This is a genomic window from Providencia sp. wls1943, from assembly GCF_009706275.1.
Taxonomy (GTDB): Bacteria; Pseudomonadota; Gammaproteobacteria; order Enterobacterales; family Enterobacteriaceae; genus Providencia; species Providencia zhijiangensis.
Map to the genome: position 1 here is coordinate 230686 of NZ_WLTU01000023.1, position 57671 is coordinate 288356.

Genomic DNA, 57671 nt, shown 5'->3' on the forward strand with positions numbered 1-57671 from the left:
ATGCCTAACTTAAAGCGTTTTTTAGCTGTATTCGGATTTTGAGTTAATGGCGATGCTGTTGAGACTTTTTTCAATTTTACCGCGATACGGAACATTGGCAGCAGGGTGAATTTGGCACCAAAGTAGGAGCCGACCGCAGTCGCTACAGCAAAGAACCAAGCGTGTAATGAGAATTGAGGGATACCCGTAAAGAATGCGGCTAAGTTACATCCCATGGCGAGACGAGCGCCAAATCCAGCTATAATCCCGCCGAGGATGGCTTGAAAAATTCGAACCCGATGCTGCGGCATACGAATTTTCACATTATTTGCCCAAAGTGCTGCGGCAAAACAGCCAGCAAACATACCGATAATCATCACACCATCAATTCTATCTAATGGTGATCCTTGAAAACCAATAACTTTGAAATATCCCCACTCTTCTGGATGTGCACCAAATAGCTGCATGATATGTCCACCCCAGCGGGTAAACTCACCGGTTACAGCCCAAAAAGTGCCCGTTAAACCAAAATAATAAGTCGATAAGATACCTGCCGCAATCACCGCAGGTAACGGTTTCCAAAAACCGATGAGATAGTGAGATTTAAACTCAGACCAAGTCATTTTTACTTCCAGAATGATTCAAGCCAGCACCTGGCAAAGAATTTCGCTGTTGTATGATGTGTTGCTAAATGATGTATAGCTAAATGCCCCACAGCGAAGAGGTGCACATCATACTCTGATACTTTTTATCATTAAATAATAAATTATGAATATTCTCAGAAAGATTGATTTAGCCACATGCTTCATCACACAGCATATCGTCTATTCTTTACATAAATTCTGATGGCACAGCTGATGCTTAAAAGATAAATAAATATACAAAAAAAACGCCATCATAATGATGGCGCATGGAAGTATAGTCTTATCTTATTTATAGAGGAGTATAATATGAAATATTTTTATTACATCATTTTGCTGTGTGTCGTCTAAAGTCAGCCCATTTGACTTCAGCAATAACATTCAAACTTACATCTAACAACTAAACATCGTACACTCGAGTATAATTGATTATATTTATTTTTAATATAAAGCCTAATCAAACATCAACTAGTACTTTATTTATTCCCTAGCATTAGTAAATTGAAAATAAAAAACTCGAGATGAAAAGTTATTAAAAAGTATTTCTAAATGTTATTAGCTGCATTATAGCGCTCATGAAATGTTGCGCAAGTGTTTTTTTATTTTATTTAAGGATTGTTAGTGGAAAATAAAAATAACAATAAATAACAATTAGTTATGCGCAAAATCACTCATAAAAGTATCAATTTGGCATTTATAACAGTAATTACATATTTATATTTCATTATTCAAGTAAATTTAAAATAATTTTATTAATAACGCTTATATTAATAAAATTAACCTGCTTATTTACTCGCTTTTTTTATCATTTCAATTAGAGTTAAATATATTAATAATTTTTATTATTCTCTCTTCCTATTTGAGCATCATCTAACTGGCCAAACCTGCTGTTATTTTGAACGACAATTTCGTATTTACTCATGATTATTCTAATAATCAGTAAGTTCCATGATAACCCACACAAAATACTCCAAAATAGATATTCTTATTTAGAGTGTCCAATGGAATTACTCCATATATGTATAATCCCGCACAATATGGATGGTTTATTTTCAATTAACCTTATCAATTTTTTTTTGAAATTGATTTTATGTGAGCAGAGTTTAAATTCTGCCCTAACTTAAATAAAATAAGAAGAAATTCCGAATAAAATTAAACCTTTTGTTTGTGAAACTATAAAGAGAGGGCATTTTTTATCAGAAAGGTTGCAAGAATATGCAAAAGATAGGGTGTATAAAAATTGATAGGCATAAAAAAATGCGTTTTATCTCAAAGCATCAACGTGAAAATATCACCCGAGATACAGAGATAAAACGCATGATTACGTGAAACAACTTAGCTATTTAGCGTTAGCCGCGGTTGCTTCCATACCGACTAAACCAATCTTGAGATACCCCGATTGACGCAATGCATTCATTACATCCATCATCGTTTCATAATCCACACTTTTATCCGCTTGGAAGAAAATTGTGGTTTCTTTATTGGTGTTTGTGGCTTGATCAAGGGTTGAACCTAACTGCTCTTTACTTACCGCTTGCTCACCGATAAACAGCTGACTATCTGATTTCACAGTTAAGAATACTGGCTTTTCTGGTCGAGGCTGAGGCTTCGCAGTGGAAGCAGGTAAGTCGACTTTAATATCAACGGTAGCCAGTGGCGCTGCAACCATAAAGATAATCAGCAGAACCAACATAACATCGATAAACGGTGTTACGTTGATTTCATGCATTTCACCGCTATCGTCTTGTTCGTCACCTAAACGCATTGCCATAATAATTACCTTGCTTTGCTGTTTGCCAGATCGAGGTCACGCCCCAGTAACAACGCTGCTTGTGCAGCAACATCACCCACTTGACCACGATAGTTGTTGATCATACGAGCAAAAATATTGTAGATAACCACCGCAGGAATCGCGGCAATAAGACCGATTGCCGTTGCCAGCAGCGCTTCTGCGATCCCTGGAGCAACAACCGCTAAGTTTGTGGTTTGAGAGTGAGCAATACCTATGAAGCTATTCATGATCCCCCACACGGTACCGAATAGACCGACAAATGGAGAAATCGCACCAATTGTTGCTAAATAACCATTTCCACGTCCCATATAACGGCTGATTGCTGCAACCGCTCTTTCTAAACGGAAACCTGTACGGTCTTTAATACCCGCAAGATCTTGGCTGTTTGCCGAAAGCGCCCTTTCTGTTGTCGCTTCAGCTAATAACATGCGCGTAATACTGCCCGCTTTAAACCCTTCCGCGATAGATACGGCTTCATCAAGAGATTTTACTTCTGCAATTGCTTTTGCTTCATCTTTTAAACGACGGCGTGCAATTAAAATCTCACTTCCTTTGGATAAGAATAGCGCCCATGTAATCACGGATGCGAGTAACAGACCAATCATCACCGTTTTTACAACAACATCTGCGTTTTGGTACATACCCCAAACCGATAAATCCTGATCAAAACCGCCACCGTGAGCTTCAGTCGCAATCTCAACATTTTCAGTCACTACCGTATTTGTCACGACAGATTCCGGTGTTGTTGCTGGAGTTGTCGTTGCTGGAGTAGCAGTCACTTCCGTTGTGGAAAGTGTATTTGCAGGAGCTGCTGTTGAACCTTGGTTAGCTACTGGTGTAGTAGGTGTGACAGCGGGTGTTGTTTCTGCGGATGCCGTGCCCATTAAGCCGATCGCCAATAGAATAGAAGCTGTTAATTTACGCATCAGTTGGCCTTTACTCTCTTATTTTGTGTTGTATAAAAAAATTTATATCGATGATTGTGCCATTCATCGACTAACCATTAAAAGCGAAATTTGATTCACGCATTCATCTCTTTTCGTCAAGATGTCAGATAATATCAAACACACCACGAATTGATAGTAATTATCATTAGTATTCGCAATTTTTTGTCGCTCATCAACATTACCCTCATAATGTGATTGCAAGGCAACACGATTTACGACTTGATAATGAAGAAAATTCAGCTAGCCACTTTTGTTCTTGCTCTGGTAGACCAAAATCATTTAACGTCAGGTGATAACTTAGCCAATCATTTGATTTTCTATCGGTAAATAAGGGATAGCTCAATGGCAAACATAAGACCAGAAACCCAGCTCGTGCATCTTGGTAGAAACCCTAAATTCACTCAAAAAGGGGTAAACCCTGTCATTCAGCGCACCTCTTCCGTAATTTTTGATTCGGTAGAAGATAAAAAGCACGCGGTACGCAATCGTGCGAATGGCGTATTAATGTATGGTCGCCGAGGCACACAAACCCATTTTGCTTTCCAAGAAGCGATGACCGAATTGGAATGTGGAGCAGGCTGTGTTCTTTATCCTTCAGGTGCAGCTGCAATCACCAATGCCATTATGTCGTTTATTAGCGCGGGGGATCATATTCTGGTCACGGGGTCTGCCTATGATCCAACACAAAACTTCTGCGACAAAATCCTCACTAATTTGAATGTTGAAACGAATTATTTCGACCCATTGATTGGTGCAAAAATTGCCGATTTAATTCGTCCAAATACGAAAATTGTCTTTTTGGAATCACCAGGTTCTATCACCATGGAAGTGCACGACCTGCCCGCCATCGTAAAAGCCATTCGCCAAAAATCCCCAGAAATCATTATCATGATCGATAATACATGGGCTGCGGGAGTCTTACTTAAACCTCTTTTATTTGATGTGGATATCTCTATTCAATCCGCGACAAAATACATCAATGGCCATTCGGATGGCATGTTAGGGGTCGCTGTTGGCAACCAACGCTGTATCGAAACCTTGCGAGAAAACTCCTATTTATTGGGGCAAACTGCCGATCCTGATACCGTTTACATGGCAGGTAGAGGACTTCACACCCTACCAACCCGTCTCAAACAGCATGAACTGAACAGTTTAACCGTCGCAAATTGGTTAGCGGAGCACCCCGCGGTGTCACGTGTTTTTCACCCTGCGCTCCCAAGCCACCCTGGGCATGAATTCTTTAAGCGGGACTTTAGCGGCTGTAACGGTTTGTTTTCATTCCAATTAACCTCGAGGTTATCCCCTAAACAGTTCAGTGATTTTCTCGATCACTTTAGCCATTTTAAAATGGGATATTCATGGGGCGGGTTTGAATCGCTGATTCTTGGTTATCAAACCGAAGATTTACTCAGTATGCGTCAATATGATTATCAACCTGATAACGGGTCATTTTTCCGTCTACATGTCGGCTTAGAGCATCCGCAGGATCTCATTGATGATTTACAACGCGCCTTCACGCGAATTTAAACATCAACATTCCGTCCTTAACTATTAGGCAGTTAATCGCTGCCTTTTAGATAATTACCCAAACAAATCAAACTAGGCTGAAATTTTTCCTGTAATATAGAGCCCAATAATTCGCTTTATGCAGATACAGGAACGATTATGGAAGTCATACGCGAAATCGTACTGGCACTTTGGCAACACGATTTTATGAAGCTCGCCAACCCAGAAGTTCTCTGGGTAATTTACACCGTACTCTTTGTGGTGATTGTATTAGAAAATGGCGTGCTCCCCGCTGCATTTTTACCGGGTGATACCCTTTTACTGCTTTCTGGTGCACTGATTGCCAAGGGTGTTTTGCACTTTGTCCCCACAATCTTGCTGCTGGCGACGGCTGCGAGTTTAGGCTGCTGGCTTGGATTTGTTCAAGGGCGTTGGTTAAGTGAAACGAAGATTGTTAAACGCTGGCTTTCTCAACTCCCTGAGGAATATCATAAAAAAGCTAATGACATGTTTAACCGACAAGGTTTATATGCATTATTGATCGGACGCTTTCTGGCATTTGTAAGAACATTACTGCCATTGTTAGCGGGATTATCCGATTTAAGCCATCGCCGTTTCCAGTTATTCAACTGGCTTAGCGGGTTATTGTGGGTCGGTATTATAGTAACTTTGGGCTATGCCGTTAACCAAATTCCTTTCGTTAAAGAGCATGAACAAATCGTGATCACCGCACTGATGATCATCCCTGTTGTGCTGTTGGTCAGTGGTTTGATTGGCTCCATTATCGTCTACTGGAAGCACCGTAAAGCTTTAAAAGGCAGCAAAGAAAGCTAAATTGCACGCCTAAATCTAACGCGACCAACACAAGTTTCAGTGTTTGGTCGCCGCTACAAAACCCACATCTACCTCTCAATATGCGCCCCTTTCATCCCCATAAATAATAAAAAAGCGCTTAATTACCTTGGAGTCACTATGCAAAACACAGCAATACCTACAGATGAACACACGCTTAACGTTCACCTTGTAAATTCATTTACTCGAAATAACACAGGCGGAAACCCTGCTGGAGTCGTACTCAATCCCCCGAAACTCAGTGATGCACAAAAAATTGCGATTGCTCGCCAAGTGGGATTTTCCGAAACGGCATTTGTCTATACCGGAGAAAGTGCGGGTGAAGAAACAGATTTTAAAGTGGATTTTTTCACTCCTGAAAGTGAAGTCGATTTTTGTGGGCACGCGACATTGGCTGTCTTTTTTACCCTATTTTCACTGAACCAGTTGGGCGCTGGTACCTACTCCCAAAAAACCAAAGCAGGTATTCTAAATGTTACGGTCAGTGCTGATGGGGTCATTATGCAACAAACTCTTCCCGTTAGTCGCCAAGGGCCTGATGTGAATGCCGTCGCCGCAGCATTAGGTATCCCAACCGAGACAATCACGAAAACAGGCTTGCCTATTGAAATTATCTCCACTGGATTACCTGATATTTTAGTCCCCGTGCAACCCAATCAATTAGATAATTTAAAACCTAATTATGATGCTATCGCACAGCTAAGCCGTGAATTTGATTCAATTGGTTTCCATGTTTTTGAATTGAGCTCAACGTTACCTTTCACTGCCCATTGCCGAAATTTTGCTCCGCTATACGGAATTAATGAAGAGTCTGCAACTGGCAGCTCAAGCGGTGCTCTTGGCTGTTATCTGGTGAAACATGTCTTCCCCACAGAAACCTATTTTCTGTTAGAGCAAGGGCGGGCAATGGGATGCTCCTCGCAAATTCAAGTGGAAATTTCTCATCAAGATCAGGCTATCAGCCGAGTTTGTGTGGGTGGACAAGCAGCAACAATCGGTATCCAAACCGTCCATTTTTAGTCTACTAACCCACCCCAAACAAAAAAGTCGCGGCATATTCTGTCACGACTTTGATATCTAAAATGCTCTATTACGTTATGCTGTTATTGCTTCGCCAATAAGTAATTAATAGCAGAAAATAGATACTGGCCAATTTCTGGCGTCATCCATGTGCCTTGAGAAATCACCGGATCTTCGCGATAAATCGTGCGAATTTTTTCCTGTAATACGGGGTCGCCCCCAGTAAACTGGTTAAACATTGTTAACCACATCCCCGCCAACTTCTGCGCATTCGGCGAATCTGGTGCATCCCCCGCTTTTAATGCAGTATAAATTCCTGAAATAAATTCAGGCCACACTTTGCCAGATTCAAAGTAATGCTGGCTAACAAAAGCAAATTGTTCTGCGGTTAAATGGGGTTTAAAACGCGATAATTGATATTCACTAAAGCCCCGAGCCACAAAGTCAATCATCGCTTCGGTGATCCCCGTCGAGAACATTAGCTCATTGTCGGTTAAGTGAATTTGATTTAAACGCGCAAAGAAATCAGGGTTTCCGCCTGTATCTCTTTCCAAGGCCGTCATCCACTCAACAGCAACCGCTTGTACTTCGGCTGATTTCGGTGATTCACCTTTTCCCATTAACGATTTTACTGTGGCGACCCGCTGCTGCCACTCTTGATTTTTCAATGTGTTCGCCGTGTATAACGGCAATTGCTCAAGCTCTTGAGGGGTAAAGTATTTATCAAACATCGACATCATCTCCAATAAGGAAAACCAATCGGCCTGAGTGGGGTTATCTCCCTGCTGCATTTGCTGCTGTAAGCGCTCGAGGCGTGAACGCAGTTTTTCTATCTGCTTCATCTGCTCGGTTAATAGACTAATACGCTCTTGCAGCAAAAGAGAGATATCACCACTGTGACCATTAAGTAACTCACCGATGTCTTTCAGTTTGACTCCCACCTGACGCAGCATCTGAATTTGCGTCAAACGTTCAATACATTGCATATTATAGAGTCGATAACCTGCATCGGTTCTGGCAGTCGGCAGTAATAAACCAATCTCTTCATAATGGTGAAGGGTACGAATGGTTAATCCTGTTTTCTCTGCGATCTCACCTACTTGAAATAGCATCTGTGCCTCCTGTCCTGAAATGCAGGTTAGTGCCTCACGTTACGTGAGGGTCAATCACTATTGTGCACTATTTTTCATTTATATTAATTTATTCCACTTTTTCGCTACCCATAAAAAAACCCCAGAGGCGATAACACCACTGGGGTTAATAATCATCGAATCAATGATTATTTAATTAATGCGTGCATCTCTTGTACAGAAATCACTTTATCCGTTGGGTCTGCGCTCAGAGATAATGCCGTCGCAAAGCCACCGTTGAGGGTTGTATCATAGTGAACTTTGTAACGCAGTGCGCTACCGCGAATGAGTTTTGAATCTTCAATCGCTTGGCGACCCGCAGTCGTATTCACGATGTAGTTATATTCACCATTCTTAATACGGTCTTGAATGTGCGGACGACCTTCGTGAACTTTATTCACTAAACGTGGGTTGATACCCGCTTCACCCAGGACAATCGCCGTTCCGTGAGTCGCATCTAACTCAAAACCGTGTTTCAGCAGTTTCGCTGCTAAATCAACAACTTTTGTTTTATCGCCTTCACGAACAGACAGCAGTGCGCGACCAGATTTCTTCATGGTTGAGTTGCTGCCTAACATCGCTTTAGCAAATGCTTCAGCAAATGTGCGACCAACCCCCATCACTTCACCCGTTGAGCGCATTTCTGGCCCGAGGATTGGGTCAACACCTTGGAACTTGTTGAATGGCAGAACCACTTCTTTGACTGAGTAGTAAGGTGGAATGACTTCTTTAGTCACACCTTGCTGAGTCAGTGTTTGACCCGCCATAACACGCGCGGCGACTTTCGCTAGTGGTACGCCTGTTGCTTTAGAAACAAATGGCACCGTTCTTGCGGCACGCGGGTTCACTTCAATTAGGTAAACTTCATTATTCTTCACCGCGAACTGGACGTTCATCAGACCGCGAACGCGTAATTCGAATGCCAGACTGCGCACTTGTTCACGCATCACATCCTGAATTTCTTGGCTTAATGTATAAGCTGGCAGTGAACATGCCGAGTCACCAGAGTGAACACCCGCTTGCTCAATGTGCTCCATAATTCCGCCAATCAGCACCATTTCACCGTCGCAAATTGCATCCACATCAACTTCAATCGCATCATCAAGGAAGCGGTCTAATAGGACTGGTGCATCGTTAGACACACTCACCGCGGTTTGGAAGTAGCGACGCAGGTCAACTTCGTCATAAACGATTTCCATCGCACGACCACCCAGTACATAAGATGGACGAACCACCAGCGGATAGCCGATACCCGCTGCTTTTTCAACAGCTTGTTCGATAGTTGCAACAGTCGCATTTTGTGGCTGTTTCAGGTTTAGGCGGTTAACCGCTTGCTGGAAACGCTCACGGTCTTCTGCACGGTCAATCGCATCTGGGCTAGTACCAATAACCGGCACACCCGCTGCTTCCAGAGCTCGAGCTAATTTCAGTGGCGTTTGACCACCGTACTGAACAATCACCCCTTTCGGCTGTTCGATGCGAACGATCTCTAACACATCTTCCAGTGTCACGGGTTCGAAATAGAGGCGGTCAGACGTGTCATAGTCTGTTGAAACCGTTTCTGGGTTACAGTTGACCATGATGGTTTCATAACCATCTTCACGCAGCGCTAATGAAGCGTGTACGCAGCAGTAGTCAAATTCGATACCTTGTCCGATACGGTTTGGACCGCCACCTAATACCATGATTTTTGGTTTATCATTGTTCGGATTGGATTCGCATTCGTCTTCATAAGTGGAGTACATGTATGCAGTGTCGGTTGCAAACTCAGCCGCACAGGTATCTACACGCTTATAAACCGGATGTAAATCATAGCTTTGACGTAACTTACGTAATTCCGCTTCAGACACACCCACTAAACTTGCTAAGCGCGCATCCGCAAAACCTTTGCGCTTCAGTTGGCGTAAGAAATCTTTAGTCAGACCGTTGATACCTAACTCTGCCACTTCGTTTTCTAAACGCACCAGCTCTTCAATTTGCACTAAGAACCAGCGGTCGATATTGGTCAGGTTGAAGATACCATCGATAGATAGGCCTGCGCGGAATGCATCAGCGATGTACCAAATACGGTCAGAGCCCGCATCTTTCAGTTCGCGACGAATGCGAGTTAACGATTCTGGGTCGTCCTGGCTCACTTTCGGGTCGAAGCCAGTTGCGCCCACTTCCAGTCCACGCAGCGCTTTTTGCATAGATTCTTGGAATGTGCGACCGATAGCCATCACTTCACCCACTGATTTCATTTGGGTGGTCAGACGGTCATTGCTGCCTGCGAATTTTTCGAAGTTAAAGCGAGGAATTTTGGTTACAACGTAGTCGATAGATGGCTCAAATGACGCAGGAGTACGACCGCCTGTGATGTCATTCATCAGCTCATCGAGAGTGTAACCGACTGCTAATTTGGCAGCGATTTTAGCGATTGGGAAGCCCGTTGCTTTTGACGCGAGTGCGGATGAACGAGAAACACGTGGGTTCATCTCGATAACAATTAAGCGACCATCTTTCGGGTTAACCGCGAACTGAACGTTAGAACCCCCAGTTTCAACACCGATTTCACGCAGTACTGCCATCGAGGCATCACGCATGATTTGGTATTCTTTATCTGTCAGTGTTTGCGCAGGTGCGACGGTGATGGAGTCACCAGTGTGAATTCCCATTGCGTCGAAGTTTTCAATGGAGCAGACGATGATGCAGTTATCTTTCTTATCGCGTACCACTTCCATTTCGTACTCTTTCCAACCAATTAACGACTCATCGATTAACAGTTCGTTAGTTGGGGATAAATCTAAACCGCGAGTACAAATTTCTTCAAATTCTTCACGGTTATACGCGATACCGCCACCGGAACCCCCCATGGTGAACGATGGACGAATGATACACGGGAAACCAACATCATCAGCGACGGCGTTAGCTTCTTCCATTGTGTGTGCGATACCTGAACGCGCTGTGCCTAAACCGATTTTTTTCATCGCTTTATCAAAGCGTTGGCGGTCTTCTGCTTTATCAATCGCGTCCGCAGTCGCACCAATCATGGTCACGCCAAATTCAGCCAGTACACCTTGACGCTCAAGCTCAAGGGCGCAGTTCAGCGCGGTTTGTCCACCCATGGTTGGTAATACTGCATCTGGGCGCTCTTTTTCAATGATTTTACGTACCACTTCCCAGTGAATTGGCTCGATGTAGGTTGCATCCGCCATTTCTGGGTCAGTCATGATAGTTGCTGGGTTCGAGTTCACCAGAATAACGCGGTAGCCTTCTTCTCTCAGCGCTTTACACGCTTGCGCACCTGAATAGTCAAACTCACACGCTTGGCCGATAACAATCGGGCCCGCACCGAGGATCAGAATGCTTTTAATATCTGTACGTTTTGCCATTTTCTTGCTCCCGATTATTTTGCGTTTGAACGTGGTGTGTTTTGACGATATTCGTTGATTAAATCAATGAAGTGGTCAAAAAGACCTGCGGCATCATGAGGACCAGAACTGGCTTCTGGGTGACCTTGGAAACTGAATGCCGGTTTGTCTGTGCGATGGATGCCTTGTAAGGTGCCATCAAACAGCGATTTGTGTGTCACACGCAATGTGTCGGGTAGTGTGGATTCATCAACCGCAAAACCGTGGTTTTGAGCAGTGATCATCACCACGTCTTTGTCTAAATCTTTAACTGGGTGGTTAGCACCGTGGTGACCAAACTTCATCTTCATGGTATTGGCGCCGCTTGCTAATGCTAGCAATTGGTGACCTAAGCAGATGCCAAATACTGGAATTTCAGTTTTTAAGAATTCTTGGATAGCGTTGATAGCGTAGTCACAAGGGGCTGGGTCGCCAGGGCCGTTTGATAAGAAAATCCCATCTGGGTTCATCGCTAACACCGTTTCTGCTGGCGTTGTTGCTGGAACTACGGTTAAGCGGCAACCACGGTCAACTAACATACGCAGAATATTGCGCTTTGCACCAAAATCGTAAGCAACGACGTGTAATGGCAGCTCATCTTCTTTACTTGCAGCAGGTTGCCCTTCTTCTAAGTTCCAAGAGCGTTGAGTCCAGCTGTAAATCTCTTTGGTGCAAACTTCTTTTGCTAAATCTAAACCATTTAAACCTGAGAAGCTGCGTGCTTTTTCTAAAGCCAGCGCCGCATCTGGGTTATCCCCTGCGATGATACAACCGTTTTGTGCGCCTTTTTCTCTTAACAGGCGAGTTAGTTTGCGCGTGTCGATATCCGCGATAGCCACCACATTGTGGCGTTTCAGATATTCAGACAAGCCTTCCTGACCACGAAAGTTACTGTAGATTAATGGTAAGTCGCGAATGATAAGGCCTTGAGCATGTACGTTAGGAGATTCTTCGTCATCAGCATTAGTGCCGACATTACCAATATGGGGATAAGTGAGAGTAACAATTTGGCGGGAATAGGAAGGGTCAGTAATTATTTCTTGATATCCGGTCATTGAAGTATTGAAAACGACTTCTCCAATAGCGGCCCCTTCAGCACCAATGGCGCGCCCGTGGAATTGGGTTCCGTCTTCCAGAACCAATATAGCTGACTTAATCAAAACATCCTCCGGAGAATAATCAATCATATTTTTTGCATATTAATTCAGATTTTGCGATCTAAATCAATGCCAAAATGAGTTTTTAAGCAAATTTTTGGCAAATTGCGCGCATTCTAATGATGGGATAGAGTCTTGTCTAGAAAAAAATGCATTTTTTTCACTTTTAGCTTACTTTTTTGCATTCTTACCTGTTTTTTCTATAGAAGGCTAATGAAATAACTATTCATGGGTAAAAAAGCAAACGGTTAATAGCGAAGAAAAGTGCAAAATGGATAATAGCGCAGACAAGGGAGGATCTAAAGTGCAATTTTTGAGTAAAAGAGAGACAAAACAGCACAAAGACAATGAAAAATAAGAGTAACAATTAGATTAAACAAATAAACAATGATAAACCAGAGACTTCAAATGAAGCCATCTGATTTTAAACAAGAAATTATTTTACAAAAAACTATAAATCATCAAGATTAAGGACATCTTTCATGTTGTATAGACCATCTTTCTTGCCATTAACCCAAGACGAGGCTCTTATCGCACCTTTAGCAAAGGTCATACGACTGGAAGCCTTGTGACTTATTTCTACACGTTCGCCAATATCAGCAAACATCGCAGTGTGCTCACCAACAATATCGCCAGCACGTACCGTAGCAAAACCAATCGTGCCCGGTTCACGCTCTCCGGTATAACCTTCACGTGCATACACCGCGCACTCTTTCAAATCTTTTCCTAATGCATCCGCGATAGATTCCCCCATCGCCAGTGCAGTGCCAGAAGGGGCATCGACTTTATGACGATGATGCGCTTCAATAATTTCAATATCGGTGTAATCTCCCATCACTTTCGCCGCTTTTTCCAGTAATTTCAGCACCAGATTTACACCAACGCTAAAGTTGGCAGCGAAGACAATTGGGATAGATTTTGCAGCTTCTGCAATCGCCAGTTTTCCTTGTTCATCAAACCCTGTAGTTCCGATAACCATGCCTTTTTGGTGAGATTGACAGAATGCTAAGTACTGTAAGGTGCCTTCAGGGCGAGTGAAATCAATCAGTACATCAAAATCATTAACCACGGAATTTAGATCGCTAACGACTTTCGCACCAATTAGCCCAATTCCCGCCAGTTCACCCGCATCTGTGCCAATAAGCGAAGAGCCTTCACGCTCAATGGCTGCGCCAAGTTGAATTCCGTTTTGCTCTTGTGCTGCTTGAATTAATTGGCGCCCCATGCGCCCACCCGCACCGACAATCGCAACGCGTACAGTTGAATCTGCCATTTTTGATCCTTTCGTAAATTTTTGAGGCGAAAACCAAAATAAAATCTTGGTTATACCTTAAAGAAACTTGAATCGGGACGCCAGCACTAATCTGGAGATATTAATAAAACCGTAGAGAGGGGGATGATTATCAGAAAAAATTGTATTGGGATGGAATAGAATGCTGAAAAACAGAAAATAGCAGCGGCTACATCAGCCGCTACTATAATAATAAAATCAATGTATTAGTTAATCTCTTTAACGTCCACACGCAACTCTTTTGGCACTTCAAAAACGATATTCTCTTCTCGTCCTTGTAGCTCCACCACGGAGTCTGCACCCTGCTCTTTAAGTCTATCAATCACTTGGCGGACTAAAATATCCGGCGCGGATGCCCCCGCTGTCAATCCGATAATTTTCTTATCTTTTAACCACTCGGTTTGAATATCTTCTGCACCATCAATCAGAAATGCCGCTTTCCCCATTCGAGACGCTAATTCCGCCAAACGGTTTGAGTTGGACGAATTTTTCGAACCGACGACTAACACAATATCGGCTTTCTCTGCTAACTCACGCGCGGCTTCTTGGCGATTCGTGGTTGCATAGCAAATATCGTCTTTACGAGGCCCCACAATATTTGGGAATCGACGGGTGAGCGCATCAATCACATCCGAGGTATCATCCACCGAAAGCGTCGTTTGCGTCATAAAACTCAGGTTGTTTTCATCTTTTACCTGTAGCTTCCAAACGTCTTCTGGGCTTTCAACAAGATACATCCCCCCTTCAGGGTTATTGTATTGCCCCATTGTCCCTTCCACTTCAGGGTGCCCGGCGTGACCGATTAAAATCGCTTCTTTACCTTTACGGCTGGCGCGAGCCACTTCCATATGCACTTTAGTCACTAATGGGCAGGTCGCATCAAATAGCATGGTTAAATCGCGGGAACGGGCTTCTTGACGAATGGCTTGTGAAACGCCATGCGCTGAGAAAATCAGAATAGAGCCATCAGGAACTTCAGAGATTTCTTCAATGAAGATAGCGCCACGCTGGCGTAAATCATCAACCACATAGCGGTTATGTACCACTTCATGGCGAACGTAAATCGGTGCGCCATAAATTTCTAAGGCACGTTCAACAATACTGATTGCACGGTCAACACCCGCACAAAATCCACGAGGATTAGCCATTAATATTTGCATGGTGACTCTCCAATTGTGGGTCTATTTCTAGAACTTCAATTTCAAAGGTGATTTGTTGCTCAGCAAGAGGATGGTTAAAATCAACAGTAATTGATTCCCCTTCGATAGCTTTCACGACGCCCGGCATTTCGCTCCCATTCATGCCCGTAAACAGCATGATGGTACCAATTTCAGGGATCCCCGTTTCCATAAAATCACGCAATGAAAAATATTGCACTAAGTCTGGATTATGTTTCCCGAATACCGTATCCCCTGCTAAGGAAAATGTTTTCTTTTCACCTGCAGATAGCCCAATCAGTTGGGCTTCTAATTCTGGCGACAGTGAATCATTTCCAAGAGCAAACAACGCAGGCTTTCCTTGTGCGTGAGAAGAATCCGCCGTGGAGCCATCTTCTAATTTCAGAGTGAAATGCAGTAAAACAGAACTCTGCGCCTGTATTTGAGTAGACATAATCTAAACCTGTTTTTTATCATAAAGTTCAGCCCGACTATCGTCGGGCTGAGATGATTAATATGCAATATTGGGTTTTATCAACCTATCGCGCTATCTGTTCTATTTAGCATCTTGCTGTTTGGGTTTATCCGGCAAAAAGCCTTCAAAAATCACCAACGCCGCACCGATACAAATGGCCATATCCGCCAAGTTGAAGGTCGGCCAGTGCCAGTTGCCAACATAAAAATCAATGTAGTCAACCACAAAGCCATGCACTAAACGGTCAAATAAATTACCGATCGCACCACCAATAATTAACGCATAAGCAATATTGCTCAGGCGTTTTTTCACACTTTGACGATACATCATCACCATTAACGTAATGGAGATGGCAATAGCTATTCCAGCAAAGAACCAGCGCTGCCAGCCGCCTTTATCCGCCAGAAAACTGAATGCCGCACCAAAGTTTTGAGCGTACATAAGGTTAAAGTACGGAATTAAAGGGTGTGGGTCGTACAGAGTTAGCTCTTTTAAGACCAATTGCTTAATTGCTAAATCTGCAACGATAATCACAACCGTCAGCCACAGCCAACGCAAACCAGTAGAACAAATAGGTGTCTTCATTAAGCAAACTTACGTAATTCACCGTTTCCGGCTACGTTAGTCACACAGCGACCACAGATTTCAGGTTGTTCTGCCGCTGCACCAATATCACTTGCATAATGCCAGCAACGAGGACATTTTTCCCCAGCCGCTTTACTGAAAGCAATTTTCAGGCCTTTCAGTTCACTGTCTTGTGCATCCGCAGGCGCCGTTGCAATATCAGCCACATTCGCTTGAGATGTTAACAGCGCAAAACGCAGTTCATCACCTAAGCTATTTAACTTAGCGGCTAATGTGCTATCTGCATATAACGTTACCGAGGCTTCTAACGAACCACCAATGTGCTTATCTGTACGCGCTTGTTCCAGCACTTTGTTGACTTCACCACGTACGGCTAACAGTTCAGACCAGAAACCATCATTCATCGCTTCTGATTCGTCTAAACCAAACAAACCGTTATACCACTCTTCAGTGAGAACGAACTGAGCGCGTTTGCCAGGTAATTCGTTCCAAATTTCATCAGACGTGAAGGATAGAACCGGTGCAATCCAACGAACCAATGCTTCCACGATATGGAACAGTGCAGTTTGGCAGCTACGGCGAGCAACGCTATCACTTTTCGCGGTGTACTGGCGGTCTTTGATAATATCCAGATAGAACGAGCCCATCTCGATAGAGCAGAAATGCATTAAGCGTTGGATAACACCTAAGAAATCATACTCATCGTACGCTTTCGTAATCTCTTTCTGTGCTTCTAATGCACGACCAACCGCCCAGCGATCTAACACCACCATATCTTCTGGTTTCACCATATCGGTTTCTGGGTTGAAACCATTTAAGTTTGCCAGTAAGAAACGCGCGGTATTACGAATACGGCGATAAGAGTCCGCTGCACGTTTTAAAATTTCATCAGATACCGCGATTTCGCCCGTATAGTCAGTTGATGCCACCCACAAGCGCAGGATATCAGCGCCCAGTTTGTTCATCACATCTTGCGGACTAACTGTATTACCTAAAGATTTAGACATCTTACGACCTTGACCATCAACGGTAAAACCGTGGGTCAGAACTTGGCGGTAAGGTGCTTTACCTTTCATCGCAGTAGACAGCATCAGAGAAGACATGAACCAACCACGGTGTTGGTCAGAACCTTCCAAATACATATCCGCAGAGTTGCCATGGAATTCAGGACGGGCATCAACCACAGCAAAGTGGGTCGATCCTGAATCGAACCAAACGTCTAATGTGTCTGGTACTTTACGATAAGTTTCAGCATCAGCGCCCAGCAATTCAGCAGGATCTAAATCCCACCATGCTTGGATACCATCAACTTCAACGCGCTTAGCGACTTCTTCCATCAGCTCTAAAGTACGCGGATGCAGTTCTTCAGTCTCTTTGTGCACGAATAACGACATTGGAGTACCCCAAGTACGTTGACGTGAAATACACCAGTCAGGACGGTTTTCAACCATTGACTCGATACGTGCACGACCCCAACCTGGGATCCACTGAACAATGTCGATCTCTTTCAGAGATTGTTCACGCAGGCCGTTTTTATCCATGCCGATAAACCATTGTGGTGTCGCACGGAAAATAACTGGGGTTTTATGGCGCCAGCAGCATGGGTAGCTGTGAGAAATCGCTTTTTTATACATCAGTAAGCCTTTCTCATTCAGGATTTCCAGCACCACATCGTTAGCTTTGAAAATAAATAAACCGTCTAATGTTGGGTAGGTATTTGGTAAAAAGCAGCCATCTGGCCCTACTGGGTTCGCCGTTTCTAAACCATATTTTTGTCCAACAACGTAGTCTTCAGGACCATGGCCTGGCGCTGTATGTACCGCACCTGTACCCGCATCTAGCGTGACGTGGTCGCCTAAAATTGCAGGAACATCAAAGCCCATAAATGGATGCGCGAAACGCAGTAACTCTAATACGCTACCTTCACACTCGCCTAATACTGTCCATGACTCAATACCGACAGTCTTCATGACTTCTTCAACTAAGTCAGTTGCCAGAATGACTAAATCGCCATTCGCATCCACCAGAGAGTATTTGAACTCTGGGTTCAGAGAGATTGCACGGTTAGCTGGTAACGTCCAAGGCGTTGTTGTCCAGATCACTAAAGATGGCGTTTTATCACTAGAAACACCAAATTTTTCGCAAACAGCTTTGCTATCTACAGCAGGGAAGCGAACGTAGATAGATGGAGATGTTTTGTCATAATATTCGACTTCCGCTTCAGCCAATGAAGAACCGCATGCGGTACACCAGTGAACGGGTTTTGCCCCTTTCACTAAATGGCCATTTGCAACGGTTTTCGCCAACGCACGGATGATGTTCGCTTCGGTTTTAAAATCCATGGTCAGGTAAGGTTTGTCCCACTCCCCCAACACACCTAAGCGGATAAAATCAGCTTTTTGCCCTTCAATTTGCTCTTTGGCATATTCACGGCATTTTGCACGAAATTCAGCGGCGGAAACTTTTTCCCCTGGTTTACCTACGATTTGTTCAACTTTGTGTTCAATAGGTAAGCCATGGCAATCCCAACCAGGGATGTATGGGGAATCAAAGCCCGCCAGCCCTTTGGATTTAATAATAATATCTTTGAGAATTTTGTTTACTGAGTGACCAATATGAATACTGCCGTTAGCATACGGAGGACCATCGTGCAGAATAAAGGTTTTCTTGCCCGATTTTGCTTTACGGATTGCCTGATACAAACCTTCTTTGTACCAGCGCTCTAACATCTGTGGTTCGCGTTTAGCGAGATCGCCACGCATTGGGAACCCTGTTTCTGGTAGATTCAGGGTATTTTTATAGTCACTCATCGATTCTCAGTTCCAATTTTCCGCTAAATTATCTGATTCCAATTGCTGCGAGATACTCTCTGGCTGCAACTACATCATTAGCAATTTGCTCCTTCAGCGCGTCCAACGAAGCAAACCGCTGTTCGTCACGTAATTTTTTACGTAACACAACATCAATATGACGCCCATATAAATCCATATGTGCATCAATCAGATGGACTTCTAACTGGGTACCTTTTCCAGATACCGTTGGGCGTGTGCCAATGTTTGCCACGCCCGGTACAGGCTTATCGCCCAGACCATGAACTTCTACAGCATACACGCCAGTCACGGGTGTGACTAAACGTTTTAACGGTAGGTTTGCTGTCGGAAAACCTATCGTACGACCTAGCTGATTACCGTGAACCACACGCCCACTAATGCGGTATGTGTGACCTAATAAATTTTCAGCTAATGTCAGATCATTGTTTTGTATCGCTTTACGGATTGCAGTGCTGCTGACGCGCACACCAGAATCACAAAAGCTTTCTGTGTCTGCGACTTCAAAACCAAACTTTTGACCGGCTTGCTGTAAAAAAGAAAAATCACCCATCCGATTTTTTCCGAACCGGAAATCATCACCGATGGCGAGATATTTCACACCGAGTTTGTCAACTAACAAGTCAGACACAAAAGCATCGGGTGTTAATGAGGCAAAATGCTGGTTAAATTCCACACATAACAGATAATCGACCCCGCTATCAGCAAGGTACTTCACTTTATCTCTTAGGCGTGTCAAACGCGCAGGAGCCTTATCACCCGTAAAAAATTCAAGGGGTTGTGGTTCAAAGATCATCACAACAGTTGGTAAACCTAACTGTTTACCCTTGAGCTTCAAATTTTGAAGTAATACTTGGTGCCCACGATGAACACCATCAAAATTACCAATAGTCAGTACGCAACCATGATGGTACGACCGGATATTTTGTATACCGCGAATTAGCTCCATAACTGGCTCAATACCGAGGAAATTGCAGGATTATACCTTGTACGACGCATAAGGTTAACCTAAGTTCGTAAAAGCTTTCATTAAACCCTATTTTTTTGATCACTACACTATTTAATCAGATGATTTTACACTGCTAAGCATCTTTCTGCACGACACTGCGCTGCTGAATCTGATCATTGTCGATAGGTAAATCAAAAAAGTTTGGATAACCAATAGATTATCAATACAACAAATTGGCGCGGAGATCTCTAAAAATATTTAATTTTTATAGTTTTCTTATCATCCATTTTGTATAACAAACCCAAGTGTATAAAAAACACTCTATTTATAATTCAATTTCATCTTGATGCACGTTTGATATCACTAAAAAAATTTTTTCTGAAAAATGATTTAAAATATCTTCTATCAATTATGCTTTTTTTCACGCGCAGATCTGTATTCTTCTGATATTTGCTGATAGAATCTTGCACCATTCACAACGCATTGACATCGAAGTACACGATGTTTATTTGCACAAATCCATTGACAAATGAAGGGCGAAAGGGCATATTCCTTGACCTTTAAATTGTCCTCAATAGAATACATTTGGGAGTTGGACCTTGGCTAATATCAAATCAGCTAAGAAACGTGCCGTTCAATCAGAGAAACGTCGCCAGCACAACGCTAGCCGTCGCTCTATGGTACGTACTTTTATTAAGAAAGTTTACCTTGCTATCGCTGCAGGCGATAAAGAAGCAGCTCAGAAAGCATTCAATGACATGCAACCTCTTGTTGATCGCCACGCTAGCAAAGGCCTGATCCACAAAAACAAAGCAGCACGTCATAAAGCTAACTTAGTTGCTCAAATCAAAGCAATGTAATTTCGCTTCTTGATTATAAAAAACCGGCTTAGGCCGGTTTTTTTGTCTGCTAATTTCTTGCCTTACACTTTCGTGCTCTAAACTTTCTGTTCTAAATTATCGAACGGCGCTGAAAATAACTCAGAAAAATCTTTGTTGCAGACACGTTGTACTGCTGGGTGCTGGATCATTCTTTCCGCAAAAATCACGTAATACTCTTCTTTAACGCTATCTAAGCGGCCAATTTCTTGCACTTCATTATCAGCAAAAATGTCTTTTGCATATAAAGATGGCGCCACAAAAATTGCATTGTGATACATCCCAAATGCTTTCATTAATGCTGCATCATCAAACTCACCAAGTACTTCAACTTGCAGGTTTTTATTGCGGATCCATGTTAATAAATGGCGGCCTAACATCGAACGACGCCCTGGAATTAATAACCTGCGCTCTTCTAGACATTCAGGAAATGGTTTCTTCGGTACTGGATGACGGCAGAAAAAACTGACGCTGCATTCGCCTAATTTAACGGAGAACAAGCCCTCTTGCTGTGAAGAGTCCACAGGGCAATCCGACAAAATCATATCCAGCTTGTGCTGGCTCAATTGCTCTAATAACAGCTCATGAGTCGATTCAAAGCAACGTAAATGAATTTGCTCATGTTCGACAACTGCCGTTTCTAGTACACGACTGACTAAACGTTTCGATAATGCGTCAGCCACACCCACATCAAACAGCAGGTTAGATTCTCGGCTGTAGTTGACGATATCCAACATTTCTTGGCTGAGCATAAACATTTTGTCAGCATAACGAAAAATCAGTTGTCCCAGCTCAGAAGGCACTAGCCCTCGACCTTGGCGTTTAAATAATTTTCCACCTAACCGTTCTTCGAGTGCTTTAATTTGCCCAGTAATTGTCTGTGGAGTCAGGTAAAGAGCCTCAGCAGCACCGACAACAGAGCCTTCTTTGCAAACATGCCAGAAATAGTAAAGGTGGTTAAAATTAAGATGTGAAACCCGCATATCGATTCCTTTTGTATCGCCAATAATGACCGCAGTACTTAATGACCACAGTACATACTGACCATACGCTTTACCCGTACCCCGTAATCGGGAGTTATAAGTTAAAATACCCGCAGTATGCAATTCATACCGCGGGCATATCATAGAAGATTAACTCGAAAATTCTTACTAATAATTACGTCTATTATGTTTATTTTGCATCGCTGTGCGAAACTTTTGGTTTCGGTAACACTACCCTTAACATAAAGTACCCTAACAATGCTGCTGTTGTTGAACCGATTAAAATACCCAGTCTCGAGTAGGTACTATACACTTCATCAAGCCCTTCAAACGCTAGGCCTGTGATAAAAATAGACATAGTAAAACCGATACCACAAAGCACAGAAACAGCAAACACTTGCTTCAAGTTAATCGATGCTGGCAATTTAGCCAACCCTACTTTTACCGAAATCCAACTAAATAAGAAAATACCGACTGGTTTGCCCAGTATCAAACCCGCTGCGACGCCAAGTGGTAATGGGCTCATTAAGCCATCAAGAGTGACGCCATTGAGCTGTACGCCTGAATTTGCAAATGCAAAGATAGGCAAAATGAGATAAACAACCCAAGGGTGCAGCACATGCTCTAACTCTTCCGACGGTTTTGTATTATTAGTCCCTCTTAATGGAATTAAGAAACCAACAATCACTCCCGCTAGAGTGGCATGAACACCTGATTTCAAAATACAGACCCACAAGATTAAGCCAATCACTAAGTAAGCTGCGGTGTTTTCAACTCGTCGCCAGTTCATTAGGCAGAGAATTGCCACACACAGTGCTGCTAAACTCAATGCGACGACAGAAACTGAGCTGGTATAGAAAAAGGCAATTATCACAATGACACCAAGATCATCAATGATAGCTAATGCCAATAAAAACACTTTGAGCTCCGTAGGAACACGCTTACCTAATAACGCCATCACACCCAACGCGAATGCAATATCTGTTGCTGCAGGGATAGCCCACCCTTGACGAGTAATATCATCAGCACCATTAAACGCTAAGTAAACTAACGCCGGTGCAATCATTCCCCCCACAGCTGCAATTGCTGGAAATATCGCTTTATCACGTCCTGCCAGGGATCCTTCTAATAACTCGCGCTTTACCTCTAAACCAACAACCAGGAAAAACACGGCCATTAAGAAATCATTAATCCATAGAATCAGAGGCTTATCTAATTCAAATGTTGAGATTTTAATAGCTACCGGAATATCTAAAAATTGCTGATAAGCTCCCTGTAATGGCGTATTAGCCATTATTAAAGCGACAATGGCAGCAATAATTAGGAGTAGCCCTCCTGCTGCTTCTAACTTTAAAAATTTACGAATAATTGCTGTCATATGAATAACCTCAAAAAATATTTTTGAATGTTAATATTATGATAATCATTAATTCGTAAAAAATCGTTTATTTATCCATTAATGATCGTAATTTCCGAGTAGTTAGCAATCGAGATCACGACGAATGATAATAAATCGTTAATTTAACTATAGGTGACTATTCTAAAAACCAACAATAAATTTACTGAGTAAAGCGCTTTAAATATTCAACTTTTTTAGAGACTAATGAAAAATGACCATTATCGATAGTCCAAAAAATCGTTTATTTTTTTATTTTCGAAGCCCTTCGCAAAAATAAAAGTACCTGCCCTCTCTTCCTTGCGTGCCTCTTCATAAAAAAGGCGCTTTATGTGATACTCGAACCCCCCTTAGGCAATCACTATCTCTCTATATTATGTCCCTATACGTTCTGCTTTCTGTGCTGTTTGCCGCGTTTTGCCATGCCAGTTGGAATGCTCTGGTGAAATTTGGTAATGACCGCTTCTTTGGTTTGGTGATGATTGCCGTTTTTTCTGGGGTTTTAACTATTCCAGCCCTCTTTTGGTTTGGGCTACCGTCTCCTGATGCCGTCCCATGGTTAGCTTTGTCAGTACTATTTCACATCGGTTATATCTATTTTCTCAGCCAAGCGTACAACCATGGTGATCTCAGCCAGATTTACCCTATTTCTCGCGGCTCAGCCCCGTTAATCACCGCGTTATTAAGTATTGTTTTATTTAATGAATCCTTACCATTTATGAGTTTTGTAGGGATTGTTTTTATTATTTCAGGGGTGGTAGCCATCGCGTTTGCAGGTCGAAAATTCTCTTTGAACATCAAAGGTAAAGCCCTTATCTTTGCGCTGTGTACCGCCTTCTTTACCGCCTGTTATACCCTCTCGGATGGATATGGCGCGAGAGCCAGCCAAGATCCTGTTGTTTATACCCTATGGCTGTTTTTATTAAATGGCGCAGTACTCGCCATTCCCGGAGTGATGAAATACAAACGTTCGCTACTGCACGGATTTGGACAATATTGGCGCTCAGGTTTACTTGGTGGATTAATGCAGCTAATCAGTTACGGCATCGCAATCTGGGCAATGAGCCAAGCGCCTATCGTACTCGTTGCTGCTATTCGCGAAACTAGCGTCCTTTTCGCTATGTTTCTTTCCATTGTATTTCTTAAAGAGAAATTTAATGGAATGCGAGTCTTCGCCTGTATTGTCATCTTACTTGGGGTGTTACTGGCGAAACTATCCAGTTAAGATAGTGGTGCTTAGAATATGAGTTTTACATCTTATATTTGATACCCATAATATTTGATACCAATAACTTTTAGCCCTATTTTTCATTGAGTCATGAGGTAAGAATGACATTACTCCGATCTCTCGTTGCCATGTCGATGATGGCAGCACCTATCGCGGCACTTGCCACCACTCCAGCGGATTTAATGATTGTTGATGGTACCGTTTTGACGATGGATGCCAATAATCAAGTTATTGAGAATGGAACCGTTGTTATTGATAAAAATAAAATTATCGCAGTCGGTGGCCCTGAGCTTGCCACGCAATATACCGCAAAAAAACAGCTAAATGTTGATGGCGATATAGTCATGCCTGGGTTAATCAATACCCATACTCACGCATCAATGACCGTTTTTCGTTCCCTTGCTGACGATGTCCCCGACCGTTTGCACCGCTATATCTTCCCATTAGAGAGCAAGATGGTTTCTCGTGAGATGGTGCGAGTAGGCGCTAACTTAGCCAATGTCGAGATGGTCAAAGGTGGTGTCACGACTTACGTGGATATGTACTATTTCGAAGACGAGGTTGCAAAAACTGTCGATAAAATTGGTATGCGTGCGATCCTTGGGGAATCTGTGATCAAATTCCCTGTTGCTGATGCTAAAAATGCAGATGAAGGTATCGCTTATGCCGTGAATTTTATCAACCAATACAAAGACCACCCTCGCATTACGCCAGCTTTTGCTCCTCACGCACCTTATACCAACACCACTGAGCATCTACAAAAAATCGCTAAGCTTTCTCAAGAACTTAATGTTCCAGTGATGATCCACTTAGCAGAAACCGATCGAGAACAGGAAGAAATTGCCAAACGTACTGGCGGCAAAAGCCCGGTTCAATATATGGCAGATATCGGCGCCCTGAATAACAAAGTGATTGCCGCTCATGCCATTATGGTTGATGAAACCGATATCGACCTGCTCAAACAGTATGATGTCGGTGTGGCTCATAATGTCAGTGCGAATACCAAATCAGCTAAAGGTGTTGCTCCAGTGACTGCAATGTTAGCAAAAGGAGTTCGTGTAGGCTTAGGAACCGATGGCCCGATGTCCAGCAATACCTTAACGACCATGAACGAACTAAATTTGGTGGGTAAAATTCATAAGCTCGAAAATAAAGATAGAGCTGCAATGCCGCCCATTACCGTGGTTGAATTAGCGACCAAAGGCTCCGCGAAAGCCATTCACATGGAAGATAAGTTAGGCTCTTTAGAAGCGGGGAAATTGGCGGATATCATCGTTGTCGATACAAAATCACCCAATATGGTACCGATGTATAGCCCTTATGCCGCACTGGTTTATGGGGCGAATGCTTCCAATGTGCGCCATACCATTGTGGATGGAAATCTATTAATGGAAGACCGCAAAGTGCTCACCGTTGATGAGAATGCGATTGTGAAAGAAGCCCTACAATTTGCTGATCAAGTTCGTAAAACCGTGGTTGCTAGCGGTGAAACAGTGAAATAAAAAAATGGCTGATTCAGTATTTCACTGGATCAGCCATGATTCTTAACTTAGCGATCAACCATTATTTATTGGTTAAATCATCAAAGAATTTTTTCACGCCATCTAAGAAGCGTTTTGAACGTGGGCTATTTTTCTCGCCACCCGTACCGCCTAACGACTCACCAAACTCTCTGAGTAACTCTTTTTGTTTCTCATTCAATTTGACTGGGGTTTCAACAACAATGTGACACATTAAGTCACCTTGCATACCACCACGTACTGACTTCACGCCCTTACCTTTCATACGGAACGTTTTGCCTGTTTGGGTTTCCGCAGGAATTTTCAGTTTAACACGACCATCCAGGGTTGGGACTTCAATTTCGCCACCCAGCGCTGCTGCCGCAAAGTTGATTGGCACTTCGCAATGTAAGTTATTACCATCACGCTCAAAAATATCGTGAGGTAAAACATGCATTTGAACGAATAAATCCCCTGCTGGTGCACCATTCGCGCCGGCTTCACCTTCACCGGATAAACGAACGCGATCCCCCGTATCAACCCCTGCTGGGATCTTAACGGATAAGGTTTTGTATTTCTCAACGCGACCTTGGCCATGACATTTGTTGCATGGGTCTTTGATGACTTTCCCGCGACCATGACAGGTTGGGCAAGGTTGTTGTACCGAGAAGAAACCTTGACGCATGTGTACTTGGCCCATACCGTGACAGGTTTGGCACGTATCTGCGCTAGTACCCGGTTTTGCACCGCTACCGTGGCACACGTCACAGCTTTCAAGCGTTGGAATACGGATCTCTTTGGTCACTCCACGGACTGCTTCTTCAAGAGTCAGTTCCATGTTGTATTGCAGATCAGAACCACGGCTTGGGCGCTGTTGACGACGACCGCCACCAAAGATGTCACCGAAGATGTCACCAAAAATATCACTGTTGAAATCGCCGCCACCAAAGCCGCCGAATCCACCGCCGCCGCCCATACCGCCTTGCTCAAACGCAGCATGACCATATTGGTCGTAAGCGGCACGTTTTTGCTCATCGGACAGGATTTCGTAAGCTTCTTTTATCTCTTTAAATTTCTCTTCAGATTCATCTTTGTTTTCCTGATTACGGTCAGGATGGTATTTCATTGCTAAGCGCTTGTACGCTCGCTTGATGTCTTTATCTGAAGCATTTTTTTCGAGGCCTAGAACCTCATAAAAATCTCTTTTCGCCATTTATTTTTCCCTTAACATGCAGACACGGGCGCAGAGTTCCCTCAACGCCCGTGTCCGGTATCAGTCACTATTTAACATTATTGCGATAGTCACTGCGCCCGCTAAGGGCCTTATTTTTTGTCTTTGTCGTTAACTTCTTCGAATTCAGCGTCAACTACATCGTCATCTTTCTTCGCTTCTGCACCTGCACCCGCAGCGCCCGCTTGAGCTTGTTGCTGTGCAATTTCCAGAAGTTTCGCCGATGCCGTTACCAGCGCTTGGATTTTCGCTTCAATTTCAGCTTTATCTTCACCTTTAGAAGCGACTTCTAATTCTGAAGTTGCTTTTTCGATATTCGCTTTATCTTCCGCTGGTAATTTATCGCCCGCTTCTTCGATTTGTTTACGAGTACCGTGAATCAGTTGGTCTGCTTGGTTACGAACCTGAACTAACTCTTCAAATTTACGGTCTGCTTCAGCGTTAGCTTCTGCATCACGTACCATTTTTTCGATTTCTTCGTCGTTCAGACCAGAAGACGCCTTAATGGTGATGTTTTGCTCGCGGCCGCTGTTTTTGTCTTTAGCAGAAACGTGCAGGATACCATCCGCATCGATGTCAAAAGTCACTTCGATTTGTGGCATACCGCGTGGCGCAGCTTGAATACCATCTAAGTTAAACTGACCCAGTGATTTGTTATCACTCGCACGTTTACGCTCACCTTGCAGTACGTGAATGGTCACGGCTGCTTGGTTATCTTCCGCAGTAGAGAACACTTGGCTGTGTTTAGTTGGGATTGTGGTGTTCTTCGAAATTAACGAAGTCATCACGCCACCCATGGTTTCAATACCTAAAGACAGTGGAGTTACGTCAAGTAACAGAACGTCTTTAACATCACCGGCTAACACACCACCTTGCACTGCAGCACCCATTGCAACGGCTTCGTCTGGGTTCACGTCTTTACGTGGCTCTTTACCGAAGAAATCAGCAACAACTTTCTGAACCATTGGCATACGAGTCTGACCACCAACTAAGATAACGTCGTTGATGTCACCTACGCTTAAACCAGCATCTTGCAAAGCAACTTTAACTGGCTCCATAGAACGTTTAACTAAATCTTCTACCAGTGACTCCAGTTTTGCACGAGTCACTTTGATGTTCATGTGTTTTGGACCTGTCGCATCCGCAGTGATGTATGGCAGGTTAACGTCAGTTTGTTGAGCAGAAGACAGCTCAATTTTTGCTTTTTCAGCAGACTCTTTCAGACGTTGCATTGCCAGTGGATCGTTACGCAGATCAACACCTTGTTCTTTCTTAAACTCATCAACTAAGTAGTTGATTAAACGAGTATCGAAGTCTTCACCACCTAAGTGAGTGTCACCGTTGGTTGCCAGAACTTCATACGTTTTTTCGCCATCAACTTCATCGATTTCGATGATTGATAAGTCGAATGTACCACCACCTAAGTCGTAAACCGCGATAGTACGGTTGCCAACTTCTCTATCTAAACCGTAAGCCAGTGCAGCTGCTGTTGGTTCGTTGATGATACGTTTTACTTCTAAACCAGCGATACGACCCGCATCTTTGGTTGCTTGACGCTGAGCATCGTTAAAATAAGCTGGAACAGTGATAACCGCTTCAGTTACTGGTTCACCCAGATAGTCTTCCGCTGTTTTCTTCATTTTTTTCAGCACTTCAGCAGAAACTTGTGGCGGTGCCATTTTTTGGCCTTTCACATCTAACCACGCATCACCGTTATCAGCCGCTACAATTTTGTATGGCATGATAGATACGTCGCGCTGAACTTCTTCGTCTTGGAAACGACGACCGATCAAACGTTTGATCGCAAATAATGTATTTTCTGGGTTAGTGACAGCCTGACGTTTTGCTGGCTGACCAACTAAAATTTCACCATCTTGTGTATATGCAATGATGGAAGGAGTAGTTCTATCACCCTCGCTGTTCTCAAGAACACGCGCAGTAGTGCCATCCATAATTGCAACGCATGAGTTAGTTGTACCTAAATCGATACCAATAATTTTACCCATTTAAAACGCCTCCAAAGGAATTCTTTTCATTTAATTTCGATATCAATCTATATAAGGCTCAATATTTCATTTTCAAGGGAGTTTTTACTTCAACCTTGATTTTTTTTGCAACCTTACATCTTTTGCAATTCGCAATAATTTAGATTGATAACTGTTGATGTCTTAAAGATGGGGTCACAAATTCATTCATCAAGGGGGAAAACTAAAAAAGTTTTACATTTAATGCAAAAAAACCCGTCTCTTGATCATTGTTTCGACAATTAAAACTGCGTATTATGCGCCTCCCCGTCCTACGGGGCTACAAATATTCATTATATCTATTTGATTTTTAAATACTTTACCAGAGGTTATATGCAATCTAGTTCGCTTGCCAATCCAGGCCCACTCGGTTTATTGGGCTTTGGTATGACAACAATCCTGCTGAATATTCACAATGCAGGCTTTTTCCCTCTCTCATCTGTAATTTTAAGTATGGGAATTTTCTATGGTGGTATCGCGCAAGTGATTGCTGGGCTTATTGAATATAAAAAAGGCAATACGTTCGGCGCAACTGCATTTACCTCTTATGGCTTCTTTTGGCTTGCGTTAGTCGGTCTGCTGTTTTTACCGACCATGGGATTAGCCGAAGCAACTGACCCTGCGTTTTTAGGAATGTTCCTGCTTTTATGGGGGATCTTTACTTTCTTTATGTTCTTAGGCACCTTCAAAGCAAATTTCGTGCTGCAATTTATTTTCGGCAGCTTAACCGTACTGTTTGCAATGTTAGCGGTGGGTAATTTAACCAACGATGCCACGCTGCTTCAATATGCGGGCTATGAAGGAATTATCTGCGGTGCGAGCGCGTTCTATCTGGCTGTCGCAGAGATCTTAAATGAGCAATATGGCAGAACGATCCTGCCAATTGGTCAGCGCAGCTAAGTTTATATACGGCTAAGTTGATAGACCGTTAAGCTAAATAGGCAGAAAGAAAACTGTAACAAGAATTATCAGGCAGACATGACGCTCTGCCTGATTTTTTAGAAGGGATTACTCGGCAGTGCGAATAGCCGATTTTGGCCGGAAAGCTTTAACGACGCTTTCGTCTGTTTCAATATAAGGGCCATCGAGTAATTGAATACAGTATGGCACACTAGCAAAAATGCCTGATACCAGCACATTTCCTTCTTTATCTTTCAGCCCTTCTAAGGTTTCAGCAATCGCCTTTGGCTGTCCCGGTAAGTTTAAAATCAGTGACTGATTGCGGATCACGCCAACTTGGCGAGATAAAATCGCCGTTGGCACGAACTTCAGGCTAATTTGGCGCATCTGCTCACCAAAGCCAGGCATTTCGCGATCGGCAACCGCAAGCGTTGCATCCGGAGTGACATCGCGGCGAGCAGGCCCCGTACCACCAGTGGTCAGGACTAAATGACATGAAAATTCATCCACCAGCTCACACAACGTTTGCTCTATCATGACTTGCTCATCAGGGATCAAACGAGTTTCTAAACGAAAAGGGGTGGTAATGGTTTTCGTTAGCCACTCTTCCAGTGCTGGGATCCCTTTATCTTCGTAGATACCGCCTGAAGCACGATCAGAAACCGATACCAGACCTATGCGCAACTCATTCATACAAACCTCAAAAATTAATCATTAAAATTCGTTCATTTGGCGAGAAAATACTAACTCAATTAATACCAAGCCAATAATGATAAACATGGTGCATCATACCATGAGGTCGAATGCCTGACAGCGTCGTGTTTGTGTCGAAATGTGGAATTGAGAGTTTAATCAATGAAAAAACAGCATAAAAAAACCCAGCCGATTGACTGGGTTTTCTAAGAAAAAAGAAATTACAGCAGAGCTGCGATCATTTTTTCCAGTTTTTCTTGGTCTACAGCAAACTTACGGATACCGTCAGACAGTTTATCAACCGCCATTGGATCTTGGTTATGCTGCCAGTAGAACTCAGCTTCAGTCAGTTTAGCGCCTGGCTCTTGAGTTTTACCTTCATCTTTCAGTTTACAAACCAATTCGCCTTGTGATTCAGACAGCTCTTTCAGCAGTGCTGGAGAGATAGTCAGGCGGTCACAACCTGCCAGCTCAATGATTTCACCCACGTTACGGAAGCTTGCGCCCATCACGACGGTTTTATAACCATGTGCTTTATAGAAGTTGTAGATTTCAGTCACAGAAACCACGCCTGGATCTTCATGTGCAGCAAACTCTTTTTTATCTGTGTTTGCTTTGTACCAGTCAAGGATACGACCTACGAATGGAGAGATCAGATAAACACCAGCTTCCGCACAAGCACGCGCTTGAGCAAAAGAGAATAATAAGGTTAAGTTACAGTTGATGCCTTCTTTTTCCAGTTTTTCCGCCGCGCGGATACCCTGCCAAGTAGAGGCTAATTTGATCAAAATGCGATCGTTGCTGATACCAGCTTCGTTGTACATTTTCATCAAACGGCGAGCTTTAGTAATACACGCTTCTTCATCATAAGAAAGACGTGCATCCACTTCTGTTGAAATACGACCTGGGACTAATTTCAGAATTTCCAAACCGATATTAACAGCCAGTTTGTCACATGCATCGACAACTTGTTGTTCACGGTTATTGCTTTGCTTACGCGCCCACTCTACCGCTTCATCAATTAATTTACGGTACTCAGGAATTTGTGCAGCATTTAAAATCAGCGATGGGTTAGTCGTCGCATCTTGTGGTTTGTACAGCTTCATCGCTTCGATGTCGCCAGTATCGGCAACAACAGTTGTCAGACTACGTAAGGAGGTTAGTTTGTCGGTCATTTCTTTAATCTCGTTGTTATACCCGTCATATTTCAAGTTGTAGGGGTGTTGGCTGCGCTCACTCATCCTAGTCACATACTTGTGTATGCTCCTAGGAATTCGATTTCTTGCCGCCTACCTACCACTTGAACTATTTAGGGTGAACCCGTCATGCTTCAAGTTGTAGGGGTGTTGGCTGCGCTCACTCATCCTAGTCACATACTTGTGTATGCTCCTAGGAATTCGATTTCTTGCCGCCTACCTACCACTTGAACTATTTAGGGTGAACCCGTCATGCTTCAAGTTGTAGGGCTGTTGGCTACGCTGATTAGCCACACATCTGCAACTTAAACTACTTTGTGTATTATTAAGGAATTGAGGCTAGCGCCGCACCGTCCCATGATAATATCACGCATCTACGTTGCTGCAAGCGAGGAAATATCCTTGAAAGCAACTATTTGATCAGCAATCGTTTTCGCGGTATCCCTAGAGACTGAATGCATTTAGCTAGGTTGAATAATCTCATCAGTAAACCAGATAACCATCATAAGCGCGACTTATTACAGCGATTCGCTATTTCATCTGATTTTTTGTTAAAGTAACAGGTAAATTTACTATCATAAGGGTTAAGTTATGCTGATTACTATTTCACCTGCCAAAACATTAGACTACGAAAGCCCGCTCGCCATCGACACGTTTACTCAACCCGAGCTCCTCGCTGAGTCTGAAAAGCTGATTAAAACATGCCGAAAACTCACTCCAGCGGACATCGCAAGCTTAATGAAAATTAGCGATAAACTTGCAGGGCTGAATGCAGCACGCTTTGGTGAATGGCAGCCAAACTTTACCCCAGAAAATGCACGCCAAGCCATCCTCGCCTTCAAAGGGGATGTGTATACTGGCATGCAAGCCGAAACGTTTTCGCCCGCTGATTTTGAATTTGCTCAGCAACATTTACGTATGTTGTCTGGCCTGTATGGTGTGCTGCGTCCATTAGACTTAATGCAGCCTTATCGCTTGGAAATGGGAATTCGCCTTAAAAACAGCCGTGGTAAAGACTTATATGAATTCTGGGGAGATATCATCACTCAGCATTTAAATAAAGCACTGGCGGCGCAAGGGGATAATATCCTTGTTAATTTAGCATCTGATGAATATTTTAAGTCTGTGAATACCAAAAAATTGGACGCTGAAATTATCAAACCCATTTTCTTAGATGAGAAAAATGGTAAATATAAAGTCATCAGTTTTTATGCAAAGAAAGCTCGCGGATTAATGAGCCGTTTTATTATTCAAAATAAACTGACTAAATCCGAACAGCTATCTGACTTTAATTTAGAAGGCTACCGATTTGATAAAGCACAGTCGAAAGGTAATGAATTAGTCTTTACTCGCCCTGAACAAGCCTAATCATAGGCTCACTTTGTTGGCTTATGGGGAATGCATCACACCCTATAAGCCTCATACTCAACATGCGATATTTTATTTCAAATCCCCGTCACAATCTGGCGATAAAATAATCATTTCTTAAGCTGTATAGCATTCTTTCACCAGTGAGCTCGACAGAGTTATGCCAAAATTCGAGTGAATCTTTGCCATTTATTTTGGAGGTGAGCCATGCCATATTCTGCTGCGTCACATCGTTACACAGATATGGAATATCGTCAGTGCGGTCGGAGTGGATTAAAGCTCCCCCTTGTCTCTTTAGGACTCTGGCATAATTTTGGTGACAACAAGCCAATTGATAACTGCCGAGCCATGTTAAGGCATGCGTTTGATCATGGGATCACCCATTTTGATCTCGCCAATAATTACGGACCTCCTCCAGGCTCTGCTGAACAGCAATTTGGTCGCATCCTACAACAAGATTTTCGCCCTTATCGCGACGAAATGGTGATCTCCTCCAAAGCAGGTTACACCATGTGGGAAGGGCCTTATGGTGATTGGGGCAGTAAAAAATATTTAGTTGCCAGCCTCAATCAAAGTTTAAAAAGAATCGGCGTCGATTATGTGGATATTTTCTATCACCACAGACCCGATCCTCAAACTCCGTTAGAAGAGACCATGGCAGCCCTTGATTTGATCGTTCGACAAGGTAAAGCGCTTTATGTGGGAATTTCGAACTATCCCGCAGAAACAGCGCAAGAAGCTATCCGTATACTTGATCAACTGGGCACCCCTTGCCTTATTCACCAACCTAAATACTCCATGCTAGAACGTACTCCTGAGGAAGGTCTCCTCGATTTGCTCGAAGAAGAAGGTGTCGGTTCGATTGCCTACTCCCCACTGGCCGGAGGAATTTTAACGGATCGCTATCTCAATGGTATTCCCGCTGATTCTCGTGCAGCAGGTAATCCATCATTACCGCCAGAAAGGCTCACATCCGCTATTTTAGCAAAAGTGAAAAAACTCAATGAATTAGCCTTAAATCGTGGGCAAAAATTGAGTCAAATGTCATTAGCTTGGTTGCTACGCCATGACCGTATTACTTCCGTGCTTATTGGCGCTAGCCGTATCAGCCAAATCGATGATGCTCTCGGCATGATGGAAAATCGTGATTTTAGCCAAGATGAGTTAAAAGCCATTGAGCTGATCCTCGAAGACGCAATCTAAGCCCTTCCCCTATCGCTATCTCTTAAAATACATTTAAGGGATAGCTTTCTATTTATCATCTTTAATTTAAATACAAACGAACGAATAAAATTACAGCTTATTATTTTATATTTATTCAAACCAAATTTGATCTATTAATTATCCGATAACATTCTTTAATTATTTAAGTGAGTCATTTAAGCTTTATTTGCAGTTTAATTAATTCACTTTATAACGAGGAATTTATATGCGTAAAATCTCTACTCTCTTAATCACCTTATTATTTCCTTTATCCGCTCTTTCTATGACTATACCAACCGACTCTCAGCAAACTGCCACCGAATATCTATGGAGCAACGGCGGTAATGGGGGTAACGGTGGACATGGTGGCAATGGTGGTAACGGGGGAAGTGGTGGTAGCGGCGGGCATGGAGGCAATGGTGGAAACGGCGGTAATGGAAATTAAATAAACCCGATTATTTAATTATTTCCCCCCTTCATTCATGAAGGGGGATGGAGGAAACAATGGTTAATCAATCTCTATTTAAATTTTTCTCTATTTTAATTTTTACAGCAACACCAATATTGAGTCACTCCAATAATCTTCATGTTAATAAACCCTATTCATTCCATTTAAATAAATCCATTATTATCGATAATATTTCGCAGTCATATTTTTGTATTCCTTTTTATTGCCAAAATTATTATTTTCATCATTCCGAGAATGGCGTTAATGGCACCCATGGACAACATGGTAGTGGCGGAAACAGTGGTAATGGCGGAATTGGTGGTAATGGCGGCAGAGGAGGTAATGGTCAACATGGTGGAAATGGCGGCAACGGCGGTAGTCATGGTCATGGCAACCACGGAGGTCACGCAACTCCCGGCAGTAATGGAAATGGCGGAAATGGCGGAAATGGTGGTGTACATGGTGGTGACGGTGGACACGGAGGCAACGGAGATGGCCTAGGTAACGGGGGCAACGGCGGAAACGGATCCGTCAATGGTAGTGGTGGCAATGGTGGACACGGAGGAAGTCATGGTGGCCACGGTGGTAATGGAGGAGATGGTGACGGTAGTGGAAATGGTGGGAATGGTGGCAATGCAGGTATTGGGGGACAAGCAGGTAAAGGTGGCAAAGGTGGACCCGATGGCGGACAAGATGGCGAGGATGGTGTTAGTTATTAATTCCCTCATCAAAAAACGGAAGCCAATTCAGCTTCCGTTGTTAACATTTCCTTTCATTGTGAACTTCAATTACTGCTTCGGTGCTAACTTCATTAAAAATTCGCGTAATTGAACGAAATCTGACGGTAAGAAATGAGAAAGCAGTGGCAAATCAGCACGTTCCGCCAGCTCTTTTGGCAGTGAAATTTGTTTATTTAAGATAGCTTCCACGCTCTCTTTAAATTTCGCTGGGTGAGCCGTTCCTAAGAACAGCCCATATTCACCCTCTTGCAGCTGATCACGCAGGACACGATAAGCAACCGCCGCATGAGGCTCGGATAAATAACCTTTTTCATCCAGTTCACGTACAGTCTCTTGAGTCACTTCATCACTCACCGCACCGTAACCCAGCTCTTTTAATGACCAACCTTTACGGCGGAATAATTCTTCAATACGCGGCCAGTTATTTGGTTGGCTGACATCCATTGCGTTAGATAATGTCGCAACGGTTTGATGTGGCGTCCATTTTCCATCGATTAAATAACGCGGAACGGTGTCATTAACGTTAGTGGCAGCGATAAAGCGTTTCACTGGTAACCCCATGGATTTCGCCAGTAAGCCCGCAGTTAAATCCCCAAAGTTACCACTTGGCACAGAGATTACCAGTTGATCGCGTTTTTCTGCTGGGATCTGAGCAACCGCTTCAAAATAATAGCAAATTTGCGCTAACAAACGGCTAATATTGATGGAGTTCGCAGAGTTCAAATACAGAGCTTTTTTCAGTTCTTCATCATCAAACGCGTGTTTAACCATCGCTTGACATGCATCGAAATCATCTTTGATAGCCACAGTATGGATGTTTTTACCCAGCGTACAGAATAGCTTTTCTTGCAGTGGGCTGATTTTACCTTCTGGATATAAGATAACGACTTGAACATTATCCAAACCATAGAATGCATGGGCAACGGCCGCCCCTGTGTCCCCTGAAGTCGCAGTTAAGATAGTCACTGGCGCCCCGCCAGCCACTAGGCCTAACGCTTGTGCCATAAAGCGACCGCCAAAGTCTTTAAATGCCAGTGTTGGGCCGTGATACAACTCTAACGTAGCCACATCATCTTCAACTTTGGAAACAGGTGCTGGGAATGCAAACGCGGTTTTAACACGTTCAGTTAGCTGTTCAGCAGGGATTTCATCCCCGATAAACGCGCTTAAAATACGGCTACTGCGGGTGACAAAATCCAACTTCAGTAATTCATCAATTTCACTGGCACTAAACTCAGGTAAGTCTTGAGGGAAAAATAGCCCCTGCTGCTTACCTAACCCTTGTTTCACGGCTTGCGCGAAGCTGACTTGTTCGTTGTTATCTTTTAAATTATACAGTTTCATCGTTTACCCTATTGTCCTTGCACCCGCCATATCTAAACGACAGATATGCACAAAGCCTTCATCATTTTGAATGTAATGTTGTTGTAGGTACTGCACCATTTCTTCTGCAATTCTTTTATCATCGCAAATGGTAAAAATTGTTGGTCCTGACCCCGAAATGCCACATGCCAGAGCACCAATTTGCTTCGCATGTTCACGCGCCTTCGCAAAACCCGGCAGCAACTGAGTACGGTATGGCTCTGCCACGACGTCTTTGATCATCGTGACCGCTAGCTCTGGCTGGTTAGTATGGCATGCATGGATAAAGCCCGATAAATAGCGTCCATGATTCACAATATCATGGCGAGAATAGCTATCGGGTAAAATAGCTCGCGCTTCCGCAGTGGAAACTTTAATCCCCGGATAAGCCATCACCCAATACCAGTTTTCAAAAGCTGGCACAGGTTGAGAAATAATGCCATTTTGCTCGATGATCAGCTGTAAACCACCCAAATAGCAAGGCGCGACGTTATCATAGTGAATGCTGCCTGAAATACGCCCTTCCAGCTCGCCCATCATGCCAAGCAGAGCCGTTTGGTCAAATGGCTTATCCGCAAACTCATTCAGCGCCACCAGCGCCGCGACGACGGAGCAAGCACTTGAACCTAAACCCGAACCTATTGGCATATTCTTTTCAAGGGTCATTGCCACATTAAGCTTTTTGCCCAGACGCTCGCAAAACAGTTCCCAGCATTGGTAAACAATGTTGTGTTCCATTTTTTTAGGTAGCTTAGAAACAAATCGACCTTGGTTTTCTAATGAAAATGTATTTGCCGCTTCAATACTGACACAGTCACCAAGCAGTGAACCATCAACCGGAGAGACTGCTGCGCCTAGCACATCAAATCCAACGCTCACATTACCAATTGAAGCGGGTGCATAAACTTTGATCACTTCTTAAACTCCCAATTTCCATGATAGGGTACGCAGCATATCCGCAAATACACCCGCCGCAGTTACATCATTACCAGCACCGTAACCTCTGAGAACTAAAGGAATTGGTTGATAGTAGCGCGTGTAGAATGCCAGTGCGTTTTCGCCATTTTTTACTTTAAACAGTGGGTCATTTCCGTCAACGGCAACCATTTTCACCTGGCAGCGACCTTCTTCGATAAGACCCACATAGCGTAACACTTTTTCTTCTGCTTCTGCGGCTTTTATCCGCGCTGCAAACTTGGCATCAAGTTGTGGTAAACGCGCCATAAACTCTGCAACACTACCTGAGCTGTCGAAATCAGCAGGGAGTACAGATTCAATATTGATGTCGCTAAGTTCTAATTCATAACCCGCTTCACGGGCTAAAATCAGTAATTTACGCGCCACATCCATGCCGGATAAATCGTCGCGTGGATCTGGCTCTGTGAAGCCTTTTTCCTTCGCTAACGTTGTCGCTTCCGATAAGGACATTCCCTCATCCAATTTACCGAAAATAAATGACAAGGAGCCTGACAAAATTCCGCTAAAGTGAACTAATTCATCCCCAGCGTTCAGTAAGTTTTGTAGGTTTTCGATAACCGGCAAACCTGCCCCTACGTTGGTATCATAAAGGAATTTACGTTTTGAACTTTCAGCCGCAGCACGAAGTTGATGATAATAATCCATCGACAATGTGTTGGCTTTTTTGTTCGGCGTGACAACGTTAAAGCCGTCTTTTAAGAAGCTCGCATATTGCTCAGCAATCTCTTGGTTAGATGTACAGTCGATGATCACTGGGTTTAAAAAGTGATATTCACGCTCTAAACGGATCAGACGGCTCAGGCTAAACGCTTCTTTGGCGTCGGCTAACTCTGCTTTCCAATTATCTAAATCAATTCCTTGCATATTGATCAGCATCGCTCTTGAGTTAGCTATCCCACAGACTCGTAGATCAATATGTTTTTGTTTCAGCCATTGCTGTTGGCGATGGATCTGTTCGATTAACGCATTACCTACGCCACCGACACCGACAATAAAGGCTTCAATCACTTGCTCTGCATTAAACAGCATTTGGTGACATAAACGCACCGCTGAAGTGGCAGATTCATTGGCGATCACCGCAGAAATTGAACGCTCAGACGAGCCCTGTGCGATAGCAACGATATTGATATTGCCGCGGGTTAATGCAGAGAAGAAACGTGCGGAGATGCCTTTTAATGTACGCATACCATCCCCAACAACGGAGATGATAGCCAGTTGCTCCATCACATCTAACGGGTCTAATACCCCGTCTTTAAGCTCTAAATAAAACTCTTCTTCTAATGCACCGCGAGCACGCTGTAGCTCATTTTGCGGCACACAGAAGCTGATACTGTACTCCGACGATGATTGCGTGATCAGCACCACAGAGATCCCTTTACGGGACATGACCGAGAAAATACGCGCGGCCATACCGACCATACCTTTCATACCCGGACCAGATACGTTGATCATCGCCATATTATTCAGGTTAGTGATCCCTTTCACTGGCGTGCTAGCATCAGTTTGACCATCACCAATTAGCGTACCCGGCGCACTTGGATTAGTGGTATTTTTGATCAGGCAAGGAATTTGGAATTGTGCAATTGGGGCGATAGTTCGAGGATGCAGAACTTTCGCCCCAAAATAGGAAAGCTCCATCGCTTCTTGGTATGACATCCCTTTGAGTAAACGGGCATCAGGCACTAAACGCGGGTCACAAGTATAAACCCCATCAACATCTGTCCAAATTTCACAGCAATCTGCACGTAAACATGCCGCTAATACCGCAGCTGAGTAGTCGGAACCATTACGGCCTAGCACCACCAGCTCACCCTTCTCATTTCCAGCCGTAAAGCCCGCCATCAATACGAAATGGTCTTTAGGAATGTTCAGCTCCGCAATGCGTTTAGTGGACTCATTGATATCGACGGTGGATTCAAGATAGTGACCTTTGGCCAGCAAGCTTTTCACCGGATCAATCACCGTGACTTTATGACCGCGAGCTTTTAATACAGATTCCATGATGGCGATAGAGAGCTTTTCACCACGGCAGATAATAGAGGCGTTGATGCTATCAGGACATTGTCCTAGAAGAGTAATACCATGCAGTACTTGTTTGATTTGCGCGAATTCGTGTTCAGTCAGCTTTTTCAGTTTGTCGTATTCAAAGCCGGGCTGCTTTTCTTTTAAGCCCTTTAAGAGATTAGCAAAAATCATTTCTGCATCACTCACATGCGTGATGACATCCTGACCTGCTGCCGTTTTTTCAATCATCGCCACCAAATGGTTAGTGATTTTCGCCGGTGCAGATAGCACCAACGCAACTTGCCCATCTGCCAATTTGCTTTCCGCGATATCAGCAACATTAAGTACCCGTTCGTCATTTGCGACTGAAGTACCGCCAAATTTAAGCACACGCATGGTATTTCTCTCCTGAATTAGCGCCAAAAAAAAGCCCACATCTTTTTAGGATGCGGGCTTTTTCATTTTTATTTTTTGGATGCGTCAGCCCGCCCCGTTTCCTGTGGTCACGGTGGTGGTGGTAATAATCGTAGTCAGGCTGATGTTACGCATAAAATTTGTTTGTCTCGTAGGGAACATTTAAGTTTCTCCCTATACGGTTAAAGTAATCACACAATAATGTCAAATTTATTTGCATTTATGCCCCCAAAATAAGCGGCAATTCAGCTCAGAGATCCACTGCATTCGTCAAAAATATCTTCATAAAAAGAGAGCCATTCTTGAAATGCCAGTTGTAAAATTCATTGATTCTCAAATTAATAGATTTTAATTTTATTTAAAAAACAACCACACTAGCTGCATAAAAAACAATCAAACCTCAAATTTTATGGTGATATTTTAACCGTATTTTTCAGCTGTAAATTTGAAATAAATTGCCATTGATGTCCTATCTATCTCTCTTTCATTAATTTTGATCAATATTCGAACCAACCTTAAAAAATCCTACTTAGTTTCAGATCAAAATTGCACATAAGAAACTGAATAGCCATCTCGTTAATTATAAGCATGCAAATATTAATTCAGATATTTCTGAGGAGTCTTGTTATTTTTTTGTAAAAAAAATAGATTCACGCAAAGCGAGTAAGTGTAATCACCTAGTTTGTCTTATAAAAAACCAAAAATACTTTTTTTACGCGATTTTGATGTGCTAAACGAAATTTTACTCTCTGACAATTTTAAGGTGTTCTGGAGACGCAAAACCACTCACGTGACTTAACTTAAGTTAAATTCAAATATCTTCATCCCTATTCACATCTACCTTTCTTTACGGTATCACGATGAAAAACGTGCATTATCTCTCCTTTTTTCTCTTATTTTTATCGTCTATTCGATATCTCTATAACAAATAATTTTGGTATAATTATCTACCTAACAATCATTGTTAACGTGCTACAATTGATTTTGATATGTATCAACAAAAGTTAGTTTTTTAGGTGGTAAATGCAGTATTAGCTGTTATATTGCTGTTAACAGCCCAATATTGGGAAAGTGCTTAAGTTTTGGTGAGTTTTATGACCTTCAGCCTAATGGATAGGCAACGTTAAGTCACTGAAAAATGTAAAGACAAATTTATACTCATAGACGTGTTTTTCCAGATAACCATACCAACAACCACCTAACTGGAAACGGCCTATGGGTTCAGTATTTTTATTTTAATACTTTAGGTAGCAAATATGCAGACCCCACACATTTTGATCGTTGAAGACGAGATTGTCACACGTAATACGCTGAAAAGTATCTTTGAAGCAGAAGGTTATGTTGTTCACGAAGCCACCGATGGTGAAGAAATGAACAATGTTCTTTCAGAACATGACATCAACTTAGTGATCATGGATATTAACTTACCAGGCAAAAACGGCTTACTGCTGGCTCGTGAACTACGTGAGCAAGAAAGTATCGCATTAATGTTCTTAACTGGTCGTGATAACGAAGTTGATAAGATTCTTGGCCTTGAAATCGGTGCTGATGACTATATCACCAAACCATTCAACCCACGCGAATTGACTATCCGTGCACGTAACTTACTGTCCCGTACTATGAATTTAGCGGGTGGTACAGAAGAACGCCGTCTGGTTGAGAGCTATAAGTTCAATGGCTGGGAATTAGACATTAATAGCCGTTCATTAGTGAGCCCTGCTGGTGAGCACTACAAATTACCTCGTAGTGAATTCCGTGCAATGCTTCACTTCTGTGAAAACCCAGGCAAAATCCAAACTCGTGCAGACTTACTGAAGAAAATGACGGGTCGTGAGTTAAAACCTCATGACAGAACAGTCGATGTGACTATCCGTCGCATTCGTAAGCATTTTGAGTCTACACCAGATACCCCAGAAATCATTGCCACCATCCACGGTGAAGGCTACCGTTTCTGCGGCGATTTAGACGAATAATATTATTCTGCTTAATAAAAAAACCGGCGCAAGCCGGTTTTTTTATTTGGATCTAAAATAGAAAAGATATTATATACAATTAATCAATTAAGATTATTAGCCGATATAGGCCTATCTATAAATAAATTATTGATAGGTAGAATTCAATGAATGATTTTAGCCAATATAAAAACACATTAAGTAAACTAAAGTTTTATGTGTATGCCCTATGTGAAGTGAGAAACAATACTCGAATTCCTTTTTATATCGGGAAAGGTACAGGCTCTCGTTGTTTAACACATATTAAAGATGCATTAGCAAGTGATAAACCATCAAGAGAGGAAGACCAAAAGCTAAAACGAATTTATGAATTACATAAAGAAAACTTACTGGGTATTGATATTCTTTGTCACGGTTTAGATTCAGACACCGCTTTTATGGTAGAAACAACTTGTATAGACTTATACGGGATTGAGGGTTTAACCAATAAAAACAATGGTAAAAGCACCAGTAATGACATTGATATTCTCAAGCAAGGGCGATTAACATTAGAAGAAACAGCTTCACTTTATTCACCGGAAGTTATTAATATTTCAGATATTAAGCACCAAGGTATAGGGTTTATTTTAAATAAGCTTTATAGATTTAATATGAGTGAACTTGAATTATTTGAAGCAACTCGTGGAGTATGGCATAACCCCCCACGAAAAAACCAAAATATAAAATATGCTTATGCTACCTATAACAATATCATTAAAGAAGTGTATGAAATTCACTCTTGGGTAGAAGCAGGTACTCAACAATACTTTACTCGAAATATCACTCAAGAAAGTGGGCGTTGGGAATTTATTGGCAGAAAAGCAAGCGATGAAATCCGCTCACTTTATGTGGGTAAAAGCATAAAACGAGATAGAAATTATGCTCAACCATTTTTCAAAGTCGGCTTTCATAATTCAGATACACAAATCTAGTGAGTTATACTTTCTGAAGCCATTCAAAAATCGCCACTGACTTTAAACGTAATCAGTAGCGATTTTTATATCAAAAAGAATCACCACGGCATAATTGGTACGGCGCTTAACGCATTTTTAGGCGAGCCGTCGATCATCTTATCGGAATAGGTCAAATAGACGAGTGCGTTACGTTTAGGATCGTAAAAACGAACCACTTGGAGCTTTTTAAACACCAGTGACGTTCTCTTTTGGAAAACTACCTGCCCTTTTTTCGGATTACGTTTCACTCGGTCATTTAGCTCAATAGGACCCACTTGTTGGCAGGAAATGGCAGCATCCGAGGTATCTTCCGCTAATCCAAGCCCGCCTTTAATCCCGCCCGTTTTTGAACGACTTAGGTAGCAAGTCACATTGTCCACATCTGGGTCATCAAAGGCTTCAACGACTATTTTATGGTCAGGGCCCAGCACCTTGAATACAGTATCAACTGAGCCGATTTCTTCTGCGGCTGCCATAAAAGATAGTGCAGACAACATTGTTCCCAAAATGAGGTTTTTCAGTGTATTACCTTTCGCAATGCCTTTTTTAAATTTGGAAGAACGCATACAGTATTCCCTTTTCAGCTTAACATCTGAATTTTAAATAACCTAAACGACAATAATTCTGTTTATTAACTAATTCTTAAATACAACTCATTTACTATAAACGAAAAAGGTAACTTGTTATAGAATAGCCACTCATTGATTACTCATATCGGTTCTATGAGTCGTATTGCTTGGGGATATCCATGGATCAAACAAATATTATTCGCGACCTTCTTCGTTGGATAGATGATAACCTTGATAAACCATTATCATTAGATAATGTTGCCGCAAGAGCGGGTTATTCAAAGTGGCATTTACAGAGAATGTTCAAGGATGTGACCGACCAAGCAATTGGTGCTTATATTCGCGCTAGACGCCTATCTCGTGCCGCGGTTGCACTGCGCTTAACGAGCCGTCCCATTCTTGATATTGCATTACAGTATCGATTTGATTCACAACAAACTTTCACTCGCGCTTTTAAAAAACAGTTCAATCTGACGCCAGCGTTTTATCGCCGTACTGAAGAGTGGTGCGCAACCGGTATTTGTCCGCCGATTGTATTAGATGAACATTCTCCATTAGATTATGAATTTGTCACGATGGTCGAGCAGCCATTGGTTGGTTTGGAGCAAAGTTGTTCCTATGTGCTCGAAGAGTGGTCAACTGCCTGCTCGCAAATGCGTCAATCATTCTGGCGCTATTATTTAGAGCACACCACCAAAATCGCTTCCGAAGTCTTTGGTTTGCATCATGCGATTCATAGTGCCGAGAAAGATGATGAGCAAACGGTGTTTTACACCACCGCGGTGAAACCCGAAGATGCGAGCTTTAGTAACACCGAATATAGCCATGTTACGATCCCCGCAGGCGAATATGTGAAATTTAATTATCGTGGCGAAACGACGAGAGAAAGAATGCAAGAGTTCCTTTACCATGTTTATGGAGTCTACTTGCCAAAACTGAATCTTACTCGCCGTCCAGGCTATGATGTAGAACACTACAAAATCAAGAGTGTGATGCACAATGAGATAACGGATACAGATCCAAGAACTCATATTGAAGCATTCAGCTATTATGTTCCAATCAAAAAGCCTGAAGCTAACTAAACAATCATAACCAACACTTAAAACAAAGGCGTTTCATATACTGAAACGCCTTTTTCTTTTTCGCTGCTTTATTCTTAACCTTGCTGCTCATCAAGGGCTGGTTGAGAAAGGTGCGTCACTTCTCCCGCCGTTTCCACAATCCAGCCATTGGCTAACCATGGGCTATTTTGATAATCAACGCGAGATAGTGAACAGTTACGCAGACGTAAACGACGTGGGGAGTTTGCTGGTACGCCTAAGATACGACTGAGTAATGTGCTGAGCGCCAAGCCGTGACTGACTAACAGTGGACGGCTTCCTTCTGGCAGTTCAAGACAACCATTTAACGCAGCAAACATGCGCGTGAACAGTTCGTCCATCGATTCCCCTTCAGGAATTCGGCCGCCTTCAGCGCCATTTATCAGGCTTTGGCGCCACTGTTCTTCCTGTTCAGACAGCGAGCCAATTTCTCGTTGCTCCAAGACTCCCATATTTAATTCACGCAGACGCGGTTCTGTGATAATTTCACACCCGCACACTTGTGCAATAATTTGTGCAGTTTCAAGTGTGCGTCCCATATCACTAGTGATAATATGGGTAATACCTTCGGATTTAACCCGTTGAGCGACCTGCATTGCCTGTTGACGACCTAAAGCAGTCAAAGGGCTATCAGATTGTCCCTGTATGCGACGAGCAACGTTCCATTCAGTTTCGCCATGGCGAACAAGATAAACCTGTAACATAGATGTGTTCCGTTATTACTGTACAAAGTATGTGTTCAAAGGAAAATAATTAATGTACCAAGTTATAGCTGCAACGACGAATCCCGCCAAAATTAAAGCGATTCAACTTGCCTTCGATGCCGTTTTTGGGCCAGGCAGTTATCAAATTGAAGATATTAATGTCGATAGCAGCGTTCCACAGCAACCTATCGGTAATAATGAAACCCGTACAGGAGCAAGACAACGTGTGATGGCATCACGCCAAGTACGCCCAGAAGCTGACTTTTGGGTAGGTATTGAGGCGGGTGTTGAAGATGACATGACATTTGCATGGATTGTGATTGAGCACCATCAAATCCGTGGAGAATCACGCTCTGCCAGTATTATGATCCCAGAAAAAGTCCTTGCAGGGATCCGTGAAGGCCGTGAGCTGGGTGATGAAATGGCTGACCTTACTGGTATTGATAATATCAAACAACAAGGCGGCGCGATTGGCTTTTTCACCAACGGCGTGTTGACGCGCACCAGCGTTTATCAGCAAGCGCTAATACTGGCTTTAGTTCCTATTAAACACGAAATTTATAAAGAGCTAAATCACATAGAAGACTAATTATACTCAAAACGATTTAAAATGCATGTGGGGCTCTTTGCAATAAGAGCCCCTCTTTTATTTTTTGAGAATAATCATTGGCTGCTATAAAAGATAATAAAAAACTACAGTAGCTTAGATTCCAGCCACTCTTTTACCGGAATAGGGGCTGACTTCAAACTGTTTGAGCCGCGAGTAATAGTGGCAATACCTACGCCGAGCTCATTTTTTAATTCACGCTGACTCATTTCACCGCGCATTAATTCTTGAACAATCCTAACGCGAGTTCCTAAAGCCGTCCGTTCATCCGGTGTGAGTAATAGCTGAAGAATCGAATCCTGTATATTTTGCTCAAAGGCCATTTGCAGTAGTTCCACAAAGCGTTGCCAATCTGCATTTTCATCGGCGGTTAACGCCGGGTCTGGTTTATATTCTACAGTCATCATCCACCCTTCCATACTATTAAACTAGTACAAATAATAGCACAGAACACTATCTCGTATAGTTAAAAATACAGTATTCATCTTATTGAAGGTAAACCAAACCGACCAACAAGATGAAATACCATACAAATTAATACTTCATATTCCATTCGTTCACGGATAACACATTGCCTTTTTCACCTAAGAAATGTTTATAAAACAAATCGTAAGAGAGAACATTCTTCACATAACCACGGGTTTCTGCAAACGGAATACTTTCTACAAAAGCCACCGCATCGATACGCCCTGCGCTGTTACCTAACCAGCGAGTCACTCGCGATGGACCTGCATTATACGCCGCGCTGGCTAAAATACGGTTATTGCCAAATTGCTGATAAACATCATCAAGATACGCGGTACCTAACTCAATATTCATCACAGGGTTGGTCAGTTGCCCTGAATTCACATAGCCAGTAATACCTTGTTTTTGCGCCGTATGTTTTGCGGTCGCAGGCATTAACTGCATTAAGCCTGTCGCGCCAACTGGCGATTGTGCTTGCGGGTTCCATGCGCTTTCTTGACGAGCAATGGCCATCGCATAGCTTTTTTGGATCATTTTACTGCGAGTGTAATTATCAAACTGTTTTTCCCACGCCAGTGGGAAACGCTCTTCAAGGTGATCCCACAGTTTTGCGGTGATCGTCGCTTGAACGCTTAGATCTGCCCATTTATTATCGAAGGCATAACGGGCGAGTTGCTCTTGTTGATTAGGAGACATCGAAGAGACCAAATTGATCCACTCGGAGCGCGCCAGATTATCCATCTCCCAATACATTAACTCACGGATGCGCTGAATTTGCGGCATGTTGTGAATACTGGAGTCAGGTTTCACGGCTTTATTCACCATGACTGGGTAATCCATTTTTAGCTGCTGAGCGGCCACCATTGGGTAGAACCCACGCTTCGAGGTTAACTCTCGCAGTATGCTTTCACCTTCCGCCGTTTTACCTTGGTCAATCAAGGTAATAGCTTGCCAATATTGCCACTCTTCTTTATTTTTCACGTCGTTAGGTAATTGACGCAGCCATGACGCTAACCCTGTTTTATCCCCTTCTCCCAGCGCTAAACGTACGCGGCGTTCTTTTAAGGCTGCGGAGTTGGTTTCGCGGATCACTTCATCACGCCACATTGCCTGCTCAGGAGTCACATCAACCCCCATATATTGCCACGCAACGCTGTCTTTCATTTGCTGGTTTTCTGCCATATTCATTTTCTGGGCAGAACTGATCCCCGCTAATGCCGTGCGAGCAGCATCAGGAGATTGACGCGCATAGCGGCTAAATCCAGCTAATGTGGCTTGACGCGTAAAATCCGTCGGCGTCAATGTTTTCGCAAACGTGACAACCGAAGCGGGGTCATTTTGTAGTTTGACCAGCGCATCAGAGATAGTTTTGTAGCTGCTTGGTAATCGCTTCGCGAGGTAAGTTGCTGTGGACGTATTACCCTCTTTAATCGCAAGGTGAATACGCGCCAAAATCATATCCGTTGAAAGATATCCGGCTTTTTCCCACTCAGTAAATAGCTTATCGCACGCTGCTGGCATGGAATTACCATTGAGCCACATTTTTTCAGCACCCTGCCATGCAACCTGTTTATTTCCCGTCGCCCAATTCGCAAAATAGAAATTACATTGCGCTTCCGCAGGTTGTGGTGGCTCAGGACTAAATGCCAATAATGATGTCCACTCTTGGCGACGCGCCAGCTCATTCACAAACCGGCTTTTGAGGGTTTTCGCCACAGGTAACGTTGGGTATGCATCGATAAACTCTTGCGCTTGTCTTGGCGAGATAATATCTAAATCTTGTGACAGCTCGCGGTATTCTAAATATGGATACAGCGGATAATCACGTAAGGTTGGCATTAAGCGTTCAACTTCATCCATTTTATTGGCATCCCAAGCAAGCTTAATTGCCTGATAACGTTCACGTTGTGCCTGTAAAGAATCCGCCCAAACTGCTGTAGAGACTAACAACATTGTTACCGGGACCGCCGCTAACCAACCTTTCATATTAATTCGCTCCATCGCTTAAATCTTGTTAGAGATTGACCTCAAACATACATAAAGCATTTATTAGATACATCAATAATGTTAATGCTACCTAAAGTTTTCAGCCAGCGACAGAGGAGATTTCTTGAAATGGTTGGGTTTACAATCTTTTACTTATTCGATTCGTTAACCCTGACAACACGGATAACCTAGACCAGCCTATGGGCGATCGGGTATAGGCCTCTGCCGACTTCCCCTAAAATAAGATAATTATAATTAGATTTTCTGCCCTACTATTGCAAAAGTCATATTCAAGAAGCAGGTTTGACAGAAACTCAGATAGTGAATATTTAAAACTTGTTGAGCTTGGCATGTTAGAAAATTCAAAGTCGAAATATCTCAGTTAAAGTAGGGAGGCAGAGTTATTTATTATCTTTTCATTTTTATTGAACAAAATTAAATTTTGTAATGACAATCATTTTCATTTATAGGTGTTATATGTAATATTTATTTATGTTTTTTCGACAAACTAAGAGTGGATTTGTATATGAATTTTAGTTGTAAGCCTAATGTATTAATGTTCAGTATTATGCTAATTCCTTTCTTTACAAATGCATACTCGATGCATAAAGGAGATTCGTTTGGATTTATCCCTTCTATTGCGGTACAGGATGCCGCTACATCCGCATTAATGGAAAACATTACTGGTAAAAACATCTACGCAGCTTATGCAATTGGCTTAATAAAAAATAATAAAAACAACAAAGTATCTCAACACTTATGTAATGGACAGGATGAAGTTATAAATACGGCCTTAATTGGAGGGTGCTCGTTAGTTGAACCCGATTCATTTACTTTATTAGAGACTAAGCATTTCATAAATAAAAACGGTGAGATGGTAGAAATTGATGTTCATGATCCTAATACAATTATAACTCCCACAATGAGAGTAACAGTCAAATATATCACTGAACCAAATCCTCTAATTCGGAAAAACAATTGTAATGACTATCGCATCAATGACACACCAACCTCTTGTTTTGTTTTCAAAATAGCACCTTTTATTTTTGATAATTTACAACAAAGAGAATTAGTCATTAATGCCATGGAAAACCCTTGTGCATTTTTGACCTCAGTTGAAGATGCAAAAAAATTTACCAACTTAAAATATCCATACATTTCATACTTAGGCAGAACAGGAGGTGAGGCACGTTACATTCTAGATTGTGATACAAAAAATCCAGAAACTTACTCGTCGATTGTAGATGAAAAGATGCAATCAATATTACTTATTCGCAATAAAAAATAAGGATTTTTTTTATGGCTCAACCATATATCCGTATTAATCAGTTTGAGGCTAATTACTCTGATGTAGGCGTTAAATCTGCAACAGGGCATGTTAATTTTACTTTTATCGATGGTAATGGTGTTAATAAAGGAACTTTTGGTGCAAATCTAAAAAATAAAGATCGCCCATCAGGTGTATCTAATGAAGAAAGTGATAATCGACGTAAAATCGATGCAAAATCACCGCATCATTTCAGTTACGCAAAGTTGTCATCTAATGATTTTACGAACGCATTAAAATATGCCCAAAAAGCACATCATGAATCTAGTATTGGTAATATGAAATATGCGCTGGCTTGTGGCAATTGAGTTGACTTTGGAATGCAAGTATTTAATCAAACTACTTTAGGGCGTAGTCAATTGCCTAATTATTTACAACCAAATACTGCAGTGAGTATTTATGCAAACCTAAGTAATGCTCTTTGCTCTGGCGATAATTATCAAATTAAAGAAGCACGCAAAGTGGTATTACCCCCTAATAGATGGAGACCTGAACAATTACCTAATTGGGCTCAACCGTGTATAGATGCTGTTGTGCCAACTACAATTTCAGGGGGGGAAATGGCTTGACACTAAATCAACGGATGCATGGGATGTTGCCAAGCATTTTACTATGGAACAGGGAACTTGCGAACTAGAAGTTCAGGAATTTGTTGTTAAGAACCTCACAGTTGCTTCACCGATTGTTATTAATCTAGACGGCTGTGGCATAAAAACGACCTCAATTTTTGATCAATCCGTTCAGTTTGATTTATTAGGAATTGGCCATAACGTTACCTCCGCGTGGATTATGCCAACTTCTGTTTTTTTAGTTTACAACAAACAAGGCATTGACAACGTAACTAGCGTTAATGATCTGTTTGGTGGCTCTGAGCGCATGGAAGGTTTCTTTAAACTTGTTGATTTGGACAAAGATAAAAAAGGATATATCGACAAAAATGATGAAATTTACGCTTCATTGCGCATATGGGTAAATCATCAAATGGACGGCATATCTCATGCAGGTGAAATATATACGTTGCAAGAATTAGGTGTTGAGCGAATTAATACAGATTTCGACATTGTTGATTTTATTAATGAAAATAGCAACCTTATTGGCGAACGTTCTACAGCTATTATAAATGGTATCGAATGTGAAATGTCTGAGGTTTACTTCACTTATCTTTAATACCATTACTTCATATATTGGGGTCTAGCCGTTTGCAGTTCAGATCCCATCAATTATCATCCCCACCCTACTCAACACCTATTTCGAGCCTTTTGTTATATGTAATAATCGACATCAATAATGAATTAATATTGATTGCATGATGAGGTGATAGCCCCCTGAATTGTCATCACTTGCATGGGAAGTTATTGACATAAAGGCAGGAACAATTACAGTTAGACGCAATTACTTTTGAGTGGCTCGTTTTACACACTTTCGCTTTTGGAATCTCACTATTCGCCTTGAATTTATGAGTTCTTACAAAGTGAATAACCGAGCGATGCAATTAAAAATTATGTTATAAAACAAAAGGTAAATAAATTGGCTCAATACGTTTATAGTATGTATCGAGTGGGAAAAATTGTTCCACCGAAACGTCATATTTTAAAAAATATCTCTCTGAGCTTCTTCCCTGGGGCGAAAATTGGTGTTTTAGGTCTCAACGGTGCAGGTAAATCCACACTACTGCGCATCATGGCAGGCATTGACACAGATATTGAAGGGGAAGCACGCCCTCAACCCGGCATCAAAATTGGCTATTTACCACAAGAACCAAAACTGAATCTTGAGCACACAGTGCGTGAGGCGGTTGAAGAAGCGGTAAGTGAAGTCAAAAATGCGCTAACTCGCTTAGACGAAGTGTATGCGCAATATGCCGATCCAGATGCTGATTTCGACAAGCTGGCGAAAGAACAAGGTCAACTGGAAGCAATTATTGCCGCACAAGATGGTCATAACCTCGATAACCAACTGGAACGTGCTGCTGATGCATTGCGTCTTCCTGCTTGGGATGCCGTCATCGGAAACTTGTCTGGGGGTGAACGCCGCCGTGTGGCTATCTGCCGCCTGCTGCTGGAAAAACCAGACATGCTACTACTCGACGAACCAACCAACCACTTGGATGCGGAATCCGTGGCTTGGTTAGAGCGTTTCTTGCATGACTACGAAGGCACTGTTGTGGCAATTACCCATGACCGTTACTTCCTCGATAACGTTGCGGGCTGGATCCTTGAACTTGACCGTGGTGAAGGTATTCCATGGGAAGGTAACTACTCTTCTTGGTTGGAACAAAAAGATGAACGTCTGGCGCAAGAAGCGTCAACAGAAGCGGCTCGTCGTAAATCCATCGAGAAAGAATTGGAGTGGATCCGTCAAAATCCAAAAGGTCGTCAATCCAAAGGTAAAGCGCGTCTGGCTCGCTTTGAAGAGCTTAACAGCGTGGAATATCAAAAACGTAACGAAACCAGCGAACTGTTTATCCCACCTGGACCGCGTTTAGGTGACAAAGTTATTGAAGTGGAAAACCTGAGCAAGTCTTATGGTGATCGCGTTCTGATCGACAACCTGAATTTCTCGATCCCGAAAGGGGCGATTGTCGGGATCATCGGTCCAAACGGTGCGGGTAAATCTACCCTGTTCCGTATGATTTCCGGTCAAGAGCAGCCAGATTCCGGTTCAATCACCTTGGGTGATACCGTGAAAATTGCCTCTGTGGATCAGTTCCGTGATGCAATGGATGATAGCAAAACAGTGTGGGAAGAGATTTCCAACGGTCAAGATATCATGCGTATCGGTAACTTTGAGATCCCAAGCCGTGCTTACGTCGGTCGCTTTAACTTTAAAGGCGTTGACCAAGGTAAACGCGTGGGTGAACTGTCTGGTGGTGAGCGTGGTCGTTTACATCTGGCAAAACTGCTGCAAGTTGGCGGCAACGTACTGCTGCTCGATGAACCAACCAACGACCTCGACGTTGAAACCTTACGTGCACTGGAAAACGCCCTGTTAGAATTCCCGGGCTGTGCAATGGTGATTTCCCATGACCGTTGGTTCCTTGACCGTATCGCAACCCACATCATCGACTACCAAGATGAAGGCAATATCACCTTCTTCGAAGGTAACTTCTCTGAGTACGAAGATTACAAGAAACGTACTTTAGGTGCAGATGCGCTGCAACCGCACCGCATTAAGTACAAAAAGATGACCAAATAATTCGTTTATTATGATCGAAAACGGCCCCTTCGGGGCCGTTTTTTTATGCGGAAAGCGAATCATCCAGCATCAATAATTGCTGAACCAAAGAAACGCACTCTAAGAAACGCGAATCGTAGTCCGACGACTCCACATGCACAAATTCAATATTATTTTTTTTCAGCATTTCAATCAGTAATGTTTGAAACTCCATTCGGTCTTTATCACTGCCTAAGCTGCGCAGACCATCCGCTACCCATGGGGTATTATTTTCCAGCAAGATAACGAGATCAAAACGGTACTCATCAATCAACGCCTGCACAAAAGGGTGTTCTCGCCCTTCATAACGCAAACAGAATGCTTGCGTGGTGACAAAATCCGTATCAATAAATGCCACTTTATTCGCATATTTAATCGCAAAATCAATATATTGAGCATGACCTAACGCGATTTTATCGTAATCGGAATATTGCAGCGCCATCTCATCACCGCCAAGGTGGCTAAACACATAATCGCGCCCATATTCCCACGCACTGGTGGTATTGAAGATATTGGCCAACTTATTGACGAGGGTGGATTTACCGCTTGATTCGCCTCCTAACACCGCCACTTTACGCACAAAGAATGGTTTCACTTCAGTTGGAATATATTCCCAATAGCGGAATGGCGCTTGGCGAATTTGATTGCCGCTAATATTCATAAATGTGCGCTCAGGATCGATAAGCAGGGTTTCGATCCCAAGGTATTTTTTATAGCGATGTACATCGTGAGGCTCACCGGAATAGATAAAGCTAGGGTTGATATTGTGCTTTTTCATAAAGCCTTTCATCCCATCGCTCCACACTTCCCAACCGTGAGGATACGGTTCAATCCCTTGCTCATCAAAGGAGTGAATATGGATATTTTTCTGATACTTAAAGGTTTGCAATAACCAACGCAGGCGGTCACTGACGGTTGGCTGTTGTGACATGGAGCTGTTCACAAACAGCTCTTTATCACGAGGCTCGTCATGGCAGAGGATCACATGCAGTTCATCCACTTGGCTACAAGCCCGTTGAATCAAATAGATATGCCCCGTATGGAGTGGATAAAATTTCCCAAAAACGACGCCGATAGTTTTTTGTTGAAGCGGATACTCCAATCCTAAAAAACGATGAAGCGCCGCGATTTTGTGGGCACTGGGGCTTTTAATTTTGTCGTTAATTAACTGGCTGAGATAGCCTTTGGTCATCTCTGTCGCATCAGCGACTTGCTGCAAGGTGTAACCTGCACCTTTGATGGCACTCTTTAGATACTCAAATTCAGCCATATTATTTGTCCTTTCGCTTTTATTCCCTTTTTAACAGAGAATATTTTCTCTCACTATCTCACCATTATCTAAATGATCCGTGTTGTCGTTAAGCACAAGCAACAACGTGACAGCACGGGGCATGACGATAATTTAGAACTCATCGAGAATACTTAAAGCATCCGCCAACTTCTTCACCCCATACACTTTCATGTCGGCCGGTAACTTTTTCGGCATATTGGCATGAGGAACAATAGCACGCTTGAAACCATGTTTTGCGGCTTCGGAAATACGTTCTTGCCCGCTTGGAACTGGGCGAATTTCTCCTGCCAGCCCCACTTCGCCGAATACCACAAGGTCACGAGGTAACGGGCGGTCGCGGAAACTTGAAACTAACGATAATAGCAGCGCGAGGTCGGCACTGGTTTCCGTCACTTTCACCCCACCCACTACATTCACAAACACGTCTTGGTCAGACATTTGTAATCCGCCGTGGCGATGCAGTACCGCCAGCAAAATTGCTAAACGGTTCTGTTCCAGCCCAACCGCTACACGGCGTGGATTGGACATCATGGAGTGGTCGACAAGGGCTTGGATCTCCACCAGCAATGGTCGCGTACCTTCCCATACCACCATGACAGAACTGCCCGAGGTAATTTCATCTCCACGACTTAAGAAGATGGCGGACGGGTTACTGACCTCTTTCAAGCCTTGCTCCGTCATAGCAAATACGCCCAGCTCGTTGACGGCACCAAAGCGGTTTTTGTGGCTACGTAAGGTACGAAAACGGTTGTCGGCATCCCCATCGAGCATAATGGAGCAGTCAATACAGTGCTCAAGCACTTTTGGCCCCGCCAGCGAGCCATCTTTAGTGACGTGACCCACCATAATAATCGCCACGCCGCGCGTTTTCGCGAATCGAGTCAGATATGCCGCGGTTTCACGCACTTGTGCCACACTACCCGGCGAGGATTGAATATCCGCCATGTGCATCACTTGGATGGAGTCGATAACCATCAGCTTAGGCTGCTCTTGCTCTGCGGTCAGGCAAATTTGTTCAATACTGGTTTCCGACAGCATATTGAGTGAGTCAGTCGGTAGCCCTAGGCGATGAGCGCGCATGGCGACTTGCTGTAAGGATTCTTCCCCTGTGACATACAGGGTTTTCATCTCCCGCGAGAGTAAGCACATGGTTTGTAACAGCAAGGTACTTTTCCCCGCTCCGGGATTCCCCCCGATCAGGATGGCACTGCCCGGCACAACCCCACCACCTAGCACACGGTCAAATTCTTTAAATCCGGTGGTAAAACGTGGTAGCTCTTCGAGGCTAATTTCAGAGAGTTTTTGGACTTTACTGACGCCCGACGCATTACCAGCATAGCCCGTCAGCCTATCCGTACGCGCCGAAGTCGTCGATGCCAAACGCACTTCCGTAATGGTATTCCATGCATTACAGGCACTACACTGCCCCTGCCAGCGCGGATAATCCGCCCCACACTCATTACACACAAATGCCCTTTTCGCACCTTTCGCCACAGCCACTCCTTAATCACCCAATAAAAATATTTAACGCTTTATTTTTAATATCTTTAATTTTTTGACGTTTAACTTCCACTAATTTTCTAAATAGTTCGGCGTTGTAGGTAGGCGGTAATTGAGGATATTCCTAGGAGCATACACAAGTATGTGACTAGGATAGCCGAAAGCAGCCAACAACGTCGTAGCGTGAAATATGACGAAATTCCACCCATTTTCTAAATAGTTTGCGTTACGACTAGGCGGCAAGTGAGGATATCTCGGGGAGCATACACAAGTATGTGACCCGAGTAGCCGAAAGCAGCCAACAACGTCGTAGCGTAAAATATGACGAAATTCCACCCATTTTCTAAATAGTTCGCGTTACGACTAGGCGGCAAGTGAGGATATCTCGGGGAGCATACACAAGTATGTGACCCGAGTAGCCAAAAGCAGCCAACAACGTCGTAGCGTAAAATATGACGAAAATTAGCGCTCTTCGTGCTTGAGCCCCCCACTGAGGACACATAGAACACCCATTAAGTCTGCGTGCTTAATCCCCACTTTCGCCCTTGCAAACACTTTGGGTTTCGCGTGGTACGCTATTCCCAGCCCTGCTTTTCTGAGCATTTTCAGGTCGTTTGCCCCGTCACCGATGGCGACGGTTTGCTCCATTGGGATATTCAGTTTTTCCGCCAATTTAACGAGGGTTTGTGCTTTGTATTTTGCATCGACAATCGCCCCTTTGACTTTACCTGTCAGTTTGCCATTTTTGACTTCTAGGTGGTTGGCAACAGCCGCGACCAGTTTTAATCGCTGGCGTAGGTTATCGGCAAAGAACGTAAATCCGCCGGAAGCAATAGCAATATGCCAATCCATCGCTTGTAACTTACGAACTAAGCTGGTTAACCCCGGCATTAACGGCAAGGTTTCAAGAACTTGGTCAAGAATAGCCGCATCAGCACCTTCGAGTAGTGCCACACGCGCACGTAGACTTTCCGTGAAATCGAGCTCACCTTGCATGGCGCGCTCAGTCACTTCAGAAACTTGATCACCGACCCCAGCTAGACGGGCAATTTCATCGATACACTCGATTTGGATCGCGGTAGAGTCCATGTCCATGAGTAAAATCCCAGGGGAACGTAAGCGTGGAATTTTTCCGAGTGGTACCACATCCAATTGGCTTTCATCCGCCAGTTTTTTGATGCGAGGGGTAATGCTGCCCGCGATGCGGACAACTTGGTAATCATCTATGCGCCAAGAGGAGACAATCACAATCGCTATCCCTAAACGCTGCTGGAAATCACTGATTCGCGCTTTATCTAAACCGCGACCATATAACAACCACCCAGTGTCCCCTGCACGATAATCCAATGGCATCACTTCTTCACCACTTAGCGATAAGGGTAAACCCGGCCATTTTTGAATTTCATCAGGCAGATAACAGTAGGTCAAACTCGTTGGCATGAAAATTAGCTCCTGTTGTGGATACAACTTTTTTATAATGTATACCCTGCATAAAATTACTATACTTAAATTTTCCAGCAAGTTAACGCTTCATGACTTTGCTAATTGCGATAAAACAGACAAAGAGCACGATTATTCCTATGAAACTCCCATTTAGGCTGCACAAAACCGTTATTATCATTGTTTGCGTTGCGCTGATAACCTTCTTAATGCACGGGGTTTCATACTTGGGATATAGCCAAAGTCAAAGCCGGCTGGAACAATTTAAGCAACTAACTCAAG

50 protein-coding genes and 1 other annotated feature (2 of these 51 only partly in view) are annotated in these 57671 nt (G+C 43.0%); of the genes, 21 read left to right on the forward strand and 29 right to left on the reverse strand.

What is annotated here, in order from left to right; translation table 11 throughout:
• The 3 genes from yedE to exbB all read right to left on the reverse strand — a co-directional run.
• Positions 1-602 carry the 5' end (the start) of a selenium metabolism membrane protein YedE/FdhT gene (gene yedE, locus GKR48_RS12575; protein ID WP_154628318.1) on the reverse strand. 613 nt of this gene lie to the left of the window's left edge, so 602 of the gene's 1215 nt are visible here — the first part of the coding sequence; its start codon is at positions 600-602; the stop codon falls past the left edge of the window.
• A gap of 1357 nt (positions 603-1959) precedes the next feature.
• On the reverse strand, positions 1960-2391 hold the full coding sequence (gene exbD / locus GKR48_RS12580) for a TonB system transport protein ExbD (protein WP_036950331.1): 432 nt from the start codon (positions 2389-2391) through the stop codon (positions 1960-1962).
• Between the two features lie 5 nt (positions 2392-2396).
• On the reverse strand, positions 2397-3338 hold the full coding sequence (gene exbB, locus GKR48_RS12585; RefSeq protein ID WP_154628319.1) for a tonB-system energizer ExbB: 942 nt from the start codon (positions 3336-3338) through the stop codon (positions 2397-2399).
• 363 nt (positions 3339-3701) lie between these two features.
• Here exbB and metC point away from each other — a divergent pair, with 363 nt between their 5' ends.
• The 3 genes from metC (at position 3702) to GKR48_RS12600 (ending at position 6737) form a co-directional block, all read left to right on the forward strand.
• Positions 3702-4886, forward strand: a complete 1185-nt coding sequence (gene metC / locus GKR48_RS12590; protein ID WP_154628320.1) for a cystathionine beta-lyase — start codon at positions 3702-3704, stop codon at positions 4884-4886.
• A gap of 138 nt (positions 4887-5024) precedes the next feature.
• Complete coding sequence (locus GKR48_RS12595; RefSeq protein ID WP_154628321.1) at positions 5025-5699, forward strand: DedA family protein; 675 nt, start codon at positions 5025-5027, stop codon at positions 5697-5699.
• Positions 5700-5837: 138 nt separating this feature from the next.
• Positions 5838-6737, forward strand: a complete 900-nt coding sequence (locus GKR48_RS12600; protein WP_154628322.1) for a PhzF family phenazine biosynthesis protein — start codon at positions 5838-5840, stop codon at positions 6735-6737.
• 83 nt (positions 6738-6820) lie between these two features.
• On the opposite strand, the gene GKR48_RS12605 is transcribed toward GKR48_RS12600, so the two are convergent.
• The 9 genes from GKR48_RS12605 to ribF form a co-directional block, all read right to left on the reverse strand.
• Positions 6821-7849, reverse strand: coding sequence for a MerR family transcriptional regulator (locus tag GKR48_RS12605; protein WP_154628323.1), 1029 nt, complete (start codon positions 7847-7849; stop codon positions 6821-6823).
• 167 nt (positions 7850-8016) lie between these two features.
• On the reverse strand, positions 8017-11238 hold the full coding sequence (gene carB, locus GKR48_RS12610; protein ID WP_154628324.1) for a carbamoyl-phosphate synthase large subunit: 3222 nt from the start codon (positions 11236-11238) through the stop codon (positions 8017-8019).
• A gap of 14 nt (positions 11239-11252) precedes the next feature.
• Positions 11253-12416 carry a glutamine-hydrolyzing carbamoyl-phosphate synthase small subunit gene (gene carA, locus GKR48_RS12615; RefSeq protein WP_154628325.1) on the reverse strand — a complete coding sequence of 388 codons (1164 nt, stop codon included), beginning with the start codon at positions 12414-12416 and terminating at the stop codon, positions 11253-11255.
• A 448-nt stretch (positions 12417-12864) separates the two neighbouring features.
• Entirely contained in the window at positions 12865-13686 is an 822-nt protein-coding gene (dapB, locus tag GKR48_RS12620; protein ID WP_154628326.1) for a 4-hydroxy-tetrahydrodipicolinate reductase, read from the reverse strand.
• Positions 13687-13910: 224 nt separating this feature from the next.
• Complete coding sequence (ispH, locus tag GKR48_RS12625) at positions 13911-14864, reverse strand: 4-hydroxy-3-methylbut-2-enyl diphosphate reductase (RefSeq protein ID WP_154628327.1); 954 nt, start codon at positions 14862-14864, stop codon at positions 13911-13913.
• A complete protein-coding gene (fkpB, locus tag GKR48_RS12630; protein ID WP_154628328.1) occupies positions 14845-15315 on the reverse strand; it encodes an FKBP-type peptidyl-prolyl cis-trans isomerase in 471 nt (156 codons plus the stop codon). Before fkpB ends, ispH begins: the two co-directional genes overlap by 20 nt.
• A gap of 102 nt (positions 15316-15417) precedes the next feature.
• Positions 15418-15921: a signal peptidase II gene (lspA, locus tag GKR48_RS12635; RefSeq protein ID WP_036950306.1), complete on the reverse strand. Its 504-nt coding sequence runs from the start codon at positions 15919-15921 to the stop codon at positions 15418-15420.
• Positions 15921-18731, reverse strand: coding sequence for an isoleucine--tRNA ligase (gene ileS, locus GKR48_RS12640; RefSeq protein WP_154628329.1), 2811 nt, complete (start codon positions 18729-18731; stop codon positions 15921-15923). The genes lspA and ileS overlap by 1 nt, the downstream gene beginning before the upstream one ends.
• Positions 18732-18759: 28 nt before the next feature.
• Positions 18760-19698: a bifunctional riboflavin kinase/FAD synthetase gene (gene ribF, locus GKR48_RS12645; protein ID WP_154602769.1), complete on the reverse strand. Its 939-nt coding sequence runs from the start codon at positions 19696-19698 to the stop codon at positions 18760-18762.
• Between the two features lie 599 nt (positions 19699-20297).
• On the opposite strand from ribF, the gene rpsT reads away from it, so the two are divergent.
• Entirely contained in the window at positions 20298-20558 is a 261-nt protein-coding gene (gene rpsT / locus GKR48_RS12650; RefSeq protein WP_036950300.1) for a 30S ribosomal protein S20, read from the forward strand.
• 77 nt (positions 20559-20635) lie between these two features.
• Here rpsT and nhaR read toward each other — a convergent pair whose 3' ends face one another.
• Together nhaR and nhaA are read right to left on the reverse strand one after the other, a co-directional pair.
• Positions 20636-21559, reverse strand: a complete 924-nt coding sequence (nhaR, locus tag GKR48_RS12655) for a transcriptional activator NhaR (protein WP_154628370.1) — start codon at positions 21557-21559, stop codon at positions 20636-20638.
• Between the two features lie 190 nt (positions 21560-21749).
• On the reverse strand, positions 21750-22937 hold the full coding sequence (gene nhaA, locus GKR48_RS12660) for a Na+/H+ antiporter NhaA (RefSeq protein ID WP_154628330.1): 1188 nt from the start codon (positions 22935-22937) through the stop codon (positions 21750-21752).
• A gap of 394 nt (positions 22938-23331) precedes the next feature.
• On the opposite strand from nhaA, the gene GKR48_RS12665 reads away from it, so the two are divergent.
• Together GKR48_RS12665 and GKR48_RS12670 are read left to right on the forward strand one after the other, a co-directional pair.
• The gene (locus GKR48_RS12665; RefSeq protein WP_154628331.1) at positions 23332-24180 is read left to right on the forward strand and encodes an EamA family transporter; all 849 of its coding nucleotides are present in this window, start codon (positions 23332-23334) and stop codon (positions 24178-24180) included.
• 137 nt (positions 24181-24317) lie between these two features.
• Positions 24318-25685: an amidohydrolase gene (locus GKR48_RS12670; protein WP_442959380.1), complete on the forward strand. Its 1368-nt coding sequence runs from the start codon at positions 24318-24320 to the stop codon at positions 25683-25685.
• Between the two features lie 61 nt (positions 25686-25746).
• Here GKR48_RS12670 and dnaJ read toward each other — a convergent pair whose 3' ends face one another.
• Together dnaJ and dnaK are read right to left on the reverse strand one after the other, a co-directional pair.
• Complete coding sequence (gene dnaJ / locus GKR48_RS12675) at positions 25747-26895, reverse strand: molecular chaperone DnaJ (RefSeq protein ID WP_154628333.1); 1149 nt, start codon at positions 26893-26895, stop codon at positions 25747-25749.
• Positions 26896-27005: 110 nt separating this feature from the next.
• On the reverse strand, positions 27006-28919 hold the full coding sequence (gene dnaK, locus GKR48_RS12680; RefSeq protein ID WP_036950286.1) for a molecular chaperone DnaK: 1914 nt from the start codon (positions 28917-28919) through the stop codon (positions 27006-27008).
• A 351-nt stretch (positions 28920-29270) separates the two neighbouring features.
• Between dnaK and satP the strand changes: the two genes are divergently transcribed.
• A complete protein-coding gene (satP, locus tag GKR48_RS12685; RefSeq protein ID WP_132496150.1) occupies positions 29271-29837 on the forward strand; it encodes an acetate uptake transporter in 567 nt (188 codons plus the stop codon).
• A gap of 108 nt (positions 29838-29945) precedes the next feature.
• Here satP and mog read toward each other — a convergent pair whose 3' ends face one another.
• Together mog and tal are read right to left on the reverse strand one after the other, a co-directional pair.
• Positions 29946-30530: a molybdopterin adenylyltransferase gene (gene mog / locus GKR48_RS12690; protein WP_154628334.1), complete on the reverse strand. Its 585-nt coding sequence runs from the start codon at positions 30528-30530 to the stop codon at positions 29946-29948.
• Between the two features lie 221 nt (positions 30531-30751).
• Complete coding sequence (gene tal, locus GKR48_RS12695; protein WP_036950279.1) at positions 30752-31705, reverse strand: transaldolase; 954 nt, start codon at positions 31703-31705, stop codon at positions 30752-30754.
• A gap of 612 nt (positions 31706-32317) precedes the next feature.
• On the opposite strand from tal, the gene yaaA reads away from it, so the two are divergent.
• The 4 genes from yaaA (at position 32318) to GKR48_RS12715 (ending at position 35464) form a co-directional block, all read left to right on the forward strand.
• Positions 32318-33094, forward strand: coding sequence for a peroxide stress protein YaaA (gene yaaA / locus GKR48_RS12700; protein WP_154628335.1), 777 nt, complete (start codon positions 32318-32320; stop codon positions 33092-33094).
• A gap of 207 nt (positions 33095-33301) precedes the next feature.
• A complete protein-coding gene (locus GKR48_RS12705; RefSeq protein ID WP_154628336.1) occupies positions 33302-34297 on the forward strand; it encodes an aldo/keto reductase in 996 nt (331 codons plus the stop codon).
• Between the two features lie 226 nt (positions 34298-34523).
• Positions 34524-34742: a hypothetical protein gene (locus tag GKR48_RS12710; RefSeq protein WP_154602774.1), complete on the forward strand. Its 219-nt coding sequence runs from the start codon at positions 34524-34526 to the stop codon at positions 34740-34742.
• A gap of 59 nt (positions 34743-34801) precedes the next feature.
• Positions 34802-35464: a hypothetical protein gene (locus GKR48_RS12715; protein ID WP_230088664.1), complete on the forward strand. Its 663-nt coding sequence runs from the start codon at positions 34802-34804 to the stop codon at positions 35462-35464.
• A 69-nt stretch (positions 35465-35533) separates the two neighbouring features.
• Here the strand turns inward: GKR48_RS12715 and thrC are convergent, their stop codons facing one another.
• The 4 genes from thrC to thrL all read right to left on the reverse strand — a co-directional run bounded on the left by thrC (position 35534) and on the right by thrL (position 40405).
• On the reverse strand, positions 35534-36829 hold the full coding sequence (thrC, locus tag GKR48_RS12720) for a threonine synthase (RefSeq protein ID WP_154628338.1): 1296 nt from the start codon (positions 36827-36829) through the stop codon (positions 35534-35536).
• 3 nt (positions 36830-36832) lie between these two features.
• The gene (gene thrB / locus GKR48_RS12725) at positions 36833-37762 is read right to left on the reverse strand and encodes a homoserine kinase (protein WP_272522764.1); all 930 of its coding nucleotides are present in this window, start codon (positions 37760-37762) and stop codon (positions 36833-36835) included.
• Between the two features lie 3 nt (positions 37763-37765).
• Positions 37766-40225 carry a bifunctional aspartate kinase/homoserine dehydrogenase I gene (gene thrA / locus GKR48_RS12730; RefSeq protein ID WP_154628339.1) on the reverse strand — a complete coding sequence of 820 codons (2460 nt, stop codon included), beginning with the start codon at positions 40223-40225 and terminating at the stop codon, positions 37766-37768.
• 24 nt (positions 40226-40249) lie between these two features.
• Positions 40250-40371, reverse strand: a sequence feature (Thr leader region).
• A complete protein-coding gene (thrL, locus tag GKR48_RS12735; RefSeq protein ID WP_071992130.1) occupies positions 40310-40405 on the reverse strand; it encodes a thr operon leader peptide in 96 nt (31 codons plus the stop codon). It overlaps the preceding feature by 62 nt.
• Positions 40406-41499: 1094 nt before the next feature.
• On the opposite strand from thrL, the gene arcA reads away from it, so the two are divergent.
• Together arcA and GKR48_RS12745 are read left to right on the forward strand one after the other, a co-directional pair.
• Positions 41500-42216: a two-component system response regulator ArcA gene (arcA, locus tag GKR48_RS12740; protein ID WP_004905684.1), complete on the forward strand. Its 717-nt coding sequence runs from the start codon at positions 41500-41502 to the stop codon at positions 42214-42216.
• Between the two features lie 146 nt (positions 42217-42362).
• The gene (locus GKR48_RS12745; RefSeq protein WP_154628340.1) at positions 42363-43166 is read left to right on the forward strand and encodes an LEM-3-like GIY-YIG domain-containing protein; all 804 of its coding nucleotides are present in this window, start codon (positions 42363-42365) and stop codon (positions 43164-43166) included.
• 80 nt (positions 43167-43246) lie between these two features.
• Here the strand turns inward: GKR48_RS12745 and creA are convergent, their stop codons facing one another.
• Complete coding sequence (creA, locus tag GKR48_RS12750; RefSeq protein ID WP_154628341.1) at positions 43247-43753, reverse strand: protein CreA; 507 nt, start codon at positions 43751-43753, stop codon at positions 43247-43249.
• Positions 43754-43935: 182 nt separating this feature from the next.
• On the opposite strand from creA, the gene robA reads away from it, so the two are divergent.
• The gene (gene robA / locus GKR48_RS12755; RefSeq protein ID WP_154628342.1) at positions 43936-44838 is read left to right on the forward strand and encodes an MDR efflux pump AcrAB transcriptional activator RobA; all 903 of its coding nucleotides are present in this window, start codon (positions 43936-43938) and stop codon (positions 44836-44838) included.
• A gap of 74 nt (positions 44839-44912) precedes the next feature.
• Here robA and gpmB read toward each other — a convergent pair whose 3' ends face one another.
• Positions 44913-45560 (reverse strand): 2,3-diphosphoglycerate-dependent phosphoglycerate mutase GpmB, encoded by a 648-nt coding sequence (gene gpmB, locus GKR48_RS12760; protein WP_154628343.1) that lies wholly within the window; start codon positions 45558-45560, stop codon positions 44913-44915.
• 52 nt (positions 45561-45612) lie between these two features.
• Here gpmB and yjjX point away from each other — a divergent pair, with 52 nt between their 5' ends.
• Positions 45613-46149 carry an inosine/xanthosine triphosphatase gene (gene yjjX / locus GKR48_RS12765; RefSeq protein ID WP_154602782.1) on the forward strand — a complete coding sequence of 179 codons (537 nt, stop codon included), beginning with the start codon at positions 45613-45615 and terminating at the stop codon, positions 46147-46149.
• Positions 46150-46253: 104 nt separating this feature from the next.
• On the opposite strand, the gene trpR is transcribed toward yjjX, so the two are convergent.
• Both trpR and sltY read right to left on the reverse strand, forming a co-directional pair.
• On the reverse strand, positions 46254-46571 hold the full coding sequence (trpR, locus tag GKR48_RS12770; protein ID WP_036950344.1) for a trp operon repressor: 318 nt from the start codon (positions 46569-46571) through the stop codon (positions 46254-46256).
• Between the two features lie 130 nt (positions 46572-46701).
• Entirely contained in the window at positions 46702-48618 is a 1917-nt protein-coding gene (sltY, locus tag GKR48_RS12775; protein ID WP_195848250.1) for a murein transglycosylase, read from the reverse strand.
• A 601-nt stretch (positions 48619-49219) separates the two neighbouring features.
• Here sltY and GKR48_RS12780 point away from each other — a divergent pair.
• The 5 genes from GKR48_RS12780 to ettA all read left to right on the forward strand — a co-directional run bounded on the left by GKR48_RS12780 (position 49220) and on the right by ettA (position 53140).
• Positions 49220-49906 (forward strand): hypothetical protein, encoded by a 687-nt coding sequence (locus GKR48_RS12780; protein ID WP_224063684.1) that lies wholly within the window; start codon positions 49220-49222, stop codon positions 49904-49906.
• An 11-nt stretch (positions 49907-49917) separates the two neighbouring features.
• Positions 49918-50253 (forward strand): hypothetical protein, encoded by a 336-nt coding sequence (locus tag GKR48_RS18175; protein WP_154628346.1) that lies wholly within the window; start codon positions 49918-49920, stop codon positions 50251-50253.
• Between the two features lie 12 nt (positions 50254-50265).
• Positions 50266-50514, forward strand: a complete 249-nt coding sequence (locus GKR48_RS18180) for a hypothetical protein (protein ID WP_154628347.1) — start codon at positions 50266-50268, stop codon at positions 50512-50514.
• 43 nt (positions 50515-50557) lie between these two features.
• Entirely contained in the window at positions 50558-51112 is a 555-nt protein-coding gene (locus GKR48_RS17915; RefSeq protein ID WP_230088666.1) for a hypothetical protein, read from the forward strand.
• Between the two features lie 360 nt (positions 51113-51472).
• Entirely contained in the window at positions 51473-53140 is a 1668-nt protein-coding gene (gene ettA / locus GKR48_RS12800) for an energy-dependent translational throttle protein EttA (protein WP_154628348.1), read from the forward strand.
• Between the two features lie 43 nt (positions 53141-53183).
• On the opposite strand, the gene nadR is transcribed toward ettA, so the two are convergent.
• From nadR to serB, 3 genes are all read right to left on the reverse strand, one after another.
• On the reverse strand, positions 53184-54428 hold the full coding sequence (nadR, locus tag GKR48_RS12805) for a multifunctional transcriptional regulator/nicotinamide-nucleotide adenylyltransferase/ribosylnicotinamide kinase NadR (RefSeq protein ID WP_154628349.1): 1245 nt from the start codon (positions 54426-54428) through the stop codon (positions 53184-53186).
• A 132-nt stretch (positions 54429-54560) separates the two neighbouring features.
• Positions 54561-55943 carry a DNA repair protein RadA gene (gene radA, locus GKR48_RS12810; RefSeq protein ID WP_336431163.1) on the reverse strand — a complete coding sequence of 461 codons (1383 nt, stop codon included), beginning with the start codon at positions 55941-55943 and terminating at the stop codon, positions 54561-54563.
• 468 nt (positions 55944-56411) lie between these two features.
• Positions 56412-57389 (reverse strand): phosphoserine phosphatase, encoded by a 978-nt coding sequence (gene serB / locus GKR48_RS12815; RefSeq protein WP_036950248.1) that lies wholly within the window; start codon positions 57387-57389, stop codon positions 56412-56414.
• A gap of 140 nt (positions 57390-57529) precedes the next feature.
• Here serB and GKR48_RS12820 point away from each other — a divergent pair, with 140 nt between their 5' ends.
• A protein-coding gene (locus GKR48_RS12820; protein WP_154628350.1) for an AhpA/YtjB family protein crosses the window boundary here: on the forward strand, positions 57530-57671 show its 5' end (the start). It continues 620 nt past the right edge of the window; only the first 142 of its 762 coding nucleotides appear in the window; it begins with the start codon at positions 57530-57532; the stop codon falls past the right edge of the window.

Excerpts from the sequence above, each read along its gene's own strand:
- GKR48_RS12605 (WP_154628323.1), bottom strand. The coding sequence starts at position 7,849 with ATGCTATTTCAAGTAGGTGAGATCGCAGAGAAAACAGGATTAACCATT.
- nhaA (WP_154628330.1), bottom strand. The coding sequence starts at position 22,937 with ATGACAGCAATTATTCGTAAATTTTTAAAGTTAGAAGCAGCAGGAGGG.
- nhaR (WP_154628370.1), bottom strand. The coding sequence starts at position 21,559 with ATGCGGGTTTCACATCTTAATTTTAACCACCTTTACTATTTCTGGCAT.
- GKR48_RS12710 (WP_154602774.1), top strand. The coding sequence starts at position 34,524 with ATGCGTAAAATCTCTACTCTCTTAATCACCTTATTATTTCCTTTATCC.
- thrL (WP_071992130.1), bottom strand. The coding sequence starts at position 40,405 with ATGTTCCCTACGAGACAAACAAATTTTATGCGTAACATCAGCCTGACT.
- sltY (WP_195848250.1), bottom strand. The coding sequence starts at position 48,618 with ATGAAAGGTTGGTTAGCGGCGGTCCCGGTAACAATGTTGTTAGTCTCT.
- trpR (WP_036950344.1), bottom strand. The coding sequence starts at position 46,571 with ATGACTGTAGAATATAAACCAGACCCGGCGTTAACCGCCGATGAAAAT.
- GKR48_RS12715 (WP_230088664.1), top strand. The coding sequence starts at position 34,802 with ATGGTTAATCAATCTCTATTTAAATTTTTCTCTATTTTAATTTTTACA.
- dnaJ (WP_154628333.1), bottom strand. The coding sequence starts at position 26,895 with ATGGCGAAAAGAGATTTTTATGAGGTTCTAGGCCTCGAAAAAAATGCT.
- GKR48_RS18175 (WP_154628346.1), top strand. The coding sequence starts at position 49,918 with ATGGCTCAACCATATATCCGTATTAATCAGTTTGAGGCTAATTACTCT.
- tal (WP_036950279.1), bottom strand. The coding sequence starts at position 31,705 with ATGACCGACAAACTAACCTCCTTACGTAGTCTGACAACTGTTGTTGCC.
- GKR48_RS12665 (WP_154628331.1), top strand. The coding sequence starts at position 23,332 with ATGTCCCTATACGTTCTGCTTTCTGTGCTGTTTGCCGCGTTTTGCCAT.
- GKR48_RS12705 (WP_154628336.1), top strand. The coding sequence starts at position 33,302 with ATGCCATATTCTGCTGCGTCACATCGTTACACAGATATGGAATATCGT.
- carB (WP_154628324.1), bottom strand. The coding sequence starts at position 11,238 with ATGGCAAAACGTACAGATATTAAAAGCATTCTGATCCTCGGTGCGGGC.
- robA (WP_154628342.1), top strand. The coding sequence starts at position 43,936 with ATGGATCAAACAAATATTATTCGCGACCTTCTTCGTTGGATAGATGAT.
- metC (WP_154628320.1), top strand. The coding sequence starts at position 3,702 with ATGGCAAACATAAGACCAGAAACCCAGCTCGTGCATCTTGGTAGAAAC.
- dnaK (WP_036950286.1), bottom strand. The coding sequence starts at position 28,919 with ATGGGTAAAATTATTGGTATCGATTTAGGTACAACTAACTCATGCGTT.
- GKR48_RS12780 (WP_224063684.1), top strand. The coding sequence starts at position 49,220 with ATGCATAAAGGAGATTCGTTTGGATTTATCCCTTCTATTGCGGTACAG.
- thrC (WP_154628338.1), bottom strand. The coding sequence starts at position 36,829 with ATGAAACTGTATAATTTAAAAGATAACAACGAACAAGTCAGCTTCGCG.
- mog (WP_154628334.1), bottom strand. The coding sequence starts at position 30,530 with ATGAATGAGTTGCGCATAGGTCTGGTATCGGTTTCTGATCGTGCTTCA.
- fkpB (WP_154628328.1), bottom strand. The coding sequence starts at position 15,315 with ATGTCTACTCAAATACAGGCGCAGAGTTCTGTTTTACTGCATTTCACT.
- gpmB (WP_154628343.1), bottom strand. The coding sequence starts at position 45,560 with ATGTTACAGGTTTATCTTGTTCGCCATGGCGAAACTGAATGGAACGTT.
- yjjX (WP_154602782.1), top strand. The coding sequence starts at position 45,613 with ATGTACCAAGTTATAGCTGCAACGACGAATCCCGCCAAAATTAAAGCG.
- ispH (WP_154628327.1), bottom strand. The coding sequence starts at position 14,864 with ATGCAAATATTAATGGCTAATCCTCGTGGATTTTGTGCGGGTGTTGAC.
- dapB (WP_154628326.1), bottom strand. The coding sequence starts at position 13,686 with ATGGCAGATTCAACTGTACGCGTTGCGATTGTCGGTGCGGGTGGGCGC.
- thrA (WP_154628339.1), bottom strand. The coding sequence starts at position 40,225 with ATGCGTGTGCTTAAATTTGGCGGTACTTCAGTCGCAAATGACGAACGG.
- GKR48_RS18180 (WP_154628347.1), top strand. The coding sequence starts at position 50,266 with ATGCAAGTATTTAATCAAACTACTTTAGGGCGTAGTCAATTGCCTAAT.
- GKR48_RS12600 (WP_154628322.1), top strand. The coding sequence starts at position 5,838 with ATGCAAAACACAGCAATACCTACAGATGAACACACGCTTAACGTTCAC.
- exbD (WP_036950331.1), bottom strand. The coding sequence starts at position 2,391 with ATGGCAATGCGTTTAGGTGACGAACAAGACGATAGCGGTGAAATGCAT.
- satP (WP_132496150.1), top strand. The coding sequence starts at position 29,271 with ATGCAATCTAGTTCGCTTGCCAATCCAGGCCCACTCGGTTTATTGGGC.
- GKR48_RS17915 (WP_230088666.1), top strand. The coding sequence starts at position 50,558 with ATGGAACAGGGAACTTGCGAACTAGAAGTTCAGGAATTTGTTGTTAAG.
- arcA (WP_004905684.1), top strand. The coding sequence starts at position 41,500 with ATGCAGACCCCACACATTTTGATCGTTGAAGACGAGATTGTCACACGT.
- ileS (WP_154628329.1), bottom strand. The coding sequence starts at position 18,731 with ATGAGTGACTATAAAAATACCCTGAATCTACCAGAAACAGGGTTCCCA.
- serB (WP_036950248.1), bottom strand. The coding sequence starts at position 57,389 with ATGCCAACGAGTTTGACCTACTGTTATCTGCCTGATGAAATTCAAAAA.
- lspA (WP_036950306.1), bottom strand. The coding sequence starts at position 15,921 with ATGAAGACACCTATTTGTTCTACTGGTTTGCGTTGGCTGTGGCTGACG.
- yaaA (WP_154628335.1), top strand. The coding sequence starts at position 32,318 with ATGCTGATTACTATTTCACCTGCCAAAACATTAGACTACGAAAGCCCG.
- GKR48_RS12670 (WP_442959380.1), top strand. The coding sequence starts at position 24,318 with ATGATGGCAGCACCTATCGCGGCACTTGCCACCACTCCAGCGGATTTA.
- creA (WP_154628341.1), bottom strand. The coding sequence starts at position 43,753 with ATGCGTTCTTCCAAATTTAAAAAAGGCATTGCGAAAGGTAATACACTG.
- ribF (WP_154602769.1), bottom strand. The coding sequence starts at position 19,698 with ATGGAGCTAATTCGCGGTATACAAAATATCCGGTCGTACCATCATGGT.
- exbB (WP_154628319.1), bottom strand. The coding sequence starts at position 3,338 with ATGCGTAAATTAACAGCTTCTATTCTATTGGCGATCGGCTTAATGGGC.
- GKR48_RS12745 (WP_154628340.1), top strand. The coding sequence starts at position 42,363 with ATGAATGATTTTAGCCAATATAAAAACACATTAAGTAAACTAAAGTTT.
- nadR (WP_154628349.1), bottom strand. The coding sequence starts at position 54,428 with ATGGCTGAATTTGAGTATCTAAAGAGTGCCATCAAAGGTGCAGGTTAC.
- GKR48_RS12595 (WP_154628321.1), top strand. The coding sequence starts at position 5,025 with ATGGAAGTCATACGCGAAATCGTACTGGCACTTTGGCAACACGATTTT.